Below are 57671 nucleotides of genomic sequence, written 5' to 3'. Positions count from 1 at the left end.
AAGGCTCACAGCTTAACGGTTACCGTTTACGGATTGCTGAAAAACGTGATCTTGAAGGCGCAATTGTTGCCACTGGTTTCCCATTCAAACATAAACAACATGCAACTCCATACATGAATGTCATGAGCAAAATGTTTGAACAGTGCGCAGATTTCCGTCGTTCAGGTTCTGCAGCTTTAGATTTATGCTATGTCGCAGCAGGCCGCGTTGATGCTTACTTTGAAATTGGCTTAAAACCATGGGATTTCTTAGGTGGCGAACTGATCATGCGTGAAGCTGGCGGTATCATGACTGACTTTATCGGCGGTCATAACTACTTAGCATCAGGTAATCTAGTTGCAGGCAGCCCTCGAGTTGTTAGAGACATTCTGACTGTCATGAAAGATGAATTATCTGAAGCGTTAAAACGCTAATTGATAATAACCAACAAGGGCGCAGAGTGAGAACTTTGCGCCCTTGTTGTTTTTCACGAACTAACCTTTAGCTTCTACTTTAGGTCTAATAAATAACGCAGGCACGGCCAATATAGCCATCAAGAAAAATACCACGCCATGCTGCTGTGGGACCCGCTCATAAATATAGCCAACCATAATGGTAATGATTGCCAACCCGCCTCCCATAGCCAATGCAGAATAAGCACCTTGTAATGGAATAATTTCATTCTCTTTACGGGCACTAATAAAGCGCATTGCAGCCAAATGGCAGACCGTAAACGTACCACTATGAAGAATTTGCACCATCACTAACACGGGCAATGAAGTAAATGCTCCCATCATACTCCAGCGAATAATTCCACAGGCTGCGGATAGTAATAGTAAGTTACGCGCACTCCAGCGGCGGAATAAACGGTGACTTAACATAAAAACGATGACTTCGGCGACGACACCAAGAGACCATAAATTACCTATGACTAAATCTGAATATCCCGCTTCTTTCCAGTACAGCGAAGCAAAACCATAGTAAGCCGCATGAGCTCCTTGCAGTAAGCTGACACAAACTAAAAATTTAACGACGTTTTTATCGGCAATCAGCTGTTTAAAAGAAACTTTGCTGACACCATCAGTTTTTGCTGCCCCAGCAGGCATAATGGCAGGTTTTAGTAGCGTTCCTAATAACATTGCAGCGCAACTGATAATCAGTGCGACCATGATAGATTTATGCCCCCAGACTCCTGACAAATATCCCATCAACGAAGATCCAATAATAAAAGCGATGGAACCCCAAACACGAATTTTGCCATAGTCAAAGGTAAATTGCTTTTGCCATGCTCCCGCAAGAGAGTCCCCTAAAGGAACCATTGGAGCAAAGAAAAGATTAAATCCAATCATTACAAATAGTAACCAAGCCCAATGAGAGCCAAAGGCAAAGCCAATAGAAAAAATAAGAGACAGTGTGGCCAGCAGCCGTAACGCAAGAATTAATTTTGATGGCTCTTTGACTAAAGGGGTAATGAACATCGCACCAAGAAAACGAGCTGCTAACCCGATACCCAACAATACCCCAATCATTTCAGCATCAATACCCTCACCTTGTAGCCATACCGACCAAAAAGGTAAGAAAATACTGTAAGCAAAAAAGTAGGTAAAATAATCAATCGCTAACCAGCGCGTTGATGGGATAACCATCACTCCTCCCTTATTTTCAAATCGCCACCATCTTCGGTGGTGGTTTAGGACCGACAACAAAAAACCCGCTTTACGAAAGTAGAAGCGGGTTTAGATAACTAATTTAGATTAAGTTATAAGTAAATTGCCATTATGCGTAAACTGGGTATTTTTTACAGATAGCTAATACTTTCTGTTTAACCGCTTCAATGGTCGCTTCATCATTGATGTTGTCCAGAATATCACACATCCAGCCTGCTAGCTCGCGCGCATCAGCTTCAGTGAAACCACGACGAGTAATCGCAGGGGAACCGATACGAACACCAGAAGTCACGAATGGGCTCTTAGGATCGTTAGGCACGCTGTTTTTGTTCACTGTGATATTAGCACGACCTAATGCAGCATCCGCATCTTTACCTGTAATATCTTTGTCAACTAAGTCAACTAAGAACAAGTGATTTTCAGTACCGCCAGAAACAACTTTGAAGCCGCGATTTTGGAACACTTCCACCATTGCTTTCGCATTTTTAGCAACTTGTTGTTGGTAAATTTTGAACTCTGGTTCCATTGCTTCTTTCAAAGCCACCGCTTTACCTGCAATAACGTGCATCAGAGGACCGCCCTGAGAACCAGGGAATACTGCTGAATTCAGTTTTTTATACAGATCTTCATCACCGCCTTTAGCTAAAATCAGACCACCGCGTGGACCTGCTAAAGTTTTGTGTGTTGTTGTCGTAACAACGTGAGCATGTGGCACTGGGTTAGGATAAACACCCGCAGCAACCAAACCTGCAACGTGCGCCATATCGACGAATAAATAAGCGCCAATACTGTCTGCAATTTCACGCATTTTTGCCCAATCAACGACACCAGAATAAGCGGAGAAACCGCCGATGATCATTTTTGGTTGGTGTTTTTTAGCTTGAGCAGCGATATCGTCATAGTCGATTTTACCGCTTTCATCGATGCCATAAGGAACGATGTTGTAGAGTTTGCCGGAGAAGTTGACTGGGGAACCGTGAGTTAAGTGACCACCGTGAGCAAGATTCATCCCTAATACAGTGTCACCCGGTTGCAGCAGCGCCATATAAACAGCAGCGTTAGCTTGTGAACCTGAGTGTGGTTGTACGTTTGCGTAGTCAGCACCGAACAACTCTTTTGCACGGTCAATCGCTAATTGCTCAACCACGTCTACGAATTCACAACCACCGTAATAACGTTTAGTTGGGTAACCTTCCGCATACTTATTGGTTAGCTGAGAGCCTTGAGCCTGCATGACTCGTGGACTTGTGTAGTTTTCAGAAGCAATTAATTCAATATGTTCTTCTTGACGTTCTACTTCTTTTTCCATTGCTTCCCACAGTTGTGGGTCGTAATCTGCAATATTCATTTCACGCTTTAACATTCGCTTCTCCTGCCTCAGCAATTCAATAAGGTAACAATCAAATCAACTTAATGACCCACAGTGTAAACTCTTTTTCGTCGTTGAGATAGCCCCTAAGGAAAAATACACGCAAACGATTGCATAAATTTTTTTGCGTTCAGATCCCTTTAATCAACACACTATATAATAGTGCTTATTTCAATAATTCCGAGATGAATATCTAGTTTTGTTAACCACCTCTAATTATGTGGCTATTTCTGTAACTTTTTATGCATTTGATTATTTACATTTATCCTCAAATATTATAAGTTGCATATAAAATACATGTTTATAGATTCATTAAATCATGAAAATAATTCAGGAGTACCTGCATGCTTGATCAACAAACCATCGCCACGATTAAATCTACCATCCCCGCTATTGCTGCTACTGGGCCAAAACTTACTGCACATTTCTATGAAAGAATGTTTAAGCAGCATCCTGAGTTAAAAGATATTTTTAATATGACTCATCAAATCAATGGGGAACAGCGAGAAGCCCTGTTTAATGCGATTTGCGCTTATGCTATTCATATTGAAACCCCTGAAGCATTAATTGGTGCGGTGGAAAAAATTGCGCAAAAACACGTCAGCTTAAATATTAAGCCTGAGCACTATCCTATCGTGGGGGAAAATTTACTCGCAGCAATTGATGAACTACTCAGCCCTGGACAAGAAGTCCTCGATGCTTGGGGCAGAGCTTATGGCGTACTCGCGGATATTTTTATTAATCGTGAAGCTGCTATCTATCATGAAAATGCTGAAAAATCTGGAGGCTGGGATGGTTTACGAGAATTTAAAGTTACCCGTAAACAAGCTGAAAGCTCGGTGATCACCAGTTTTGAATTTACGCCTGTCGACGGAAAAGCTGTTGCAGATTATCGTCCGGGGCAATATATCACTATTTATCTCAATGAAAATAGCTTTGAAAATCAAGAAATACGTCAATATTCACTCACCACAGCTCCAAACGGTAAAACCTACCGAATTGCCGTAAAACGTGAAGAACAAGGTATCGTTTCTGGTTTCTTACACCAAGAATTAAATGTCGGCGATATTGTTCGATTAGCCCCACCATGCGGGGATTTTTTCATTGATGTCGATAGCCAAACACCGGTCACTTTAATCTCCGCCGGCGTAGGTTTAACCCCTATGTTGAGCATGCTTAATCACTTAACTGAGCAGCAACATCAAGCCCCGGTGAATTGGTTACATGCAGCAGAAAATGGCACGGTTCAAGCCTTTAGCGATGAAATAAAACAGCTCATGGAACAACACCCTCAAGGACATTATGCCGTGTGGTTTAATCAACCTCTCCCCCAAGATCTCGAAGGGAAAGATTATCATTTCCGTGGGTTGCTAAACTTAGCGCATATAAAAGACAACGTATTACAGCCTAATATGCAGTTCTATTTCTGCGGGCCTGTGGGCTTTATGCAGTATGTAGGAAAACAATTAGTTGAGATGGGTGTTGCTGAAGAGAATATCCATTATGAATGCTTTGGGCCACATAAGGCTCTACCACTAAATTAATGATAGTTTCATTGTTAATCTGTTGTTTTAATGCGTTATTTATAATTTAAATTTAAATTTTTGCGGTAACGGACTCGCATGTAAATATATGATCATCCCATGTAAGATATATTTATTCCGTTACCGCATTTTTAGCGATGGTTAAATCGCTTCTTCGTCTTGCTCGCCAGTTCGAATTCTAATAACACGAGCCACATCATAAACGAAGATCTTACCGTCACCGATTTTACCTGTTTGCGCCGTTTGCATGATAGTTTCCACACAACTTTCGACGATATCATCAGGAACAACGATTTCAATTTTTACCTTGGGTAAAAAATCCACCATATATTCAGCACCACGGTATAACTCTGTATGTCCTTTTTGACGACCAAAGCCTTTGACTTCCGTTACGGTCATCCCTGTAATACCCACTTCCGCTAAAGCCTCACGAACATCATCAAGTTTAAATGGCTTTATAATTGCATCAATTTTTTTCATATTCAGTTCCTGTTATGACCAATTTTTACGGCCAAAACCTGAAGTAATCGGATAACGACGATCCTTGCCAAAATTACGCATTGTGATCCGCGGCCCTACTGGAGCCTGACGGCGTTTATATTCGTTAATATCGACAAGACGCACCACTTTGCGAACTGTTTCTTTATCAAACCCAAGTTTGATTAGGTCAGTCACAGATAAATCTTTTTCTACATAACCTTCTAAGATGGCATCCAGAACATCATAAGGTGGCAAGCTATCTTGATCCAATTGGCCTGGAGCAAGTTCCGCTGAAGGTGGTCTATCAATCACGCGTTGTGGAATAGCTGGAGATATTGTATTACGATATTTAGCCAGTTCAAAGACCAGCGTTTTTGGTACGTCTTTTAATACATCGAATCCACCCGCCATATCCCCATACAACGTTGAGTAGCCAACTGCGGACTCACTCTTATTGCTGGTCGTTAACACCAAACGTCGACGTTTATTCGACATAGCCATCAAGATCACTGCTCGACAACGTGCTTGTAGATTTTCTTCTGTTGTATCCGCTTGAGCTCCTGCAAACATCGGCTGCAATTCGGTCATAAAAGCATCAAACATTGGCTCGATCGAGACAATATCAAATTCAACACCTAATAATTCGGCTTGTTCTTTTGCATCATGGATGCTCATTTCTGAAGTATAGCGGAACGGCATCATAACGGCCTGAACCTGTTCTTTACCAATCGCATCAACCGCAATGGCGACTGTTAGACCAGAGTCAATACCACCAGACAAACCTAAAATGGCGCCATTAAATCCATTCTTATTAATGTAATCACGAGTTGCTAGAACTAAAGCTTGATAAACTTGTGCGGTGGTTGATACTTCGGGTAGTTTTGGCTGTTCGGTGACTAATTTTAACTCTTCAAAAGTCACGGTAGCTACTTGCTCATCAAACTCAGCCATTTGATAAACTTGCTTACCTTTGTTTGCAAGAACCTTAGATGCACCATCAAAGACTAATTCATCCTGACCGCCGACTTGATTAAGATAAATAATCGGTAAGCCCGTACGCTGGCAATGCTCTTCCAGCAGGTCACTTCGAATATGCTCTTTATGCAGGTCATATGGTGATGCATTTATGGTTAATACTAACTCAGCACCCGCACCTTTAACGTTATCGATGGGCTCGTCGTACCAAATATCTTCACAGATTAATAAGCCTAAACGGTAACCTTTGAAGTCCACCACACAGGTGTCTTCGGCTGCGGTAAAGTAGCGAGGCTCATCAAATACGCCATAGTTAGGCAATTCCTGCTTGAAGTAACGCGCGAGTAATTTTCCTTGATAGAAAAAGGATAATGCGTTGTAAATTTCGCTATCTTCATACCAAGGATGACCAACGATAATGGCACATTCGCCGCTTGCTTGTTGTAAGCGTTTTAATTGAGCTACACAGCGCTCTTCAAAATCGTGGCGGAACAGTAAATCCTCAGGGGAATATCCTGTCAGAGCCAGCTCAGAAAACATGACGATATCAGTATTTTGTGACTGTTGCTCGACAACTTGCAACATACGGTCACAGTTACCTTCAATATCACCAACTAACCAGTTGAGTTGCGCTAATGAGATATTAAGCTTACGGCTCATAAAATGTTTTTTCTCCCTTAAACCTTTAGGCTATAAAGGTTTTATTCTTTAAAATCGTTCGCTTCTAAATCATGGCGCCCGAGTAACTTATAGAATTCAGTTCGGTTTCGCCCAGCCATGCGAGCGGCTTGAGTCACATTACCTTTCGTCATCTGTAATAATTTACGCAAGTAATTCAATTCAAATTGATTACGCGCTTCTACAAATGTCGGTAATGCTGTGTTTTCCCCTTCTAAAGCTTGGCTGACCAATGCTTCACTGATCACGGGAGATGTGGTGAGTGCCACACATTGCTCAATCACGTTGACCAACTGACGCACATTACCGGGCCAGCTTGCCGTCATTAAACACTTCATTGCATCACTGGAAAAACTGCGTACAAATGGCTTATGACGATTTGCGGCTTCACGTAGTAAATGATTAGCTAATAATGGAATATCTTCCGAGCGTTCATTCAATGCAGGAATACGTAAATTCACGACATTTAAGCGATAGTAAAGGTCTTCACGAAACTCATTTTTTTCCATCGCTTTAGGTAAATTACGGTGTGTTGCAGAGATAATCCGTACATCGATATCTAAATCACGGTTACTACCTAGAGGGCGAACTTTTCGCTCCTGTAAAACACGCAGTAATTTAACCTGAAGAGCCATTGGCATATCGCCAATTTCATCTAAAAATAGGGTTCCGCCGTTGGCAGCAAAAAATAAGCCTTCTCGGCTGCTAACTGCCCCTGTGAAGGCCCCTTTTGCATGACCAAATAATTCGGACTCAAGAAGTTGTTCTGGCAACGCACCGCAGTTAATAGCAATAAACGGTTTATGAGCTCGAGGACTCACGCGATGGATTGCCTGAGCCAAAACCTCTTTCCCCGTACCACTTTGCCCGTTAATTAGCACGCTGACATCTGACTGTGCCACCATGTGAGCTTGCTCAAGTAAGCGGATCATGAGTGGGCTACGAGTCACAATTCCAGAGCTCCACTCTTCATCGCTCATCGGCGTGGATGACAGTGCTAACGCTTCATCAATAGCTTTATACAATGCATCTTTATCAACTGGCTTAGTTAAGAAGCTAAAAACGCCACGTTGAGTGGCCGCAACTGCATCTGGAATAGACCCATGCGCCGTTAGAATAATGACGGGAAGATTTGGATGGGCTTTTTGCACCTCATCAAACAGCGCCATGCCATCCATTTCATCCATACGTAAATCACTAATCACTAAATCGATTTTTTCTTTTTGTAGGCGTTTTAGTGCTTCTGGACCACTCTCTGCTGTCGATACTTTAAAACCTTCACTACTTAAGCGCATGCCTAACAGTTTTAGCAGGCTAGGGTCATCATCAACCAGTAGTAAGTTCGCTGACTTACGGCTTGTCATTGTACTTTATTCTCCGCTGGATTTTGTTCTGTTTCGGCTGGCTTAGCTGCATCAGGAGAAGCAGCGACGGCATCAGTTACCGCCTTTTCATCTTCTTTTTCAGCTTCATTCGCATTTTTTTTGCGTGAAGAGAGCTGACGCTCAATATCGGTTAAGTTTTCTAATTTGCGTGATGTTGAATCTAACTCAAAACGCAGCTTTGCATTATCTTCTTTTAAACGATCAAATTTGGTATCCATTTCCTGCTGTAAGCGTTTATAACGAGAATTAGCTTCAGCAAGGTTGATAACTTGCACTTGCTGTTCGCGCCAAATCTGTAATAGCGGGCGAACAGGTGTAGGAAAACTTAAGCTATACGTGTTGATGCTATCTAGCATTTGACGTCGTTCAGTAATCGACGGCTCAGCAGAATTCAATAGGATATTTTTCGTGAATGAACTAGACCAATCAGTCACGTCGATCTGCTTGGCTTTGTTACGTGCTTGTTCTGCATCCATTCGATCAACACACCCCATCATACGCAACCAATACAGCGCATTCTCTTGTGAGGCAAGCTGCTGATTTTCCCAAATGGACTCACAGGATGCATAGCGATAATCTGTCGTTTTGACTTCTGGGATCACCACTTGAGCTAAGGTTTCTAACGGAGATTGTCCATTTTTCACCACACAACCAGAAAGAAAGAGAGAAAAGAAAAATATTCCTAACGGCGTAGCGATGCGGAATGATTTATTCGTCACTCTACGGCTATTGAATGTTGTTTTTGGCAATATCGTCTTACACAATACAGCCCAAAAATCTGTAGACCTATTTACCATTGTTATTCGTTCTCTGCAGTTAAAGGCAGTTCAATTCGAAAGCAGACATCCGCTGATTTGTGGGGAACCAATGATAGCTCACCGCCCATCTGTTTAATGCAATCTTGCGCGATGCTAAGCCCCAGTCCACTTCCTTTTACGGCGCCTTTTCTTTGGAGGCTTCCTTGATAGAAAGGTTCAAAAATCATATTTTGCTCAGACTCAGGGATTGGAGTGCCGGTATTGGCAATCTCAATCACTAATTTATTACCTGTTCGTCGGCTAGAGATCCAAATATTACCTGATTCGCCGCCATAGTGCACCGCATTGGAGTAGATATTATCAATAACTCTTCCGAGCAGAGTCGGCTCCGCGAGGCAACTTTCCACTTTTAAGCGAATTTCCGTTTTTATCTCTTTCGCTCTTGCTGGCAAATTATGTGCATTCACAATGTCATCGATCAACTTATTCAGATCAACTAATTGTGCAACAGGCGGCTCATCCACTAATTTTCGATTATAGTCGAGCAACTGTTCAATAAGTTGCTGAAGGTGCTTACTACTATGATCCAGTATCTCAACAACCTCTTTTTGTGAGCTGGTCAACGGTCCGGCAACTTCATCTGCCAATAACTCCGTCCCCTCACGCATACTGGCTAACGGTGTTTTTAGTTCATGGGAAATATGGCGTAAAAATTCATGGCGCTGAGATTCGAGCCAAGCAAGCCTTTCACTCAACCAAATAATTCGTTGGGCAATGGTTCTTAACTCTCGAGGACCTTTAAATCCGTCAATATCATTTTCTAGCGTCAGACCTGTTCCTAAGCGATTAATCATCCGTTCGATCACTTTTACCGGACCAATAATCATTCGAGTAAATAGCGTAACCAATAATGCACTGAGTAAAAACAGAATTAATGTTTGCCAACCAAATAGCTGCCCTTTATTTGCGATGGCTTTTTGCAACTGATCCCCACGACTAAAAATAACATCGCGGGTTTGTTGCACAAGTTGTGTATTTTGCGCAGAAAACTGTTCTAACGCTTTAGTCGTAAGCTGGGTTGGTTCATTGCTCTCGCAACTGATCGCTTTTAGCTGCTTTAATGCATTTACCAATGCAGAGCTATCCGCATTATCTGGCAGGATGGTTTTCTGGCGTTCTAACATCTGCTCGTAATCGGCAAACTGTTTGTGATATTGCGTTTGTAATGCAGGATCTTGTAGAACGCAATACTGCCGATAGCTACGCTCCATTTCCAACGCGAGACTACTCATTGCTTCGCTACGACGGGTATCTAGCAGTGTTGTTTTATTAATATTTGCCGCTTGATTACTCAATTGCTCAAGGCTTTGGTATGCCTGATAGGCTAGTACCAATAAAGGTAGTAAAACTAGCCAAAAGGCCATGACTACCAGTTGCCTCAATGAGCGCGGGAAAAGACGCCATTTGCTCAAACCGTTCATCTCTTACCTATTTATATGTCTTTCAATGGTAGCAGAAGTCCCCCCTAAGCGGAAAATTCTGTTTGCATTGGGATATTGGCGAGTGTGCCATATCGATTAAATAGCAATGAACGTGCCAGTTTATGGGGTAAAATGTGATAATTTTCAAGAAAATAGACTAAAAGGAATTTTATTGCTTATGGCTAATCTAGCTGGAGGGGATGCAGATGTAGGAAGGCGGATAAATGAGAATTCCCATTTATCCGCCAGCGATACTTTACAGCTTATATATGACTATGTCTTTTACTAAAGATAATCATATAGGTGGTGCCTCACTCAACGTGTCGCCCTGTGTTTGATAAGGCTCGAAAGCGAATATCTATGGTGTTGGACGGTAGGCACCTTACTTTGGCATCATTCGGGTTTTATGTGGTATGTTCCCAACAAATTTGGACCTACATAAGCAATTGAATGAGCAACTGAATATTATTATGCACACATCGTGCCAACTTTTCAAACTATTTTATATCACATTGAATTTGCTTGATTTTTAATTTTATACTTTTTTACATCTAATCTGACATATTGTGAACAAGTTCTAATTCCAAATTATATTCCCTTATCTGTCTCCAATTTAAGACACAGACCAACCTGTTTTTTAATGTTCTTATTTATCATCAAGATAAATGTCACCTTTTGGCGACACCGCACCCCATGGTTTGTCGCTAATTTTAGACACTATCAAATTTTAAGGCTTCCTTTAATGGGTTAGGTACGCAAATAATTAAGTTCAATCTAACAACTTACTTCACCTTAATAATATGGGGCTATATGAACAACTCTCTACCCAATAATCATAAATTTAATCAGTTAGAGCTTGGTATTCAGCTCCTGAATAAAGCAACAGGATTCATGTTCCATGCAGCACTACGTGCAGCCGTAAAATTGAAGCTAGCAGAAACACTTGAAGCTCACCCAAAGACCGCTGAACAAATAGCACAAGAAATAGGTGCAATTCCCACGGTTATTCAACAAATATTACGAATACTGGCGACTCAGAATATATTCACATCCACATACGATGAATGCTTTACACTGACACCAGAAGCCGAATTCTTATTAGAATCTCATCCCTATTCTTTACGTAATGCGGTGTTAATGTTCACTGACCAAACATTTTGGATGCCATCCTACTATTTATCCGATATGGCTAAAGGGGTACCCATCTTTGAAAAATTGTTTGGTGGAACCTTCTATGAGTATTGGGAAAAAAATGTCGATTTACCTGAAAACTTTCATGCTGGCATGGCTTCATATTCAAGGTTAGAAAATCCATTTATCGTTGATAAATACCCCTTCCCTGAAAATAGCCTTATTGCAGATATTGCAGGAGGACGCGGAGGTTTATTACTTGAAGTATTAAAATCCAATCCCCTAACACATGGAATATTATTTGATAGGCTCATCATTACTGACAAACATCTATTACACCAACTAGGGGATGATTCTCGCTGGGAAACACAGACGGGCTCATTTTTTGATTCAACCCCTGCGGCCGATTTTTACTTACTTAAAGCCATTACTCACGACTGGGATAATGAAAAATTAATTAATATATTCAATGTAATACGTCGTTCCATGAAAAAAACATCAAAATTACTCTTAATTGATACTCATGTCATCAACGATAACAAACCCAATTTTGGTAAAAATATAGGGCTTATCTGTTCAAATCTAATGATCGGTGCCGATGGAAGGACCAAAGAAGAGTTAGAAAATTTGCTCGCTCAAGCTGATCTAAAAATCAATCGCATCATTAAAACGGACTGTCATTTATCGATTACAGAAGTACAACCTAACACTTAATAATATCAAACACTCGCTTTATGAATCTTCAGAGGCGAGTTCAATTCCATCTAGAAATACCACAATAACAAAAGAAAATATTGCCATCCGATTTATTAGCGCTATGATGCCGCGCGTTTCATTTCTGATGGACGTCAGAATTTCAAACTATGTTCCTAGCTAATCTTTCCCTATATTGATATAAGACTGGCAAATGGTCACTTACTTACTATCGAAACTACAATGATAAAAATAGCCTTGATTGACGACCATATTGTCGTGCGCTCCGGTTTCGCCCAACTGCTAACATTAGAGCCTGATATTAGCATCGTGGGTCAATATGCAAGCGCTCAAGAAGCCTGGCCTCACTTAATTAGCCTTGATATCGATGTTGCTATCATGGATATCTCAATGCCAGATGAAAGCGGTTTACAGTTACTCACCCGCTTACGTAAGAAAAAACCCGATTTTCGTACCATTATTTTAAGTATTTATGATACACCCGCATTTGTGCAGAGCGCACTGGATGCAGGGGCTAGCGCCTATTTAACAAAATGTTGTGGGCCAGAAGAGTTAGTTCAGGCGGTCCGTTCTGTTCATCAAGGCGGTTGCTACTTATGTGCCGATGCAATGCGAGCATTACGTCAAACACCACAGCAGCAACATGGCATTCAAGAACTCACTAACCGTGAGCGCGAAGTTTTTGACTTATTAGTGTCTGGATTAAGCGTCAAAGTCATTGCTGAGCAACTCAATCTGAGTCATAAAACAGTGCATGTTCATCGAGCAAATGTTTTAGGTAAATTACAGTGTGATAGCACCATTGAGCTGGTTCACTACGCGTTAGAGCATAATATTATCTCAAGGTAGATATTGATGAATAAAGCGCTGCGCTTAGGATTGCAGTCCCTATTTTTGTTATTTACTTATTCATTAATTTGGATTGGGTTGTGGATTATTGGTTTTTATCTCAGCCAAAATAGTTTTCAAGCTACGCTATTTCTACCCCAAGCCTTACGCCTCACCTTGATGATATTGCTCTGGCGGCGATATTGGCCGACCATTTTATTATCTGAAGGGCTACTCAATTACTGGCTTGCTGAAGAGCAACTATTATCACAGCCTATTTTATTACTTTCCCCGCTCCTCAGTTTAGCGGTCGCCGTCGTAATCCAAAATATTTGGTGGCGCTATACGCTGTATTGGCAACGGCTAATTTTGCTCCTTGCTGGCGTTACTGCCAACAGTATCCTCAACGCCCTACTGTTTGGTTTACTGTCTCAATACTCAATTAGCCAACTATTTTTAACCACGTTTACTGGCGGAATACTACTATCCCCCTTTGTTTATCTCATTTATGAATATCTGCATGAGCAGCATTATCATATGCTACTCGACTATGGTACACCTGATAAACAATTACGCACATCACTGATTATTTGGGGATTTTTATTTTGCTTGGTCGGTTTAAGTGCGCAAATTTTCTTTGCTCCAGAGATTGAACAGCTGATTGTTTTGTTAGTTTTTATTCCCAATATTTTTATGGCTTACCGATATGGATGGCAAGGCGGGGTTCTATCCGCATTATTGGGGAGCTTAATTATCACTTTTGCAAGGCAGTTCCAAGGCGCATTTGATGACTTACAAGAATTACAATTATTCTTAAGCTCTCAAGCCTTAATTGGTATTGGACTGGGAATTGCGGTAAGTCGCCAAAAACAACTTGCCGGTAACTTACAGCGCTATCGCCAACGATTGGAGCAAGAACTGCAAACTCGCCGAGACCTGATGCGTAAATTGGTACACACTGAGGAAGATATCAAGAAAGATATTGCGCGAGAATTACATGATGAAATTGGGCAAAACATTACCGCTATTCAAATCCAGTCGATGCTAGTGAAAAAAACAGCACCCAATGAATTAAGTCGCCAAGCTGCCAGTCAAATCAATGAGCTAGCACAACAAATCCATCAAGCAACCCGCCAATTACTACGTCAATTACGTCCTCCCGTTCTCGATGAAATGTCACTAGAAAACGCCCTCACACATCTCATCGCCGAATTTGCTTTTGAAGAAAATAATATCCAGTGCACGTTTTATTATGGGCTAAAAGAAACCCCGGCCAATGAAACCGTTTTATTCACCCTCTACCGACTTGTTCAAGAGCTTCTCAATAACATCAGCAAACATGCTAAAGCGACACACATTCATATTTCACTCGACCAAATAGGTGACTCGATCCAGCTTATTGCCGAGGATAATGGCGTCGGTATTCCCTTTAGCAAACGAACTTCTGGCTTTGGTTTACGGGGAATTGAAGAGCGAGTGACCGCTTTAGGTGGCGATTGGACACTGACAACGCAAAATGGCACCAAAATAATTGTTAACTTGCCCACATTTTGAAATGAAAGATTGTAAAAATAGGAATAATTCCTAGTCTCCTAATACCTTATCTCATCCTTTTATTTAAAAACTTGATTACATTTTGCCAAACGGGAGAAACACAACCATGACAGGTGAAAGTAAATTTAATTTGGATGGCAATTACCGTTTCTGGCGCCGCCAATTAATGTTCTCCATGATTATTGGATATGCTGCTTTTTACCTGACACGAAAAAGCTTTAATTTCGTTATGCCCGTCATGCAAACGGAGCTGTTGTTAGACAAAAGTGATATTGGCTGGATCGCCTCTGCCTTTTACCTAACCTACGGACTGTCCAAGTTTATATCGGGAATTTTCCACGATATCACTGGCTACCGCTGGTTTATGGGTGTAGGTCTTATCATGACCGGCGTTCTAAATATCATTTTTGCTTATTGTTTATCGTTTCCTGCTTTACTGATTGTGTGGACGTTAAACGGTTTCTTTCAAGGATGGGGTTGGCCCCCTTGCGCAAGAATTCTGACTCACTGGTATTCACGTAATGAGCGTGGGTTTTGGTGGGGTTTATGGAATATCTCCATCAACCTTGGTGGAATGGCGTTACCGCTATTAGCTGCCTTATTAGCCACTTATTACAACTGGCAAATGGCATTAATTGTACCGGGAATTATTGGTGTTGTTTTGGGGTTATGGCTCTGCCGGCAACTAAGAGGAACCCCGAAAGAAGAACACTTACCCACAGTGGGACAATGGCGACATGATGCCTTAGAACTGCGCCAAGAGCATTTATCTCCACCACAATCTATGTGGGTGATATTGAAGCAAACCATTGTGTTTAACCCGATGATTTGGCTATTAGGTTGTACCTATATCTTGGTTTATCTCATCCGCATAGGGATAAACGATTGGGGAAATTTATGGCTTACAGAAACGCATGGAACGAATTTATTAAGTGCTAATGCGACATTAGCACTGTTTGAATTAGGCGGTTTATTAGGCGCGTTGTGTGCGGGTTGGGGGTCTGACCTTCTGTTTCGTGGACAGCGAGCACCGATGATTTTGTTATTTTCTTTAGGGCTTTTTGTGTCTGTTAATGCCTTATGGTTAATACCGATTCATCACTACGGGCTACTTGCCGTGTGTTTTTTAGCTAATGGCTTTTTTGTATTTGGTCCACAGATGTTAGTTGGTCTAGCTGCTACAGAATATTGTCATAAAAAGGCAGCTGGAACGGTAACGGGTTATCTTGGATTGTATGCCTATTTAGGGGCTGCAATTGCAGGATGGCCGCTCTCTCAAGTTATCGCAAATTATGGTTGGTCGGGAATGTTTACCTTACTCGCTAGTGCTGCGGCCTTGATGGGGCTACTACTGATGCCTCTTTTGATTGCGAATGTCAGCAAGCGAGAGCATTTAGCCGGTGCAGTTTCACCGCAAAATAATAATAGTTAATCCGAAAACGTGAATAAAGGACTGACAATGAAACTTAAGACTCTTTCTACACTCGTTGCAGCAGGTTTATCTCTTGCCGCTATTACGACTACAGCAAATGCCGCTGGCCGTTTAGTGGTTTACTGTAGTGCCACCAATGCAATGTGCGAAGCTGAAACTCAAGCTTTCGCCAAAAAATATGATGTAAAAACGACTTTCGTTCGTAATGGCTCAGGCAGTACTCTGGCCAAAATCGAAGCAGAAAAACGTAACCCACAAGCTGACGTTTGGTACGGCGGTACATTAGACCCACATTCACAAGCTGGTGAAATGGATCTCTTAGAGCCATACAAATCACCAAACCTGTCACAAATCATGACTCAATTCCAAGATCCAGCAAAACGCAAAGGTAACTACTCTTCTGCGGTTTATATCGGGATCTTAGGGTTTGGCGTGAATAAAGATCGCCTGAAAGAGAAAGGTTTGCCGATCCCAACTTGTTGGAAAGATCTCACCAAACCTGAGTATAAAGGTGAAATTCAAATCGCTGACCCACAAAGCTCAGGAACCGCATATACCGCTCTCGCTACTTTCGACCAACTGTGGGGCAACGAGCAAGCGTTTGATTATCTAAAAAAATTAAACTCAAATATTTCTCAATACACTAAATCTGGTATTGCCCCTGCACGTAACGCAGCCCGTGGTGAATCTGCCATCGGTATCGGTTTCCTGCACGACTACTCTTTAGAAGTTGAAAATGGCGCGCCATTAGAACTCATCGCCCCTTGTGAAGGTACCGGTTATGAGATCGGCGGTATTAGTATTCTGAAAAATGCCCGTAATATGGACAATGCGAAGCTGTTCGTTGATTTCGTTCTGTCTAAAGAAGCCCAAGAGCTGAGCTGGAAACAAGGTCAGTCTTACCAGATCTTAACCAACACCACAGCTGAATCTTCCCCTATTTCTCTGAAACTTAAAGACTTAAATTTAATCAATTACGATATGGATAAATACGGCGATGCTGAAGTCCGTAAAAATCTGATCAACAAATGGGTTACCGAAGTCAAAATGAGCAAATAATGCTCCCAGTGCGGTGTTCGTCACCGCACTAAGCTACTTACTTACTTACAATAAAAATGAAGTCTAAAACTTAAGTGTCTGTTTTTTGCAGACGGCTTCAGATTAGCTCATTCATTAGAATTATAATATTAATTAAGTTCTTTACTATTCGAATAAAAATGATGCTGTTTTCATTCGAAAGTAATGAACTTAGGGGAAAAACAATGCCTCAAACGTTAACTCTCACCGCCTCGAAGAAAAAGGACAGTATTTTCCTTTGGATTCTGATCGCTTGGCTGGGCTTTGCTCTACTCCCATCGTGGAGCTTAGACTATGGCTTATTCGACTCCACACAAGATGAGATTTTAGCTTCGTATGGCTGGAGCAGCGTCAATATTAGTTGGCTCTGGTATTTATTACCGTCTATCTTGTTATTCAGACCACTAACACCTGCCGATCGTAACCACAAAAATCGCCACTATTTTGATGTCGCCGTTGCTGCAATTACCGCCATTGTTGTCATTATCAGTGCCTACTTAGATGGTAGAGGATTGGGTTACTCCGCAATCACGCTATTTATTGCACTCGGAATGATTATGACCCACGCCTTAACTCGCTTAGAGTGGCTGGGTGGCGACCAATTTGTGATTGGCTCCCTGATTACTGTTGTCGCGCTGATTGCGTTATTTATCGTCTTTCCCAGTGTGGCAATTTTTATTCCAATGTTTACTGATGGGAACGGAGATTTTGCACCATTTGCATTTGTGGCAATCCTAACCCAATCACACATTGTCCAAGTTATTATTAACTCAATATTTTTATCACTGGCAGTTGGTGTAGGCTGTACTTTCTTCGGATTAATTCTCGCTATTTACACAACCCGAATTGCCAAACGCTCCGCAATTATTGGACGTGTTTTCTCTATTCTTCCTATCGTAACACCGCCTTTTGTTGTGGGCTTAGGCGTTACTTTGATGATGGGCCGTTCAGGCTATATCACCGAATTTCTAGCCACTTATATGGGCTTAGAAAATACTAACTGGCTTTATGGTTTTACTGGGATTTGGTTAGCACAAGTTCTGGCATTTACGCCGATGTCATTTATGATCCTCGACGGTGCAATTAAAACCATTCATCCCTCTTTAGAAGAAGCATCGTATACATTAAGAGCCAATCGCTACCAAACATTCTTCAATGTGTTTATGCCGCTACTAAAACCTGCGCTCGCAAACGCATTCTTAATTGTGATCGTTCAGTCCTTAGCTGACTTTAGTAACCCGTTAGTATTAGGCGGAAACTTTGACGTTCTCGCTACCCAAATTTACTTCTATATCACCGGGTCACAACTCGATTATCAAGCAGCAAGTACATTAGGTGCCTCCTTGCTAGTCTTCTCGTTACTGGTATTCTGCGTGCAATACATGTGGATTGGTAAACGTTCTTACGTCACCGTTTCCGGTAAATCCTACCGAGGTGATGTACAACCGCTACCTGTATCATTAGTGACTACCGTGACCGTGTTACTGGGGATCTGGGTTGCCTTTAACGTGTTACTCTACGGCAGCATTTTCTATGGCAGCTTCACGGTTAACTGGGGTGTGGATTACACATTAACCCTCGATAACTTTACCAAATTATTTGGTCAAGGCTTTAATGATGGTGCATGGCCATCACTGCTAGATACGCTGTTATATGCGGGTATCGCGGCACCAATTACCGCTATTCTCGGTCTTCTCATTGCGTATATTGTGGTTCGCCAAGATTTTCGCGGTAAGAAAACCATCGAATTTACCACTATGTTGTGCTTCGCCGTACCGGGCACCGTGGCTGGGGTATCTTATATCTTAGCCTTCAACGATACCCCGTTCTATTTAACGGGAACAGCAGCCATCGTGATCATTTCTATGACAATGCGTAACGTACCAGTGGGGATCCGTGCAGGTATCGCGGGTCTTGGTCAGATTGATAAATCATTGGATGAAGCCTCACTCAGCCTACGTGCTGGCTCGATGCGCACTATTTTCCATATCCTTCTGCCATTATTGCGTCCTGCAATTCTCTCCGCGCTGATTTATAGCTTTGTTCGCGCCATTACCACCGTCAGCGCCATTGTGTTCTTGGTGACACCGGATACTCGCGTAGCCACAGCTTATATACTGAACCGAGTTGAGGATGGTGAATATGGAGTGGCAATTGCTTACGGTTCGATTCTGATAGTGGTCATGCTCGCCATTATTTTCTTATTTGACTATTTAATTGGCGAAGCCCGTGTTTCACGCTCCAAAGCCAAAAATGCACAATAATCATGGAGTCACTGACATGACACAGAAAAGTTTTGTTGAATTAAAAAATATCACCAAGCGCTTTGGCGACAATACGGTTATTGACGATTTAAGTCTTTCCATCCCACAGGGTAGCATGGTGACGCTGTTAGGCCCTTCTGGTTGTGGTAAAACCACTGTGCTACGTTTAGTTGCGGGCTTAGAAAAACCAACTGAAGGCCGCATGTTTATCGATGGTGAGGACGTGACTGACCGTTCAATTCAACAGCGTGATATTTGTATGGTATTCCAGTCTTATGCCCTTTTCCCTCATATGTCGTTAGGGGAAAACGTAGGCTATGGTTTGAAAATGTTAGGATTACCCAAAGCTGAAGTTAAAAAACGTGTAGAAGAAGCGTTGGAGTTAGTCGATTTAGCGGGCTTTGCTGATCGGTTTGTCGACCAGATTTCTGGTGGTCAACAACAACGTGTGGCGCTGGCTCGCGCATTAATTTTAAAACCTAAAGTGCTGTTATTTGATGAACCTCTAAGTAACTTAGATGCTAATTTACGTCGTAGTATGCGTGAAAAAATCCGTGAACTTCAGCAGCAATTCAATATTACCTCTTTATATGTGACCCATGACCAAAGCGAAGCATTTGCCGTTTCTGACATGGTTCTGGTCATGAACAAAGGTAAAATTATGCAGCTTGGTTCACCACAAGAGCTATACCGCCAGCCAGCCTCTAAATTTATGGCTAGCTTTATGGGAGATGCAAACATTTTTCCCGCCACACTCACTAGTGATGCGGTGGATATTTTCAGCTATCGCTTGCCACGCCCAGCGCAATTAACCACTAGCCAAACTCAAGTCACGGTCGGTGTGCGCCCTGAAGCTATCACGTTAAGCTTGCAAGGGGATGATAGTCAGCGCTGCACAATCACCCATGTGGCTTATATGGGGCCTCAATATGAAGTAACGGTCGATTGGCATGGTCAATCCATGCTGCTGCAAATCAATGCCACACAGTTACAACCAAGCGTCGGCGAGGAACTGTATTTACAAATCCACCCTTATGGCATGTTTATTCTCGAATAAACTGCCTGTTGATTGCAGAGATCATCCTCTAAACCGCTCAATATATGGGCGGTTTTTATATTTATGATTTATTCTCACTAAAATATTATTTCACGCTAAAAATCTGGCGATAACTTTTGGGATTTAAACGCAAAAATAATAATAATGTGATGACCACTAAAACTAAATGCATTGCCCATACCGGCGTATAACTGTGGTTAATTTGCTGTAGTGCAGCGGCAATCAATGGTCCGAATGCCGCAATAATAAAGCCCCCCGCTTGCATCAACGAAGTCAACGCGCCAGCACTTACCGGATGAGAGATATGATCCAATGATGTAATAATAGTTAGTGCAAAGCATCCCCCTAATCCACACCCTAGCAACCCTACCCATAGCAACGGTATAAAGTGAGGGAATAACATTAACCCTGCAAAACCCAAAGCTTGGCTTGCTAAGGTTACTGTTAGCCAAAAACGGCGGTCAATATTATGAGATGCAAGAACGGGGATCATCAATGCCGCAGCTGCTTGGAAAACCGTTAAGATTGCCACTAATGAACCACTTTCAGCCGCGCTCATTCCTTGCTGTTGAAAGAAAGGCGCTAACCAAGTCACCACGGTCGCGTACCCCGCATTCACCAAGCCAAATCCCGCCATCAATAACCATGTTCGAGGTTTCTTTAAGTAAATAAAAATCGAACTTTGTCCCGCTATTCCTTTGGTTGTTGACGTTCGAATATTCGCGATAACAGCGATGAGCGCTAAAAACGCAGGAGCAGCCAGCCATGCAAGTCCACTTTGCCAATGTCCCGTGATGTGAGTAATCAACGGCGTTAGCTGCGCGCCAAGCGCTCCACCTACCATTAATGTTGCTGAATAAAGCCCTGTCATCGCCGCCATTTTTTGTGGAAATTTAGCTTTAATCAGGCCTGGGAAAACCGCTTGAATATACGCCGCTCCGACGCCACATAAAAATGCAGTCAGTAATAATGCGATGCCATCAGACACAAATAAACGGCAAAAAGAACCGAGTAATAACAATAACATCGCAAAACTAATACCAAGCCTATCGCCCAATCGCTGATTGAGAGACGGTACCACCAGCGCACCAAATCCCATCAATAACATGGGTAATAATGTGAGCAAAGAAACACCTTGGTAGCTCATTCCGGTAGTTTGGATAATGTCATCGATGACAGGACCCGGTCCCGTCATAAATGGACGCAGATTGATCCCCACTAAAACAATGGTCAAGATCAACCCGAAAGAAGGAGAAAGTGGCTTATGCATTTTCATCAATGGTGTAATGCCCACCACTGACTGTACAATGCTGACTGAGGTTCATTTTCAGGTTTTAGTTGTACAAATTGCAGCCCAGTTTGCTGTTCAGGCTCGACGCTTAAGGCTTGTGCAATACTCGCCGTTGATAGCCCAAAAGGTTCAGCATCTTGATTCGAATACGCATAAACAATACGGGAAATACCCGCCATGCGCATCGCGGCCAAACACATAGGGCAAGGTTGCCCACTTGCATATACCACACAATCATCTAGCCTAACTTTACCCAGCACTTCACCCGCTTGGCGCAGTGCCAGCAACTCAGCATGCGCCGTCGGATCATTGCGTTCTAGCATCTGGTTTACCCCAGTAGCAACCACACTACCGTCGTACACCACTACCGCACCAAAGGGTCTTCCTCCAGCATTGACATTTTCCGTCGCCAATAAAATGGCTTGCTGCAAAAATTGGTTATCTGTCATTATTTCGCTCCTGCCTTTTCAAGAATATCGATAATATTTTGATATCCTTTACTCTTTGCTAGTGTTAATGGTGACTGCCCTGAAGCATCCGCTAAATTAACATCAGCGCCGCCCTCGACTAATAAAGTGACTATCTGAGCATATTTATCACTGCCATCCCCAAGAATGATCGCTTCAATAAGCGCAGTCCACCCCAGATTGTTCACATGATTGACACTCACACCCGCATCAATCAATGTTTTCACCATTTTGACATGACCACGTTCAGCAGCAGGGATCAAAGCCGTCCCACCGTAACGGTTAATACTGCTTACGTCAGCACCATGGCTTAACGTCATTTCTAATATTTCTTGCAAACCACGAGCCCCTGCATATAAGAAAGGCGTATCTTGAATACCATCTTTTGCATTCACATCCGCGCCTTTTTCAATCAAGTAGCGTGCAACAGTAATTTGGTTTGCATTTGTTGCAGCCATAAGAGGTGTGCGTAGACGACGATCCCGTTGCTCGATATTTACGCCCTGCTCAACAAGCCGTTGTACAGAGGCTAAATCACCTTTTTCAGCTGCATTAACTAATTGAGGAATATCTGTTTTCGCCATAGGCTTCACCATAAAGATCAGCATAATCACAAAAGCACTGATTAAATAAAGTCCCCATTTTTGCTTCAAGGATCCCGCTTTCATCATCAATCTCCTTATGCTCTGTTTAGCCTATCGAAATAAAAATCATTTAGAAAAAAATAATTGAGCCATAAACATTAACAGAGGAAAACTATTGTTCAATCTTATCTTGTAGAATAGATTTTTCGTTGTGAACAAATCTTCGTCTATCAACTGAAATACAGACAAAAAAACGCCCTATAAATCAGACTCAGCGAGCCAGTTTATAGGGCGTTTGATTTTTTATACTTTAACTTAAAACTACCGTTTTAGTCTTAGCCTAATTGTTTACGTGCATTACGGAAGATACGCATCCATGGGCTATCTTCACCCCAATTTTCTGGATGCCATGAGTTACTCACAGTACGGAATACACGCTCTGGGTGCGGCATCATTATGGTTGCTCGACCATCGATTGTGGTGACTGCGGTAATCCCATTAACCGAACCGTTAGGGTTCGCTGGATACTGCTCAGTGACTTGACCGTAGTTATTCACAAAACGCATTGCCACTAAGCCATTATTTTCCAATTGTGTTAAGTGGGATGGAACACGCGTTTCGACCTGACCTTCACCATGAGACACTGCAATTGCCATACGAGAGCCAGCCATATCTTGCAGTAGCAGCGATGGGCTGTTAGCAATTTCGACTAAACTAAAGCGCGCTTCAAAACGCTCTGAACGGTTACGGACGAAACGCGGCCAATAGTCAGCGCCTGGGATCAAGTCATGCAAGTTAGACATCATCTGGCAACCGTTACATACACCTAAAGAAAGTGTATCTGGTCGATTAAAGAATGCAGCAAACTCATCACGAACTTTATTGTTGAACAAGATAGATTTCGCCCAACCTTCCCCTGCACCTAAGACATCACCGTACGAGAAACCACCGCAAGCCACTAATGCTTGGAATTGTTCAAGGGATAAATTACCTGCAAGTAAATCACTCATATGAACATCGATAGCATCAAAACCTGCACGATCCCATGCAGCTGCCATTTCAACATGAGAGTTGACGCCTTGCTCACGCAGTACTGCGACTTTAGGTCGAATACCGGTTGCTATATAAGGTGCAGCGATATCATCCGCGATATCAAATGTCAGTTTCGCTTGTAAGCCGGGGTCTTGGCTATCTTTCTTCGCCTGATGTTCTTGATCCGCACACTCTTCATTATCCCGTAAACGCTGCATCTGCCATGTGGTTTCTGCCCACCATTCACGAAGCAAGCTACGAGACTCGTTATAAACAACAGTGTCTCGGCTATTGATGATCACCGCATCGTCGTTAGTTGCTGTCCCTAAATAATGTAAGCAACTCGATAAACCAGCATCAGCAAAACACTGCTCTACATATTGACGGTCAGCCCCTTGAACTTGGATCACGGCGCCTAATTCTTCGTTGAATAGCGCCGCTAATGTATCTTCATCGAATGAACTAATATCAACGTTAATGCCACAATGGCCCGCAAATGCCATCTCAACCAGTGTAACGAACAAACCACCATCTGAACGGTCATGGTAAGCCAACAATTTTTGCTCAGACAGCAATTTCTGGATGGTATTAAAGAAGCCTAACAACAGTGCTGGGTCACGCACATCTGGCGCTTTATTGCCTAACTGGCGATAAACTTGCGCTAAAGCAGAGCCACCAAGTGCATGATGACCTTGCCCGAGATCAATCAGTAATAGTGCGTTATCCGCCGTTGTTTTCAGTTCTGGCGTTACCGTTAAACGAACATCTTCTACGCGTCCAAATGCCGTGATGATCAGTGAAAGAGGCGAGGTCATTTCACGCTCTTCACCATTTTGCTGCCAGCGGGTTTTCATCGACATAGAGTCTTTACCCACTGGGATAGTTAACCCTAATGTAGGACATAACTCTTCACCCACGGCTTTTACTGCCGCATACAGACCTGCATCCTCTCCCGGATGACCTGCCGCAGACATCCAGTTTGCCGACAGTTTCACACGCTTCAAATCGTGAACATAAGAACACGCAAGGTTAGTCAACGCTTCACCGACAGCCATACGCGCTGAAGCTGCAAAATCTAACAGCGCAATAGGTGTTCTTTCGCCGATAGACATCGACTCACCGTAATAGCTATCCAAGCTCGCCGTCGTGACCGCACAATCAGCCACTGGAATTTGCCATGGACCTACCATTTGGTCGCGGGCAACCATACCCGTTACAGTCCGGTCACCAATGGTGATCAAGAATGTTTTCTCTGCAACTGCTGGTAAATGAAGAACGCGTTTAACGGCTTCAGTTAAATCAATGGTGGTTCTATCAAGAGATTCCGGTTCAGCTTTCAGAGATTTGACATCTCTCAGCATTTTTGGGGTTTTACCCAATAAAACATCTAATGGCATATCGATAGGTTGATTACCGAAATGTTCATCATTCAGCGTTAAGTGACGCTCTTCTGTCGCTTCACCAATTACCGCAAATGGTGCGCGCTCACGCTCACAAATTGCCGTAAATAATTCTAGCTGGTCTGGAGCGACCGCCATAACATAGCGTTCTTGAGATTCGTTACACCAAACCTCTAGTGGGCTCATACCCGGTTCATCGTTAAGAATCTTACGTAACTCAAAACGCCCGCCACGTCCGCCATCACTAACTAACTCAGGCATCGCGTTAGATAATCCACCCGCCCCGACGTCATGGATAAACAGAATTGGGTTGTCATCACCTAACTGCCAGCATTTATCGATCACTTCTTGGCAACGGCGTTCCATTTCAGCGTTATCTCGTTGAACTGATGCAAAATCAAGATCAGCCGCAGATTGACCCGATGTCATTGAAGAAGCCGCACCACCACCTAAGCCGATATTCATCGACGGCCCACCCAGTACAATCAGTTTTGCACCGACGGTGATTTCACCTTTTTGAACATGGTCAGCACGGATATTACCCATACCGCCTGCTAGCATAATTGGCTTGTGGTAACCACGTAACTCTTCACCATTATGGCTGTTAACTTTCTCTTCATAAGTACGGAAATAGCCTAATAGGGCTGGACGACCAAACTCATTGTTGAATGCAGCGCCGCCTAATGGACCTTCGGTCATAATATCCAGCGCGGTTACAATACGCTCTGGTTTACCAAAATCTTCTTCCCATGGCTGTTCAAAGCCAGGAATACGCAAGTTAGAAACGGAAAAACCAACTAATCCCGCTTTTGGTTTCGCACCACGTCCCGTTGCACCTTCATCACGAATTTCACCACCAGAGCCTGTCGCTGCGCCTGGCCACGGCGAAATCGCGGTTGGGTGGTTATGGGTTTCAACCTTCATCAAGATATGCGCATCTTCTTGATGATAACGGTATGTGCGACCATCAGGTTCAGGGAAAAAACGCCCTACAGAAGAACCTTCCATTACTGCTGCATTATCTTTATAAGCGGATAAAACATAGTCAGGCGTCTTTTCGAAGGTATTTTTGATCATTTTGAAGAGAGATTTGGGCTGAGTTTCCCCATCAATGATCCAATCGGCGTTGAAAATTTTATGGCGGCAATGTTCAGAGTTAGCCTGTGCAAACATGTACAGTTCAATATCAGTTGGATTACGTTTTAATCCCTTAAAAGCATCAAATAAATAATCGATTTCATCTTCCGCCAGCGCTAAGCCCATTTCTTTATTTGCAATTTCTAAGGCTTGACGTCCACCAACAATAATATCAATAACTTTTAATGGCGCTGGTTGCTGCTGAACAAACAGCGCTTGAGCTTGCTCAAAAGAGGAAAATACGGTTTCCATCATACGGTCATGTAGCATGCCAATGACTTCATCCCATTGGGCAGAGCTCATTGCATCTGCCTGGATGTAATACGCAATACCACGTTCAATACGTTTAACCTGCGATAAACCACAGTTATGTGCGATGTCTGTCGCTTTTGATGACCAAGGAGAGATAGTGCCTGGGCGAGGAGTGACTAAAACCAATTTGCCAAAAGGTTCATGCTCCGCCAGAGAAGGACCATATTTTAACAAACTACTCAGCTTACCTTGCTCAGTACTGTTTAATGGGGCTGATAGCTCAGCAAAGTGCATATATTCAGCATAGATATCCGTAACAGGGAGCTGTTTTTCAGTAAACAGTGCCAAAAGACGGGTAATACGAAATGCTGATAGAGCAGGTGAGCCACGCAAAATTTCCATAGTCTTAAATTCTCTCTTGTAAACGCCAGCCCTGAACTGAAAGCAGGGAAACCGAGAACCATTATAGAGCAATGTTCATCAATACGAAACCGTTTGCGTGACTAAAAAGAGAGCGAATAGTTAAATATTATGATGGGCTAAATACGATAATATTAGTTGCACCGATCATCATTGTTGAGCAGAATACAAACTACTGGATTTATAACCATTACTCAACAGTCGATTTTCTAAATACAACACCAGCTCTTATACGAGAAATAACTATTTGAATAACTTAAAAGTTAACTATTTTATTGTCGTGGTCATCGCATTGCTGGCAACTATGATTATTGGCTTTAATATCCGATGGTCAAATACGCACAGCACCCAAATCGACAAAATTCTCTCTAAGGGAGAGCTGCGCATCAGTGCTGTCAGTTCACCACTTATTTATATTGATGAGCAAAATCAGCTACGTGGTTTCGACTATGAACTTGCTCAAGGCTTTGCCACTTACCTTGGCGTAAAGCTTAAAATTATTATTAGACCTACCTTTGAACAAATTTTTGCAGATCTTGAAAATGATGATGCCGATATTGCTGTTGCGGGCTTACTCTACAATAAAGATCGTTTAGAAACCCTGAAAGCGGGCCCGAGTTATCTTAATGTCACTCAGCAATTGGTTTACCGCAAAGGTTCACCTCGCCCTAAATCTTTTAATGACTTAAAGGGTAAATTAGTGGTGATTGCTGGGAGTACTCACGCCAGCACATTACAAAAATTGTCTAAAGAGTATCCAAACCTAAAGTGGGAAGAAAGTAGCGAGTATTCCCCAAATCAGCTACTTGAAATGGTCGCTGAAGGCGAAATAGATTATACATTAGAAGACTCTATCGCTATTGCATTACAACAACGTAGCCATCCCAAAATAGCCGTTGCGATTGATTTACTCGATGACCATGCTATTACGTGGTATATGCGCCGCAGTAACGACGATAGCCTTGATGCTGCCCTTCTCGACTTTTTCAATCTCAGCAATCAAAATGAAACTCTTGCACGCTTGACTGAACGTTATTTTAGTCATGTGGAATCTTTTGATTACTTTGATACCATCACTTTTATTAGTGCAATCAATAATAAACTTCCTGACTATCAACCTTTATTTGAAAAATATGCCGACAGCATTGATTGGCAGCTTCTTGCTGCCATCGCATGGCAAGAATCTCATTGGGATCCTTTAGCAACTTCTCCGACGGGAGTTCGCGGGTTGATGATGTTAACTAAACCCACTGCAGCTACGATGGGCATTTCTGATCGATTAGATCCCGAAGAGAGTATTAAGGGAGGCGCTGCTTATTTAGCTTATTTGATGGAGCGCCTGCCAAAAACTATCGCTGAAGATGATAGGATGTGGTTTGCGTTAGCGGCATACAATATGGGCTATGGCCATATGATGGATGCACGTAAACTCACTGAAAAATTAGGTGGCGACCCTGACCGCTGGTTAGATGTTAAAGCTAGGCTTCCATTGCTAGCTCAACCTAAATATCACTCTCAACTGACTTATGGCTATGCCCGTGGTCATGAAGCTTATCGCTATGTCGAAAATATCCGTCGTTATCATCAAAGCTTGGTGGGTTACTTACAAAGCCAGGAAAAGAAACAGCGGACATTAGATATTGCTAAAAAATCACAAGTTTATGTCGTGGTTCCAAAAAATGATCCGCAGCTTTCATCTTACATACTACCAAATAAGTTAAATAGCTCACCAAAATCCCCGATTGATCTTGGCGTATTTAATAAAAAAGAGAATTCGACCTCGACATCTTCCTCTAAGCCCGGCTCGGAAAGCTCATTAGGTGAATATTTATTATCTAAGCCGCCGTTACCTCAATATCCTGTCATCAAAAACCCAGAGAGTAATAATGTTCAATCCGTGAATAACACACAATCAGTAAAAGAATGATTTATCCTTGAGCCCATACACACAACAATCACAATGGATCTTGCTTTTGCTGATGTCGTTGGGCTTTGATTTGTTCACGGCGCATTTTAAAAAATGCACTCAACATCGATGAACAAACGTCTTCCAAGATACCTCCGGTGACATCAACATAATGGTTCAATCCTGCTTGCCCCATAATGTTAATAAACGAACCACAAGCACCTGTCTTAAAATCTTTGGCGCCATACACGACACGACCAATACGGCTATGTATCATCGCTCCCGCGCACATAATGCAAGGCTCTAAAGTGACATATAACGTGGTATCCAATAAGCGGTAATTTTTCAGTATTTTTCCCGCTTGTTGTAGGGTAATGATCTCCGCATGTGCAGTCGGGTCATGCTGTTCAATCGAGTGATTCCAGCCCGTTGCAATCAGTTGGTTATCTTTGACAAGTAACGCGCCCACAGGGATCTCCCCTATATCTTGCGCTTGTTTTGCTAGCTCAATAGCTTGAGCCATCCAATACTCATCAATTTCTAATTGCGTCACACTAACCTCTCCCCTATTCAGACCCAAGCCATGATTATTACGAAATGTTAAAGTGACTGCAAATTGAATCTAATATAAATCAATAGCTAATTACTAAAAATGGCAAGTTTTGCAGCGAATCCCATAAAAAAAGCGCCTACCGTGCAATTTCCTAATTTCGCAAGAATTTGTTTCTCTCGTAAAAAACGTGCAATTAGGTAGCCACTAAAAATTAATAGACTGAGATATAAAAAACTGATTGCTTCTAAAATAGCGGCCAATACCAGATAAGGAACCCATGCGTGAGCATAATTAAAGTCAATAAATTGAATAAAGAAAGAAATATAAAATAAAATTGCTTTGGGGTTTGTCAAACTCAGAATTAACGCACGGGTAAAATGTTTTTCTGCTTTGATTTCAATGGTTTCTTTACCAACCGGTAATGATTTTTTTTGCCAAAAAGTGGAATATAAAATTTTACAACCTAAGTAGAGTAAATATGCCGCACCAAGATAGCGCACAACCATGAACAGGGTTGGTGATGCCTTAATCACCGATGCAACACCAATGAAAGAAAGAAAAATTAAAATTGCATCTCCAGTAAATACCCCCAATGCAGCCCGATAGCCTGATTTAGTGCCATGTGAGGTACTTGATTTCAGTACATACAGGGAATTAGGTCCCGGTACAATGATAATCAAGATTAACCCTGCCAAGTACGTCCAAAAATTTAATACCCCGAGATTTTCAAACATCGCTACATCCTAATCGTTTTTTCTTATTACTATCACAACTTGATTTATTTGTGAACAACTTGCATTTATTAATTTTTAAATCATTCGAATATATAAAACAAGCTAACAATTAACATTATTTTTAAATTCAAATCATTCAAATATGATTAATGGGAACTTGAGTTTTCTTAAATTAAATACGAGGAATAATAATGGCATTTATTAGAAGAACCGTTCAATCGAACATGTTCGATGAGTTCTATCCAACTACACTGGCATTTATTGCCGGTAAAAAATCATTCTTCTTAGGTCATTCAAGAGATAAATCTTATATGATCTATAACATGTCCGATGCAGGTAAAATCGATGCATCTGCTGTTGTTCAAAAAGGAAAATTGAAAACCTACCTACAAAATATCCAAGCTTTCTACGATTCAACTCAAAATAAACAATATCTTTATGGTTACAACTTGGATGAAAAAGTTATCGATGTTTATCAAATTGCTGATAATGCGAGTATCCAATTAATGTATTCTGAAGAGTTTTCCATTGAAGACTCAATCAAATCTGCAACCTTCTTTATTGTAAATGGTGTTCTGCATTTCTATACTCAATCAGACAAAACCAAATATTGGTATATCTATAATTTAATTACTTACTAATATTATTCAATAAATAATTTCATAGAAATAAGGATTGTAATTTAAATCCTTATTTTGTTTTTTATTTTTTATTAAAAATTTAATGAATATTTCGTTGATTACATTTTGTTTTAAACAAAAAACTACAGTTTGTTAACAATGTAATTCATTTAGTTTTAATCACCATAATTCAGTGTTTAATTGATTCGGTTCAGTGTAGAATAGTCAACAATTATAAAAGTTAAATTATCAAATAGATATAATCGATTAAAATGGCACTATTAATTACTAAAAAATGCATCAATTGCGATATGTGTGAACCTGAATGCCCTAATGATGCTATTTTCATGGGACAGGAAATTTATGAAATAGATTCTGACCTATGCACTGAATGTGTTGGCCACTATGACAAGCCAACCTGTCAGTCTGTCTGCCCTATCACAAATACCATTATTACCGACCCTGAACGAACTGAATCCCAAGAACAGCTATGGGATAAGTTTGTCATGATCCACCACGCAGATAAAATCTAACATCAAAAGTTTGTCATCCTTAAAAATTGCCGACGTAACGACGTAGCCTTGTCGGCAATTCATTTAATCTATCAGACTCTCTATAATCACTGTTGCTGCCGCATAATGGCGCTCATCGGTAATAGAAACATGAAAATGGGTTGCATTCAGACAAGCTGCCAGCTTCAAAGCTTCTCCACTGAGCGTTAATAACGGTTTACCTAACTTATCATTAGTGACCTCAAACTGATTAAAAGCCAATCCGTTACGGATCCCAGTCCCTAATGCTTTAGCAGCAGCCTCTTTAACGGCAAATCGTTTAGCTAAAAAACGGGCAGGCTTAGTTTGTTGCTGATATTGTGCATACTCGTATTCCGTCAAAATTCTTTTAGCTAAGCTATCCGCTGAGCGTTCAATGACTGACTCTATACGACTAATTTCAACGATATCAGTACCTAAACCTACAATAGCCATTATTTGCGTGCTTCCGTGAGTAATTGCTTCATATCGGATACTGCTTGCGCTAAACCACTAAATAACGCTCTTCCAATAATCGCGTGGCCAATATTCAATTCATAAATTTCAGGAAGTGCGGCAATACGCTGAACATTATGGTACGTCAAGCCGTGACCTGCATTCACTTTAATGCCTTTACCTGCGGCATATTTGACACCATCACGAATTCGACGAAACTCAATCTCTTGAGCTTGCTCTGTTTTTGCATCCGCATATGCTCCAGTATGGATCTCAATAAATGGAGCACCGCACTCTTGAGCAGCATCAATTTGCTCATGATCTGCATCGATAAACAAGGAGACTAAAATGCCCGACTCTGTTAGACGTTTTACCGCAGCAGCAACTTTTTGTTTTTGCCCTGCAACATCTAATCCCCCTTCCGTTGTCACTTCTTCACGTTTTTCTGGTACTAAACAACAATAAGTTGGCTTAATGCGACAAGCGATGTCGATCATCTCATCGGTGACCGCCATTTCAAGATTCATGCGAGTTTGAATAGTTTGGTTAAGTAACTCAACATCTCTGTCCGTAATATGGCGACGGTCTTCACGTAGGTGAATGGTGATACCATCTGCTCCAGCTTGTTCAGCAACAAATGCTGCTTGGACAGGATCTGGATATTGTGTTCCTCTTGCATTTCTAACGGTTGCAATGTGGTCAATGTTAACGCCCAATAACAGCTCAGCCATGTTTAACTCCCTATGAATAAACGGTCACTTATTTTTTATAAGTCGTATCGTACTGCACTTTAGCGCTTTGTGGGAATAAATCTCTCACTCTTTCCCACATATTACAAACAGATATCTGTATTGCACCTATTACATTCAACTTTTGGGAAGCGCTTCGAAGAAAATGGATAAGGATAAAAAATTAGCTGGATAGCAGATGAATTTGCACGTAGAAATATCTGCAAATAGCTTCAAAAAAATAAAATTTAGCTTTTATTATTAGTTAATATTGAAGGCATTGTCGTGAATTGCCTAAAAAGCTCTCGACTTTTTAACGGCTTACCTCCCAGATAGGGCTTTAAAGCCATCCGAGTAAAACGTTTAGCTGCCTTTAGGGTATCAGCATCAGGGAAATCACGGCTTGCCAGCGCTTTAAGTTGTTTTCCTGTGAAGCTAAATTGGTCTATTACTAAGCTACCAATAAATCCTTTTTCTTCGCGGTAACGATAAGTCATAGTATCCGATACAGGCTCTCCGCTACCTGCACAGTGCAGAAAGTCAACGCCGTAACCTAAGTAAGATAGCAGTGCAAGCTCAAATTGGCGTAGAGCAGATTCAGGTGTTCGCTCACTGCCTGCCAACACTTGTAAGCAAGATAGGTAATCAAAAAATAAGGCTGAATATGGGGTTCCAAACTCAAGGACACGGGCGGTTAATTCATTGAGATATAAGCCGCTATATAAAACAGTGCCGCTTAGAGGAAGAGCAAGAGAAACAGGATCTGCGTTAATGAGGGTCTTGATTTCACCTTTACCACCCCAACGGATTAATAAAGGTGTAAAAGGCTGCAAGCAGCCTCTTAAAGGTGAGCGGTTGCGCCTAGCGCCTTTCGCCAACAAACGTATTTTACCTTCCCCTTCAGTGAAAAAATCGAGTAATAAACTCGTTTCACTGTAAGGACGGGAATGGAGCACAAACGCACGTTGCCAACCACTCACGTTGTCACCGATTATTTTAAATCGTCAACATAACCCAGGCTACGCAGCGCTCTTTCATCGTCTGCCCAACCTGATTTAACTTTAACCCAAAGTTCAAGGTGAACTTTAGTTTCAAACAGACGTTCCATATCAATACGGGCTTCGGTACCGATAGTTTTCAGCTTGCTGCCTTTATTACCGATAACCATTTTTTTCTGACCCTCGCGTTCAACAAGAATCAAGCCGTTGATGTGGTAGCCACCTCTATCCATTTCTTTAAACTGCTCAATTTCTACAGTTACGGAATATGGTAATTCATCACCAAGAAAACGCATTAATTTTTCACGGATAATTTCAGACGCCATAAAGCGCTGAGAACGATCAGTAATGTAGTCTTCAGGGAAATGGTGAATAGCTTCAGGAATATGTTGTTTAACAATTTTCGCAATTGTGTCAACGCCCTGACCTTTTTCAGCACTAATTGGTACTACATCCAAGAAATTCATTTTCTGGCTGATCATACCAATGTGAGGCAATAGGCTCGTCTTATCGACCACATTATCAATTTTGTTGATTGCCAGAATAACAGGGCAACGTAAGCTGGATAATTTATTGACCACCATTTCATCATCTGGTGTCCAATGGGTTCCTTCAACCACAAAAATAACCAATTCAACATCACCAATAGAACTGGATGCTGCGCGGTTCATCAATCGGTTGATCGCTCTTTTTTCTTCAATGTGTAGACCTGGGGTATCAACATAGATAATTTGGTAATTATCTTCTGTATTGATCCCCATAATGCGGTGACGAGTTGTTTGTGGCTTTCTCGACGTAATCGAGACTTTTTGCCCTAACAACTGGTTTAATAACGTTGATTTACCAACGTTCGGACGTCCAACTATGGCAACAAAACCACAGTGGGATTGTAATTCACTCATTCAATCTCCAAGATTTTCAATGCTTGTTCTGCTGCGGCTTGCTCCGCTTTACGACGACTTGAACCAACACCATTAATAGATTGCTCAATACCACTGACTTCGCAGTGGATCGTAAATTCTTGATCATGAGCCTCACCTTTTACCTGAACAACTAAGTAATTAGGTAATGGAAGGTGACGCCCTTGCAGATATTCTTGTAGCCGCGTTTTAGGGTCTTTTTGTTTATCACCCGGACTAATTTCATCTAGTCTACCTTTGTACCAAGCAAGGATGATTCGCTCAATAGTTTGGATATCACTATCAAGAAAAATGCCACCAATCAAGGCTTCAACGGTATCCGCAAGAATTGATTCACGACGAAAACCGCCGCTTTTTAATTCTCCAGGACCTAAACGTAAACATTCACCGAGCTCAAATTCACGGGCTATTTCAGCCAATGTATTTCCACGCACTAACGTTGCGCGCATGCGGCTCATATCTCCTTCATCCACTTTAGGAAAACGGTGATATAAGTCATTTGCAATCACAAAACTAAGAATTGAATCACCTAAAAATTCTAATCGTTCATTATGCTTGCTGCTAGCACTTCTGTGTGTCAATGCTTGGATTAATAAATCGTGTTGCGTAAAGGTATAACCCAGCTTACGCTGTAATTTCTCTAATAAAAGAGGGTTCATGTGCGCCCAACCATTTCTTATTTGATAACAAAGCACACGCAACAGACCTGTAAAATTGGGTATTTTACAAAACTGTTGCGTTTGCACTGACATCCAACAAACACCACTCATAATTCATTGAAACTAATGAAAATAACTTTAATTAGCCATGATGATTTAACAGGAATGGTTGATTATTAGGAAGCCAATAATATTTAATACAAGATTATTGTACACTGGGTAAAACAATAATGCTTATGATAATGCGAGTTTTCATCTGAAAACCCGCATTGTCTGAATTGAATTATAGAGGACCAATACGACTAAAGCGAATACCCGTCGGCCATTCATTTTCTTGTTTATCTAAACTTAGCCAGATAAACACGGCTCGACCCACTAAGTTTTGTTCAGGAACAAAGCCCCACATACGGCTATCAGAGCTATTATCCCTATTGTCACCCATCATAAAATAATGTTTATCAGGAACAATCCACTCATTACGAGGCATATTGGGTTGAACATATTTAGCTTCAGTCATCGCTTCACGAATAATTAAAATCTGATGTTCAACAGTGCCCAACGTTTCACTTCTCTCGTACTGACGCAATGCATTTCTTGGCAATGCTTGGTCAAGAGGGATTTGATAGTTGCCCTTTTGGTTATCAACCACCGAGCCAATATCTAAAAACATCGTCCATTCGCTTGGCTTTAATGGACCATAAGTAATTGGTAAACGTTCGGTACAATTATTTGCTGTGCAGTTCGGATAAATAGTGAGTTCTTTGGAATCCGGATTATAAATAATTTTATCTCCCGGTAAACCAACGACACGCTTTACGAAATCAACATTAGGTTCTAGCGGGTATTTGAATACCGCGATATCTCCACGATTCGGTTTTCCTGTTTCGATTAATGTGGTTTGAGTAATAGGATCTTTCAACCCATAAGAGAATTTCTCAACCAACATAAAATCACCGACTAATAACGTCGGCATCATCGAGCCAGATGGAATCTGAAACGGTTCGTAAATAAATGAGCGTACAATCAGAACAATAGCTAACACAGGAAAAATTGAGGTTCCCGTTTCAAGCCATGAAGGACGACGAACTGCTTTCGCTAATTCATCTTCATTCATTGAGCCGTTAGTTACTTCCCGCAATTTTTTAAGCTTGGCTTTACGAGCAGGCGCAAGCTTAAATTTATCTAAGCACCAAATAATCCCAGTCACTAGCGTGGCTAATGTTAGGATCAGGGCAAATGTGTTAGCCATTGAGACTCCTTGTAAACTTAGCTGTCTTTACCAACATGCAATATAGCAAGGAACGCTTCTTGTGGGAGTTCAACGTTACCCACTTGTTTCATACGTTTCTTACCGTCCTTTTGCTTCTGCAACAGTTTTTTCTTACGGCTAACGTCACCGCCATAACACTTCGCAAGAACGTTTTTACGTAATTGCTTAACTGTAGAACGAGCAATAATGTGGTTACCAATCGCCGCCTGAATTGCGATATCAAACTGTTGACGAGGGATTAGCTCTTTCATCTTCTCAACCAGCTCACGTCCACGGTATTGTGAATTTCCACGGTGAGTGATCAGTGCTAATGCATCAACACGTTCGTTGTTAATTAATACATCCACACGGACCATATCAGATGTTTGGAAACGTTTGAATGCATAATCCAAAGACGCATAGCCACGAGATGTCGATTTCAAACGGTCAAAGAAATCTAGTACGACTTCTGCCATCGGAATTTCATAGGTCAGAGATACCTGATTTCCGTGATAAACCATATTGGTTTGCACGCCACGTTTCTCAATACACAGAGTAATCACGTTACCTAAATACTCTTTAGGCATCAGCATATGACACTCAGCGATTGGTTCTCTTAACTCTTCAATATTATTAAGTGCTGGTAATTTGGATGGGCTATCCACATGTACCACTTCACCGTTGGTTTGAACCACCTCATAGACAACCGTTGGTGCCGTTGTGATCAAATCAAGATCGTATTCACGCTCTAAACGTTCTTGAATGATTTCCATGTGCAGTAAACCAAGGAAACCACAACGGAAACCAAAACCTAATGCTGTCGACGTTTCTGGTTCATAAAATAGAGATGCATCGTTCAGACTTAATTTGCCTAGTGCATCACGGAATGCTTCATAATCATCGGAACTTACTGGGAACAGACCCGCATAAACCTGAGGCTTCACTTTTTTAAAGCCTGGTAATGCTTTATCCGCTGGATTACGAGCCCCTGTTAAAGTATCTCCAACAGGTGCACCCGTGATGTCTTTAATCGCACACACCAACCAGCCTACTTCACCACAACTTAAGGTGTCTCGGTCAACTTGTTTTGGTGTGAAAATTCCCAGACGCTCAGCGTTATAGACCTGTCCTGTACTCATCACCTTGATTTTATCGCCTTTTTTCAAGGAACCATTTTTGATACGGATCAGAGAAACAACGCCTAAATAGTTATCAAACCAAGAGTCAATAATCAGTGCTTGTAAAGGTCCTTCCGGATCGCCTTCCGGTGGTGGAATTTCTTTAACTAAACGTTCAATGACATCTTGAACACCAATTCCTGTTTTCGCTGAGCAGCGAACTGCATCATGAGCATCAAGCCCCACAATGTCTTCAATCTCATCCGCAACACGATCGGGATCCGCTGCAGGTAAATCAATTTTGTTCAGGATTGGAACAACTTCCAAATCCATCTCAATTGCGGTGTAACAGTTAGCCAGCGTCTGAGCCTCAACGCCCTGCCCTGCATCCACAACTAACAGAGCACCTTCACACGCAGCCAAAGAGCGTGAAACCTCGTAAGAGAAGTCAACGTGTCCTGGGGTGTCGATAAAGTTCAGTTGGTATGTTTCACCATCTGATGCCTTATAATCAAGGGTAACGCTTTGTGCCTTGATAGTAATTCCACGTTCACGCTCTAAATCCATAGAGTCTAGAACCTGCGCCGCCATTTCGCGGTCAGTTAAGCCACCACAAATTTGAATAATGCGGTCTGATAATGTGGACTTACCATGGTCGATATGTGCAATGATCGAAAAGTTTCTGATGTTTTTGATTTTCAAGGTAATATCTTCTTTTAAATTGCCTTACAAAATCAGTTTTGTGCAAAATTTGCTACAAAACTAAAATGCTATGATTATCACAAGATTGCTAATTAGCAGCATTTTACATACAAGAACCCTCTAACACAAAGATTCAATGTAAAACAACTGTAAAACTGCCGAAGTTTAATAAGTTACTGATGACATTTTTGAGTAACTAAAAGCAAAATCGCCAATAACTATTAATAATGGCTACGGGCGAATAATGGCTACAGGTGATTTCGGCTCAAGAATGGGTTTGAACACAAACCTCTCCGGGGGGAAGACCTATTTGCAAAACAATTGGTTGAAAATCTATTTTATGGCGCCAATGTGATGCCATTGTACGCGCAATAAAAAATCCAGCAAACCCGCCAAATACACCCGAAACAGCCACCCATAGCTGTTCAAAATCAGCAGACTGCGCTAATGCAGCAAATAAGAATAGGCCAATCAGTGGCGTTAAATAGACCAACATCGCCGAACGTAATAGGCTACCTTCAGGGATGCCAACCTCTATTTTTTGCCCTACAACGAGAGGTTGCTCAATTTCAATTTCTAATTCATGCTCTGTATTCGGTCCGATTTTATTCAATGCATAAGAGCCGCAAGCAGCTCGTGCACTGCAACTGCCACACCCTGCTGAAGAGCCATAACGCAATAATGCGCGCCCTTTTTGCCATCGAACAACTGTTGCCCATTCTTTTACCATGATTTACTCCCGAAATTGGATGCTACTCGCAATTAACTGTGAGGTTGCAAGCGGTAGCTCGCCTATTATCGTAATCACATTTTGCTTCTGAGTCATGGTATAAATTGTGCGGCGACCATTTTGCAACGGTTGATCGAGCAGAGGACCTTTGGATGCTTTAGTCACATTCACCGAAAAAGTGAACAGACCATCACTAAACATAGCGGTTTCTATTACATCATCATCCGCTAATTTCCTTACTGAGCGTGAGGTTTCCTCAAAACCAGGAGGGAGCATCCCAACTTGCCATTTAAATGAAGGATTTTCATTTCTTGGGGACACAAGTAAAGGCGGTAAATTAACATTGCGTAATGTAGCTAATGAATCTTGTACCGTTTTGCTATCAAGCACCGTAGAAATCACGCGAAATTGTTCTAGTGTCTGACTGTTGTTATCTAATAAATCCACGCGTAATGGCAATTTAGTTTCTTCATCGATGAGAACAACATAATTAAAGCGAGAATTGTCTTTTGAAATAATGCGGATAACTAATGCAGGTCTGTCACCAATATGGGTACGACCAGCATCGATAAAATTATAATAAGGTTGAATTTTTTGATAATCTGCAAATAACACCATTGGTAAATTATCAATGATATGGTCGCCGTTTAGGCTAAAGGCATCAAATCCCGGCTCAAAATAACTGATTCGATCCCCTTTTTGCACAATCTCTCGGCGAGATGAGTCCATTTGAATCATCTGAGAGATATTCTCACCGTCAATGATGGCGTGGCGGTAACGAACGGGAACAATATTTTGTGGGTTGAATGTCATGAATGACATTTCATAAGATAGATTCTGGGCAGCAGATCCCATTTCTTTAAAAAGAACATCGGCATCTTGTGTAGATGCCGAAGCTTGATTAGAAACAATCAGGCTGCCCGTCAGGCAGATGACGGATAACCATTTTTTCATTATTGCAGTTTAACTCCGGCAGACGCTGCATTTTTATCATTTTCATTATGCTGTTGATTTAGCATAGAACGTCTTTCAATCTCATACTGTTGCAGCATTGCATTAATTCGTTGGTTCTGTTGTTCAATTTGCTGAGTTTGCTGGTCTGTACCAAATAATTGGCTATCTGACAGATTCAAACTTACAGGCGCTCCACGACCGACTGGCACTGTATTAAACACTGGTTCATCGACCATTGAATCTACAGAATTGCTTTGGTTATATTGTTGAACACCAACAATGACCGCCAACGATACACAAGCTGCCACACCAATTTGAGTGATTTGGCTGGCCCATGGACGAATCTTGTTCCAGAACGGAAGTCGATTCCACGTGGATGGTTCAGGTTGCGACTCGACAACTACCTGAGGATTAATTCGCACAGCTTCATTCTCTAATGCTGCCGCAACTTTACTTGCAATATCAAGATGGATGACATCGCCAATATCATTACGCAGAGTATCACGAACAAGATGATAGCTCTCCCAGCGCTGTTTCAACGCTGAATCACATGAAATGGTATTAATGAGTTCTAAATCTAGAGCTTCACCATCCATCATTGCGGAAAGTTTCTCTCTTTGCATGCCCAATTACCTTCAGTTAATTGCTCACAGTTAAATTTTGACCCACAACTCCAACAAGATTAATAATGTTGGATCAAGGGTTGAACTTTCTCATCTATTGCTTCCCTTGCTCTAAAGATCCGTGAACGCACAGTACCTACAGGGCAATCCATCACTTCGGCAATTTCTTCGTAGCTTAAACCTTCTAATTCTCGTAACGTAATTGCCGTTCGAAGATCTTCGGGTAATGACTCAATGGTACGGAAAACAACTTTCTTCAGTTCTTCAGACAACATTAAGTTCTCTGGGTTCGAAATTTCTTTTAAAGCACCAGCTGTTTCAAAGTTCTCAGCATCGCTCGCTTCCAGGTCAGACGCGGGTGGGCGCCGATCTTGGGCAACTAAATAATTTTTAGCTGTGTTGACCGCGATTCGATAAAGCCAAGTATAAAAAGCACTATCACCACGAAATGATCCAATTGCACGATAAGCCTTAATAAAGGACTCTTGCGCGACATCTGGAACATCGGATTGCGGCACATAACGAGAAACTAAACTTGCAACTTTATGCTGGTATTTAATTACCAGTAAGTTGAAGGCTTGTTGGTCGCCTTTTTGTACTTTTTCAACCAGTACTTGGTCTGTCAATTGCTCGCTCATTCCAGGAACAAACTCCCGAACGTAGACTGATAAATGCTTAACTTGATCATTTTCTCCCTTCCTTAAGCAAGCCTTACTTCGAGTAGTAAAAACAGACGAAGTTCAATTTAATACCCAAAAAATCGAAAAAAAATTAAAAAAATGAGATTCTGGTCTTCTTTCGATCCTAGAGATCCTTGTGAGTTATAACTAATAGTATACACAACCGCGTTATCAATGGGATATTCTGCGCGTAAAATCCTCGATGTGATAATACATGCCATCAATACAATTAACAGCGGATGTTAATGTGACCATCGATTAATACGTAGTCACAGGGGATTCGATAGGCTAACATAAAATCCTCAATAGATACTACATAACACGCAAACACTTATGAACGCATCCACACAGCATTACACTGATATTCTCATCATTGGGAGTGGTGTTGCCGGGTTATCCGCCGCTTTACGGCTCGCCCCTTTTCATCAAGTTACCATTCTCAGTAAAAGCAACCTCACAGAAGGTGCATCCTATTATGCTCAAGGCGGAATAGCCGCAGTTTTCGATGATACCGACAGCATCGAGTCTCATGTTGATGACACGCTAATTGCTGGTGCCGGTATTTGTGAAAAACAGTCCGTCGAATTTATTGCCTCGAACGCCAAACATTGTGTCCAATGGCTGATTGATCAAGGCGTCCTGTTCGACACCGAAGTGACTGAGACAGGGGAAACTCAGTATCACCTAACTCGAGAAGGAGGGCATAGCCACCGTCGTATTTTGCATCATGCTGATGCAACGGGTAAAGAAGTTGAAACCACTCTCGTTGACCTTGCATTTTCCCATCCTAACATCCACATCAAAGAACGTTATAATGCCGTTGACTTGATCCTTGAAGATAAAAATCAATCCTCAGGTCATTCCCGAATTGTTGGCGCATATGTCTGGAATCGACAAAAAGAGCAAGTTGAAACGATCCGAGCCAAAACAATTGTCTTAGCCACTGGTGGTGCAGCAAAAGTTTACCAATATACTACTAACCCAGATATTTCATCTGGTGATGGCATTGCGATGGCATGGCGAGCAGGTTGCCGAGTTGCAAATTTAGAATTTAACCAATTCCATCCCACCTGTTTATTTCATCCTCAAGCTCGCAATTTTTTACTGACTGAGGCTTTACGTGGTGAAGGCGCCTATCTTAAGCGCCCTGATGGTAGCCGATTTATGCCGGACTATGATGAACGTGGTGAATTAGCACCACGGGATATAGTCGCTAGGGCGATTGACCACGAAATGAAGCGCCTTGGCGCTGACTGTATGTATTTAGATATTAGCCATAAATCGCCAGAATTTATTAAACATCATTTTCCAACCATATATGCCAAATTAATCACCCTTGGTTTAGACCTCACCAAAGATCCCATTCCAATCGTCCCTGCTGCCCACTATACCTGCGGTGGCGTTATGGTTGATCAAACTGGTATGACCGATATTCCTAACTTATACGCTATTGGCGAAGTCAGTTATACCGGATTACATGGGGCAAACCGCATGGCGTCGAACTCTCTACTCGAATGCTTAGTTTATGGTTGGGCCGCTGCGGAAAATATCATTCAAACGATCGATAAGATCCCCGATGTTCCACAACTTGATGATTGGGATGAAAGCCGAGTCCATAACTCCGATGAACAAGTTGTCATTCAGCATAACTGGCATGAATTAAGATTATTTATGTGGGATTACATGGGGATAGTTAGAAGCACTAAACGATTGGAACGTGCTTTGCGCCGAATTCATTTATTACAGCAGGAAATACATGATTATTATGCTAATTTTCGTATCTCCAACAATTTATTAGAACTAAGGAATCTGGTACAAGTTGCCGAGTTAATGGTACGTTGCGCCCTAGAGCGTAAAGAGAGTCGTGGCTTACATTACACTTTAGATTACCCTGAACAACTGGAAAAATCAGGGCCCACAATTCTAACTCGATGAAACGAAAATAATAATTAATTTACCTATCTGTAAATATTTATATTGCAGGTAGGTAATTAATATTTCAGATAAAATGGTTTAATCAACGCTTTAAATTCATCGGTATATTGCTCATCTTGCTGTTTCAACGTCAAGGATGAAACCTCTGCCGTGCACGGCTCCAACCGTAATCCTAATAGCATGCGATGGTATGGGGTATTTTGTTTATCACGCACATTCATGCGCAACGCACTAAACCATCCATTCTCAACCGCCATTCCTTCTACTTTTTCACCGACTTCATAGGGTAAAACTAAACAAAAAATACCTTGTGGCAGTAAACAACGGCGAGCACATTCCAACAAAATTGGGTGGTTTAATGTACTGGTATAACGAGCTTGATCACGCTTTTCATCACGACAGGATATTGCTGGCTCGAAATAAGGTGGATTACTGACGATAACATCGTATTGCTTCGTGGTTTGCTCACTAAAACTAATAATATCTTGATTAACAATTTGTAAGCGTTCAGCCCATGGGGATTCATCAAAATTTTGTTGTGCTTGTGCCGCTGCATCACTATCAAGTTCCACTGCATCGATGTTGAGATGAGCATTTCGCTGCGCCAACATTAACGCAATCAAACCGCTGCCACTGCCAATATCTAACGCTCTTTGTACCCCATTAATTGGAGCCCATGCACCTAGTAAGACACCATCAGTACCCACTTTCATTGCACAACGGTCATGACCCACAAAGAATTGTTTAAAGGTAAAACCCCCTTTACGGTACTTCGGCTTTTGATTGCTCATGCTGTCACTCTGATTTGATTGTTATTTGTACTCAAATTCTCAATTTAGGCTCACAAATCGATAAATTTAATCTATTTGCAACAATTAGATTCTCATATTATGAGAATATCATTTGTTAGCTAAAAATTTTACTGCTAAGTTCGAAAAAAAGGAGATGCCATGAACAGCATAAATAGAACCCTAGATATCTTATCTTTCATCACTACCAGTGCATCTCCAGTCACACCCCAAGCAATCTCTAATGGGCTCAATATTCCTTTATCAACCGTTTATCGCTTATTAACAATTCTCATCAATTGGGAATTTGTCTCTTACTCTAAACAATATGGGACTTACACGGTTGGTGCGCAGAGTATCAAAACTCAAGAAAAATACTATCACCATAGTTTGCTGATGACGTCATCAAAATCAGAGTTACAAGCTCTCGCGAAAAAGACCCAAGAAACCGCCGCCATCATTACCGCTAATCTTCGTGAAACTATCTGTGTGGATAAGATTGATAGTGAACAAGCGGTTCGTTGCTCGTTCATTGTTGGACACGGTAACACAGTGATCCGTGGTGCAAGCGCTAAAACGTTATTAGCTTTTCGTGATGAGCAATATCAAGAATTAGTGTTTGAAACTCATGGGAAACAGTTACAGCAAGATAATTATTTGCAGACATTAAAGAAGGATTTAGTCCAGATCCGCCAGCAAGGTTATGGCATCTCAGTAAGCGAAATAGATGCTGGTGTTTTCGGTGCCTCCGCTCCTATTTTCAAAGGTAACGATATTTTAGCTGTGGTTTCCGTCATGGCTCCTGAATTTCGTTCAATTCATCGCGTCGATGAGCTTATCAAAGCAACGTGTCAAACCGCTCAAAACATAACAAAACTAATTAATTTGGAGTAATTATGTCGCAACCTTTTGTATGGCAAGGTCGTACTGATGGCGAAACCGCAGAGCATCTTAGAATCCATCAGGTTATCAATCAATTCTCACCTGCAAAGTTCGCACTGCTCGGTTTTGCTTCAGATGAAGGAGTAAGACGTAACAAGGGGCGTGAAGGTGCGAAAGCAGGCCCTGATGAAATTCGCCGCCAGTTGGCTGGGTTACCGATTCATCAACCTCTAGCTATCCGTGATGCAGGCACTGTGAGCTGCGATGATGGGGATTTAGAAAGTGCTCAGCGCAAATTATCTGATGAAATTATTAAGATCTTAGAACAGAAACAACAGCCAATTATTCTTGGTGGAGGGCATGAAGTCGGTTATGCCAGTTTTCAAGGAGTTTTTGATTTCGTTCAGAAATATTCTCCAGAAAAAACGATCGGAATTATCAACTTTGATGCTCACTTCGATTTACGAGAAGCATCCGAAGCGACCTCGGGCACACCATTTTTACAAGCTTCACAACTGTGTAAACAGTATCAACGCCCGTTTAATTATCTCTGTTTGGGTATTGCTGATCACGGTAACACTAAAGTGTTATTCAACACGGCAGATCGTCTTGGTTGCCAATATATTCGCGATAAAGCGCTAACATCAAGTCAGTTGCCCAAAGCCATTGAGCAGCTCCGGCTGTTTATTGATTCTGTCGATTATCTCTATATCACCGTGGATTTGGATGTATTTTCTGCCGGTATTGCACCGGGAGTCAGTGCCCCAGCAGCACGAGGAATTTCCACTGAAACGTTTGATGAATTATTTAACGTTATCAAGGCGAGTGGCAAGATTGCGCTGTTTGACATCGCTGAATGTAATCCTGCATTTGATATTGATAACCACACATCAAAACTTGCAGCCTATTTGATTTACCAATATTTATTCTAAAAACAACAAACACAATAAAACGACTGATAAACAACTTTACCTTGTCTTTCAATATATAAATAAAAGCTTAGTCAACTAAGCAACTATATAAAAATAAAAGTATTTAAATTTTAAATGCTTGGATTTTTGGGTTACAGATTGATGGAATTTCGAGTGACAGCTAAGCGGTAAACGAAGGTATCCCTATAGGGTACCTGAGAGAAACCAACAACGCTGTAACTTGAAATAGCCAACAACGCTGTAATTTGAAGAACAACTGTATATATCTCTAAAAAGATATTTATACCCTTGGATTTCGAGTTACAGCTAGGCGGTAAACGAAGGTATCCCTAGGAGCATACATAAGTATGTGACTAGGGTACCTGAGAGAAACCAACAACGCTGTAACTTGAAAGACAAGGTATAAAACAAGGGGATACCAATGACGTTCCAAATCGACACACTCACCACACTCTTCCTGACAGTGCTCTGCCTGCTCATGGGTGTACACCTCAAAAAACGGATTGAATGGCTGCAACGTTTTTGTATTCCTTCACCTGTCATTGGCGGTTTTTTAGTTAGTTTACTTATCTGGGGATTAAAATCTTTCGATCTGGCTGAAATCACTTTTGATACCAGCCTGCAAACATTTCTGATGGTCGCATTCTTTACCACTGTCGGTATCGATGGCAGTTTCCGCATTTTAAAAAGCGGTGGTCGTTTGTTAATCACTTACTTACTGATTTGTTGGACTCTCGTTATTTTCCAAGATACTTTCGGCGCAGGTCTGGCTCATCTGCTGGGCATTGATCCGGTTATTGGGATCATGGCTGGCGGTGTTTCTCTCACTGGTGGACACGGTGGCGCGGCAGCATTTGGCAGTATGGCTGAAGGCCTTGGCGTACAATCTGCAACTGTTGCGGCTATCGCTGCTGCAACATTTGGTTTAATTTCAGGTAGTTTATTAGGTGGTCCCATCGCGAGCTACCTAATTAAAAAGCACAAAGTAACGATTCAAAGCGAAGAAAATATTGAAAGTGTAAAAGTTGAAGAGAAGCTAGCAGGCAAAATCGACTCAATCGACGCACATGCTTTCTTAAAAATGTTAGCACTAATTTTAGGTGTGATGGTCATTGGTCAATTTGCTTCAGCACAATTCACGAAAGCAACAGGATTCTCTTTGCCAAGCTATGTGGGTGCGATGATTATCGCGATCATTGTACGAAACATTAATGACCAAGTTGAAATTGTTCGAATTAACCAGAAATCCATCAATTTAATTTCCGACGTTTCATTAGGCCTATTTTTAACTATGGCGATGATGTCCTTAAAAATTTGGGAATTGAAAGTTATCGCACTACCATTATTTATCATCTTACTGGCACAAACTGTTGCTATCATCCTGTTTATTGTCTTCGTGGTCTTCCGACTATTAGGTAAAAACTACGATGCGGCGGTAATGTGTTCAGGCATGATGGGACATGGGCTAGGCGCGACACCAAACGCCATGGCAAACATGTCATCGGTTTGCGAGCGTTACAAACACGTCTCCATGAAAGCCTTCATGATTGTTCCATTAAGTGGTGCAGTACTTATCGACCTCGTGGGGATCCCTTACCACACTTGGTTAATTAACATGCTCAGCTAATCAAGCAATAAACTTGCCTATTACGGGGCCAAACTCGTCGTAGGCAAGTCCTTCCCCATATACCCTCCGCCATTAAAAACAGGTAAACTCTACGAAAACTGATTTTTGTGGTGAACAATTTTGCTAACCTGTTTATAATCAGCGCCCCAAACAGAGGTATATCATGACTGCATCCACATTTTCTGAACTTGAACTTGATGAAAGCCTAATCACAGCGCTAACCAATAAAGGTTACGAGCGCCCAACGGCTATCCAAGAAGCCGCGATCCCGCCAGCAATGGATGGGCGCGACGTGTTAGGTTCAGCCCCTACCGGAACAGGTAAAACAGCGGCATTCTTATTGCCAGCAATTCAGCATTTACTTGATTTTCCGAGAAAAAAATCAGGGCCACCTCGTGTTCTGATCGTGACGCCAACTCGCGAATTAGCCATGCAAGTTGCTGATCAAGCAAAAGAGTTTTGCGCACATAATCATTTAGACGTCGCCACAATTACAGGCGGAGTCGCGTATATGAACCACGCAGAAGTGTTCAGCGAAAACCAAGATATTGTCGTCGCAACTACCGGTCGCCTACTGCAATATATTAAAGAAGAAAACTTTGACTGCCGCGCTGTAGAAATTTTGATCCTTGATGAAGCTGACCGCATGTTAGACATGGGTTTTGCTCACGATATCGAAACTATTGCGGCAGAAACCCGCTGGCGCAAACAAACCATGTTGTTCTCGGCAACCCTTGAAGGGGATGCTATCCGTGATTTCGCCGAGCGCTTATTGGAAGATCCTGTTGAGATTAGTGCAGACCCATCACGTCGTGAACGCAAAAAAATCCAACAGTTTTATTACCGTGCGGACAACCTAGAACACAAAACAGCCTTACTGTGCCATTTACTCAAACAAAAAGATGTTACTAAATCTATCGTATTTGTTCGTAAACGTGAGCGTGTACGTGAGGTCGTTCAGTGGCTACGAACAGCTGGGATTGAGCCTTGCTACATCGAAGGGGAAATGGTACAGGCTAAACGTAATGAAGCGGTACGTCGTATGGTTACCGGGCAAGTTAACGTGCTAGTTGCTACCGATGTAGCTTCCCGCGGCTTAGACATTGAAAACGTAAGCCACGTATTTAACTTTGACCTACCACGTACGGCAGATGTTTATTTACACCGTATTGGTCGTACAGGACGTGCGGGACGTAAAGGTACTGCACTTTCACTTGTGGAAGCTCACGATTTCCCACTGTTTGGCAAAATCACCCGATACATTGAAGATCCTATCAAGATTCGAGTGGTGGATTCTTTACGACCAACAACAAAAGCACCTTCAGATGCGATGCTGACGAAACCAAAACCGTCGAAGAAAGTGCTGGCTAAACGTAAAGAAAAGAAAAAAGAAGAACAAAGTAAAAAGAAAATTAAAGTACGTGAGCGCGATAAGAAAAATATCGGTAAGCGCCGTACATCTGCTACCCCGCCGACTCCAGAGAATAGCGGAAAAACAGAGTAATTTAAGAAAAACGGGCTTCGGTCCGTTTTTTTAACTCATCATTTGATAGATTTTCCCCCTCGAGGCTCTCCCCTCATCCGTTAATGATGTCTCTTTAATCATGTGATGACTTAAAATATCTCGGCAATTGTCACCTTGATTATTTTTCATCCTCCAATCAGCCCCTTTTGATAATAATAATTCAGCGACTTCAAGTGCATGACTATTTAACGCATCATGTAGCGGTGTATTACCTAAGCTATCTTTTACATTTACCATTATCCCGCTATGTAGCAAAATTTCTGACTGTGCAACTTGTCCACTCTGCGCAGCAATATGTAAAATACTTTTTTGCTGTGCTAATTTCATATTTTGAATTCCCTTCCCATATGAAGATTTAAGTAATACCTTAATAAACTGGCTATTCACCGAGCGAACTGATTGCATTGCCAAACTATCAATATTACATTGCTTATTACTCATCGACAGCAGTGTAGAAAATTCATTTATATTTCCCTGTTTAATTGCGTTTTTACAACTCTCCTGCCAGTTTATAATTTTCTGCTCTTCAATAGTTGGAAACTCTGTAAGCATAATATCTACCTGCTTATCGAATTCCCCAGTAATGGCATTCCAGTTATTCCATGGTTTATACTTGCACATCATCCTAGTTATTTTCACCATCGTATGTGCAATAAAACTTCGGGTTAAGAGACGATGAGGGAGCCAGTCTTTCCAAGAGCTTTGTTCGCTATAGGCCATTTTAATACGATTTCCCAACGCAGGAGGGATTGGTAGCGTGTTTTGAAGAGCATCAAGCCAATCATATTGGACAGTATAAAAGCGCATTAATCCATTATCTGCCATCTTCTTAGCTAAGTGATAATCCATACCAATTTTTTGTACCGTACTTTGCGCTAGCCCTGCAGGACTAAATGAGATACAAGGGGACTGGCTAGCTAGCCCTGCAATGGATGCGAGCCCACCACCAAGAGAATGTCCAGTACAAATAATATTACCCTGAACAGCTTTATATAGAATATTTGTTAATCCAACAGCTTGAAAATATTGAGGTTCATAGTATCCCAATCCTTGTCTGATATTGGCATAAAAATCGACTATATCGTTAGTCCCAGCAAAACATAGAATATATAAATTATTAAAACGGCAAATATTTGCTTGAAATCCAGTAAAATTATCACTTAGTAGTTCAGCCGTTATTCCCAACTGATTAATTTGTTCTGTATTTAGTTTTTCTATTCCATGAATTTCTTGCCAACGGCTGTAATATGCGCCTCGTGACAGTAGCGCTAAAAGATAATCCTTATTTTGTGCATCGCTTCCTAAAAAATCCTCCTTAGTGATATTTGGTGACCATTTATCACCAACACTACAAAATGTTTCGGTAAATGGGTTTTGTATGTACAGATTTAAACCTTCTTGAATTAAAGAAAGTTCATCTTTTTTAATTATCGTCTGTAAGGTTGTACTCAAAGGCATAGACTCTCCCTAACAAATACGTTATTCAGGAAGAGTATTGAAATATAAATCGCGAACAGGGGAAATAATCGACTTTATTAGAAGGGAATAAAAAAGCCATTGATAACAATGGCTTTTAGAATTTGTTAAGCTCAGAGATCTATTGACCCCTTAATGTTTATTACAAACTTTCTGTGAAAGTACGAGTAATAACATCGCGTTGTTGTTCTGGCGTTAATGAGTTAAAACGCACTGCGTAACCAGAAACACGGATAGTTAACTGTGGATATTTCTCTGGATTTTTTACTGCATCTTCCAATGTTTCACGGCTTAATACGTTAACATTTAAGTGCTGACCACCTTCTACACGAACGGTTGGTTTCATTTCCAGAGGAACTTCACGGAACTCAAAAGCACCTAATTCATCTTTAGCAACTACTTGACCTTCGTTATAATCTGCTTTTGCACACACACAACGCGCTTCGTTTGTCTCATCATCCAGTAACCAGAATGAGTTCAGCAGTGCTGCATTATCAGTTTTAGTAATTTGAATACCAGTAATCATGTCGACCTCCACGTTCGAATCAGATTTTGATCAATCTTCGCTAACCATCTTTAATAGCTTTTGATTGGATAATTGGTCTAACCAACCTATTTATCTAATATATACCAGCTAGACACCCTGCTTTCTTTGATATTTATCAAATATTTTGTGTGGCGATCAATTTGGGGTTCGCATGTTTCTGATTTAAATCAAAAATCATATTTGCATTCTTTTAATTATTTTTTGTAAATTTTCAAAATAATTTGAAGACATTAGCAATGAACAATACTTTATCTCTGACCAAGGAAACAGTAAGCTACCTTTATACATAGATAGCAATGGAATATTTCATGTCAAATACGGTAACTTGGCACGATGTGATTGGCTCAGAAAAGTCACAAACCTATTTTCAAGATACGCTGGCTTTCGTTGCCTCAGAACGCCAAAATGGAAAAATTATTTATCCACCACAAGAAGACGTCTTTAACGCTTTTCGTTATACAGAGCTGGCCGATGTCAAAGTCGTGATCCTAGGACAAGATCCTTACCATGGCCCGGGACAAGCCCACGGTTTATCCTTTTCCGTGCTTCCTGGCATCAAGGCACCGCCATCTTTAGTCAATATGTATAAAGAGCTAGAACAAGATATCCCCGGCTTTGTGCGGCCTAATCATGGGTATTTACTGAGTTGGGCGCGGCAAGGGGTGTTACTTCTCAATACGGTATTAACCGTTGAGCAGGGAAATGCGCATTCACATGCCCACTTGGGTTGGGAAACGTTTACAGATAAAGTAATCGAAGCAATCAATGAGCATACTGAAGGCGTTGTTTTTCTTTTATGGGGAGCGCATGCCCAAAAGAAAGGACGAATTATTGATACTAAACGCCATCATGTATTGAAAGCGCCTCATCCATCACCACTTTCAGCTCATCGAGGTTTTCTTGGATGCGGACATTTTTCAAAAACCAATCAATTGTTAGAACAACAAGGTCTTACACCTATCAATTGGAATCCTGTCATTGACGAATAACATGAATTGATAGAAACAAAAATGGGATGCTAAGCATCCCATTTTATTTTAAATATCCTAAACTTACTTAGAAACAATAACCATCGCTGGTCGCAGTAAGCGGTTATTCAATGTATAACCTTTTTGCATCACATTGATCACTTGCCCAGCTTGGTGATCAGGGGATTCGATCATGGTCATTGCTTGGTGGACTTCAGGATTAAATGGTACGTTAGCAGCATCAACGACTTCGATACCGAATTTTCCGACAGCATCCAAGAACATTTTGAGCGTCAGATTCAAGCCTTCTAGCATCGCTTTTGATTCTTCGTTTTCGTGGTCAGCAGCATCAATAGCACGCTCTAAGTTATCTATAATAGGCAATAACTCATTTGAGAATTTCTCAAGAGCAAATTTGTGTGCTTTTTCGATGTCTTGCTCAGTACGACGACGAACATTTTCAATTTCTGCGTGAGCACGTAACATTGCTTCTCGCTCAGTTTTTTGGGAAGCTTCAAGTTGCTGTTCAAGCTCAGCAATGCGCGCGGCTAACGCTTGTTCTTCAGCTTGTTGAGTATCGACTTCTTGTTCTGCTTCAACTTTTTGAGTTTCAGTTTGCTCAGAAGTTTGCTCATCATGCACATTTTGTTCTTTACTACTCATGAATATCTCCGCGTATTTAGCAATAATTCGATATATGAGAGTATTATGGGGATCTAATACAGGGATTCAAGGGAAGCCATACAATGAGAGGCCAAAAAAGTATGCAAACGGATAAGACAACACCACAATCACCATTTAAAACTATCGGTATTGTTGGGCACCCTAGGCATCCTGAAGCACTGGCAACCCATGAACTTATCTATCATTGGCTAATTTCGAAAAATTACCATGCGATTATTGATAAACAAGTTGCCAAAGATTTGAAATTGGCAAATGCCAATGCCGGTACATTGACTGAAATTGGTCAACAAGCCGATCTGGTCATTGTTGTTGGTGGTGACGGCAATATGCTTGGAGCGGCACGCATTTTATCTCGTTATAACAATAAAGTCATCGGTGTTAACCGTGGTAATTTAGGATTCTTAACTGACCTCGATCCCGATAATGCTCTGCAACAACTCTCCCGAGTTTTGGATGGTGAGTATCATGAAGAACAGCGTTTTTTATTAGAAGCGCAAGTGATCAAACCAAATCAAAAATCACGTAAAAGTAGTGCTATCAACGAGATAGTACTTCACCCAGGCAAAGTTGCACACATGATTGAGTTTGAAGTCTATATTGATGATAAATTTGCTTTTTCTCAGCGTTCTGATGGATTAATTATTGCCACCCCAACGGGTTCTACAGCCTATTCATTATCTGCCGGCGGGCCTATTTTGACACCCAATCTCGACGCCATTGTATTGGTGCCAATGTTTCCTCATACATTGTCATCTCGTCCCCTCGTGATCAGCAGTGACAGCAGCATTCGCTTGAAATTTTTGCGTACCAACATTGACTATGAAGTGAGCTGTGATAGCCAAATTATGCTACCTATACAGGATGGCGAAGAAGTCATCATCAAACGTAGTTCAAAGAGCTTAAACTTAATACACCCAAAAGATTACAATTATTTCAATACGTTAAGCTCAAAGTTAGGTTGGTCCAAAAAAACTTTTTAATTTTTTCACTCTGCCTCTTTACTGTATAAAAAAACAGGTTAAACTGTATGAAAACACAGTTGTGTATTTTCACAGGAGAGCGCAGATGCTAACCCAATTAACCATCAATAATTTTGCTATCGTTCGTGAGTTAGAAATTGATTTTCGTAGCGGTATGACCACAATTACAGGTGAAACTGGTGCAGGTAAATCCATCGCTATCGACGCTCTAGGGCTATGTTTAGGAAACCGAGGTGAAGCCAATATGGTGCGGCCTGGTTCCCAACGAGCCGATCTGTGTGCTCGCTTTTCTCTTGCTGATGCACAAATGGCAGCAAATTGGCTGGTAGAGCATCAGTTAGATAATCACAATGAATGTCTATTACGCCGAACTATCGCGGTAGATGGCCGTTCCCGAGGCTTTATTAATGGTGTTTCTGTTCCCTTATCTCAATTAAGGGAACTTGGCGCCCTGCTTATTCAAATTCATGGCCAACATGCACACCAATTATTGCTAGATAATGGTCATCAACAATCGTTGCTTGATGCCTATGCTAATCAGCAAGAATTATTGTCACAAATGAAGCATACATGGCAAAAATGGCACGAGTCGTGCCAACAACTCGCTGTATTTCAAAAACAGATGCAAACGCGAGAATCTCGCAAACAATTACTTGATTATCATCTGAAAGAACTAACTGAATTTTTGCCCGTCCAAGGTGAATTTGAAGAGATTGATCAAGAATACAAGCAACTCGCTAATCATGGTCAATTTTTGACTATCGGACAAACTACCGCCCAAATTTTAACTGAAAGCGACGACGCTAATGTAATCAGCTTATTAAATATGGCAAAAAGTGAGCTAGCAGACTTAGTCTCTCTTAATCCTAAATTCTCTGGTTTGCTCGATATGTTGGAAGAAGCCACAATTCAAGTCAGTGAAGTCAGCGATGAAATCAAACATTATTGTGACCAATATGAACTCGACCCAAATCGTCTATTTGAGCTTGAGCAACGTATTTCTAAACAAATTAGTCTTGCGCGTAAACATCATGTAACTCCCGAAGCCTTACCTGAGCTTTTTCAACAGCTAGTGGAAGAGCAAGAACAAATTGCCAATCAAGATGAAGATTGTGAAGTCTTAAATGCTCAAGTCGTTGCAGCCCACCAAGAAGCTTTAGCTTGTGCTGAGCGCTTACATCATGTGCGCTTACACTACGCACAAGAATTAAGCCAATTAATCACGGATAGCATGCATCAATTATCGATGCCGCATGGCCTATTTACTATTGATGTAAAATTCGTGCCGGAACATTTGCAAATTGATGGGGCTTGCAAAGTGGAATTCAATGTCACAACGAACCCTGGACAACCTCATCAAGCCCTGGCTAAAGTTGCTTCTGGTGGTGAGTTATCCCGTATTGCTTTAGCAATTCAAGTAATTACAGCGAAAAAAATGGATACTCCTGCCCTAATTTTTGATGAAGTAGATGTTGGTATCAGTGGTCCAACAGCCGCGATTGTCGGCAAAATGTTACGCGAACTGGGGGAATCAACCCAAGTAATGTGTGTTACTCACTTACCGCAAGTTGCTGGCTGTGGTCATCATCATTTTTATGTCAGCAAAGAAACGAACGGTGTAGAAACGGAAACGCATATGCAACTGCTAGATAAAAAATCAAGATTACAAGAACTTGCGAGATTATTGGCAGGTTCATCTGTAACAAAAAATACACTAGCGAATGCAAAAGAGTTGCTTGCAGCATAAATTTTGACAACTTTTTTTCTCTCCTGTTGTCTTAGAGTCGATATGGAAGGTTTTAAATTGTATCAATGTCGATTATCATTGATGTTCTGACTCCAAAAGGAATGAGATATCCATGCGTTATAAATTGTTAACTGCTGCTGCACTATCATTTGCATTAATGTCTACAGGCTGTTCAATGATGGAACGTCTTGTTTACCATCCGGACATTAATCAAGGTAACTACTTGACTGCAAAAGATGTTGCTAAGATCAAAAAAGGAATGACACAGCAACAGGTCGCTTATACTTTGGGCACCCCAATGATGACTGACCCGTTTGGTTCTCAGACTTGGTTTTATGTTTTCCGCCAAGAGCTTGGTCATGACCCTGTAAAACAAGAAACTTTAACGCTAACTTTTGATCGCACAGGTATTCTGACTGATATCAAAAATGAAAAGAATCTTGAAGCGCAGCAAGCAATGGAAGCTAATGAAATAAAAGCATCCGAAGCTAAAACTTCAGAAACTAAAGCAGCGGAATAACGCACTAATAAAGCTCAATGCTTTTGCTAGCGCGCGGTAACTACCTGTGAAACCAAGATTAATTTATGTCTTTCAAACTACAGGTAGTTGCTAAATCTGCAAATTAGTATTTAGAAAATGCTTCAAACTCATTTTAAAATATATAAAAAAACCGAGTTTCCACTCGGCTTCATTATCAATAATGATTACACTAATCTATTATTTATTATTCTCTTTAGATTTCTCAGCACGCTTACGACGTAACTCTTTCGGATCAGCAATCAGTGGTCGATAAATTTCAATACGATCCCCTTCCTGAACCTTATCCCCTAATTTAGCTGGTCGGCTATAAATACCAACTTTATTCTTTTTTAAATCAATATCAGATCGTAATGCCAAAATACCTGACGCAATAATTGCATCTTCAATAGTTGTATCTTCAGGCACAGCCACTGATAGCAAGAACTGCTTTTCAGGCAATGCATAAGTGACTTCAATGTTGATATCAGACACGGTAAACAACCTTAGCTCTTGATGTAAATGCTTGAACCATATTGTTCGCAAGATCTTTAAAAATCTTACCAAATGCAAGCTCAATTAATTTATTGGAAAACTCAAAATCAAGATGAAATTCAATTTTACAGGCGTCATCACTAAGAGGAATAAACTGCCATCCCCCTGTTAGCTTACTAAAAGGCCCTTCAACCAATTGCATATGGATTCGTTTATTATCTTCCAATGCATTTTTAGTAATAAAGGTTTTGCTGATCCCTGCTTTGGAAACTTCAACCGACGCTGTCATCTCATCAGGGCTATGGCTAATAATTCGACTTCCAACACACCCTGGTAAAAAACTTGGGTATGAAATAACATCATTAACCAATTTATACATTTGTTCCGCGCTAAAAGGGACTAACGCAGAGCGACTAATCTGTGGCATATCAATTCCTATCCCCAAAAACTGCGCATATAATAGCACCATTGACGGGTTACACAAAAAACAAAACCTGTGCAGGGCAAGAAATGCACAATTAGAAAAATATCGGCGTTGAAAGATTTATTTCAACTCATCTTAACGTATAATGATTGAACTATGACAAAGAAAAAACCATATAAACCCGGTTCAGCAACAATTGCTATGAACAAACGTGCTCGCCACGAATATTCTATCGAAGAGGAGTTCGAGGCGGGTTTATCCCTACAAGGTTGGGAAGTTAAATCATTACGTGCAGGCAAAGCCAATATTGGTGATAGTTATGTTTTACTGCGTGATGGTGAGGCCTATCTGTTTGGTGCAAACTTTACACCACTAACTGTCGCATCATCCCATGTTGTCTGCGACCCAACCCGTAGCCGTAAACTACTTCTTAATCAACGTGAATTAGATACTCTTTATGGCAAAGTTAACCGTGAAGGGTACACAGTTATCGCGCTTTCTTTATATTGGAAAAATGCGTGGTGCAAAGTCAAAATTGGCGTTGCCAAAGGTAAAAAAGCCCACGATAAGCGCTCTGATATCAAAGATAGAGAGTGGCAGTTAGATAAAGCGCGTATAATGAAACATTCTAATCGCTAAGTTCTAGCTTTATAGAGTTATTTTCTGTTATACTGCGTTCAACAACTTGGGGCTGATTCTGGATTCGACGGGATTTGCGAAACCCAAGGTGCATGCCGAGGGGCGGTTGGCCTCGTAAAAAGCCGCAAAAAAATAGTCGCAAACGACGAAAACTACGCACTAGCAGCTTAATAACCTGCTTAGAGCCCTCTCTCCCTAGCCTCCGCTCTTAGGACGGGGATCAAGAGAGGTCAAACCCAAAAGAGATCGCGTGAATACCTTGCCTGGGGTTGAAGCGTTAAACTTAATCAGGATAGTTTGTTGATGGCGTGTCTGTCCGCAGTTGGCAAATGAATTTAAAGACTAGACTAAGCATGTAGTACCGAGGATGTAGAAATTTCGGACGCGGG

52 protein-coding genes and 1 other RNA gene (1 of these 53 running past the window's edge) are annotated in these 57671 nt (G+C 41.4%); 23 read left to right on the top strand and 30 right to left on the bottom strand.

Annotated elements, in window-relative coordinates; all coding sequences use genetic code 11:
* A protein-coding gene (suhB, locus tag PR761_RS00825; protein WP_126437122.1) for an inositol-1-monophosphatase crosses the window boundary here: on the top strand, nt 1–413 show its 3' portion. Its footprint begins 391 nt before the window's first position; 413 of the gene's 804 nt are visible here — the last part of the coding sequence; the start codon falls outside the window, past its left edge; its stop codon occupies nt 411–413.
* A gap of 60 nt (nt 414–473) precedes the next feature.
* Here suhB and PR761_RS00820 read toward each other — a convergent pair whose 3' ends face one another.
* Together PR761_RS00820 and glyA are read right to left on the bottom strand one after the other, a co-directional pair.
* The gene (locus PR761_RS00820) at nt 474–1625 is read right to left on the bottom strand and encodes a 3-phenylpropionate MFS transporter (protein ID WP_112837067.1); all 1152 of its coding nucleotides are present in this window, start codon (nt 1623–1625) and stop codon (nt 474–476) included.
* 130 nt (nt 1626–1755) lie between these two features.
* Nucleotides 1756–3009, bottom strand: a complete 1254-nt coding sequence (gene glyA / locus PR761_RS00815) for a serine hydroxymethyltransferase (RefSeq protein WP_006814707.1) — start codon at nt 3007–3009, stop codon at nt 1756–1758.
* A gap of 350 nt (nt 3010–3359) precedes the next feature.
* On the opposite strand from glyA, the gene hmpA reads away from it, so the two are divergent.
* A complete protein-coding gene (gene hmpA, locus PR761_RS00810; protein ID WP_154610578.1) occupies nt 3360–4559 on the top strand; it encodes an NO-inducible flavohemoprotein in 1200 nt (399 codons plus the stop codon).
* Between the two features lie 141 nt (nt 4560–4700).
* Here the strand turns inward: hmpA and glnB are convergent, their stop codons facing one another.
* Genes glnB through PR761_RS00785 form a run of 5 tightly spaced genes read right to left on the bottom strand, consistent with a single transcriptional unit; the run spans nt 4701 to nt 10316 of the window.
* Nucleotides 4701–5039, bottom strand: a complete 339-nt coding sequence (gene glnB / locus PR761_RS00805; RefSeq protein ID WP_004921424.1) for a nitrogen regulatory protein P-II — start codon at nt 5037–5039, stop codon at nt 4701–4703.
* A gap of 12 nt (nt 5040–5051) precedes the next feature.
* Nucleotides 5052–6674: an NAD+ synthase gene (locus PR761_RS00800; protein WP_006814709.1), complete on the bottom strand. Its 1623-nt coding sequence runs from the start codon at nt 6672–6674 to the stop codon at nt 5052–5054.
* Nucleotides 6675–6715: 41 nt separating this feature from the next.
* Complete coding sequence (gene glrR / locus PR761_RS00795) at nt 6716–8056, bottom strand: two-component system response regulator GlrR (protein WP_006814710.1); 1341 nt, start codon at nt 8054–8056, stop codon at nt 6716–6718.
* On the bottom strand, nt 8053–8874 hold the full coding sequence (qseG, locus tag PR761_RS00790; RefSeq protein ID WP_112837073.1) for a two-component system QseEF-associated lipoprotein QseG: 822 nt from the start codon (nt 8872–8874) through the stop codon (nt 8053–8055). Before qseG ends, glrR begins: the two co-directional genes overlap by 4 nt.
* A 2-nt stretch (nt 8875–8876) precedes the next feature.
* Nucleotides 8877–10316: a sensor histidine kinase gene (locus PR761_RS00785; RefSeq protein WP_039855053.1), complete on the bottom strand. Its 1440-nt coding sequence runs from the start codon at nt 10314–10316 to the stop codon at nt 8877–8879.
* An 810-nt stretch (nt 10317–11126) separates the two neighbouring features.
* Between PR761_RS00785 and PR761_RS00780 the strand changes: the two genes are divergently transcribed.
* The 7 genes from PR761_RS00780 to fbpC all read left to right on the top strand — a co-directional run bounded on the left by PR761_RS00780 (nt 11127) and on the right by fbpC (nt 20373).
* A complete protein-coding gene (locus tag PR761_RS00780; RefSeq protein ID WP_006814714.1) occupies nt 11127–12161 on the top strand; it encodes a methyltransferase in 1035 nt (344 codons plus the stop codon).
* A gap of 222 nt (nt 12162–12383) precedes the next feature.
* Nucleotides 12384–13010, top strand: coding sequence for a response regulator transcription factor (locus tag PR761_RS00775; protein ID WP_006814715.1), 627 nt, complete (start codon nt 12384–12386; stop codon nt 13008–13010).
* A gap of 6 nt (nt 13011–13016) precedes the next feature.
* Nucleotides 13017–14543: an MASE1 domain-containing sensor histidine kinase gene (locus PR761_RS00770; protein WP_006814716.1), complete on the top strand. Its 1527-nt coding sequence runs from the start codon at nt 13017–13019 to the stop codon at nt 14541–14543.
* Between the two features lie 106 nt (nt 14544–14649).
* Entirely contained in the window at nt 14650–15975 is a 1326-nt protein-coding gene (uhpC, locus tag PR761_RS00765) for an MFS transporter family glucose-6-phosphate receptor UhpC (protein ID WP_006814717.1), read from the top strand.
* A gap of 27 nt (nt 15976–16002) precedes the next feature.
* Entirely contained in the window at nt 16003–17034 is a 1032-nt protein-coding gene (locus PR761_RS00760; protein ID WP_006814718.1) for an ABC transporter substrate-binding protein, read from the top strand.
* A gap of 203 nt (nt 17035–17237) precedes the next feature.
* On the top strand, nt 17238–19316 hold the full coding sequence (locus tag PR761_RS00755) for an ABC transporter permease (protein ID WP_039855054.1): 2079 nt from the start codon (nt 17238–17240) through the stop codon (nt 19314–19316).
* Nucleotides 19317–19332: 16 nt separating this feature from the next.
* A complete protein-coding gene (fbpC, locus tag PR761_RS00750; RefSeq protein WP_154610579.1) occupies nt 19333–20373 on the top strand; it encodes a ferric ABC transporter ATP-binding protein in 1041 nt (346 codons plus the stop codon).
* An 85-nt stretch (nt 20374–20458) separates the two neighbouring features.
* Here fbpC and PR761_RS00745 read toward each other — a convergent pair whose 3' ends face one another.
* From PR761_RS00745 to purL, 4 genes are all read right to left on the bottom strand, one after another.
* Nucleotides 20459–21649, bottom strand: coding sequence for a cyanate transporter (locus PR761_RS00745; protein WP_115164500.1), 1191 nt, complete (start codon nt 21647–21649; stop codon nt 20459–20461).
* Nucleotides 21649–22113 carry a nucleoside deaminase gene (locus PR761_RS00740; RefSeq protein WP_112837081.1) on the bottom strand — a complete coding sequence of 155 codons (465 nt, stop codon included), beginning with the start codon at nt 22111–22113 and terminating at the stop codon, nt 21649–21651. Before PR761_RS00740 ends, PR761_RS00745 begins: the two co-directional genes overlap by 1 nt.
* Nucleotides 22113–22799 carry an ankyrin repeat domain-containing protein gene (locus tag PR761_RS00735; RefSeq protein WP_154610646.1) on the bottom strand — a complete coding sequence of 229 codons (687 nt, stop codon included), beginning with the start codon at nt 22797–22799 and terminating at the stop codon, nt 22113–22115. Before PR761_RS00735 ends, PR761_RS00740 begins: the two co-directional genes overlap by 1 nt.
* A gap of 251 nt (nt 22800–23050) precedes the next feature.
* Nucleotides 23051–26938, bottom strand: a complete 3888-nt coding sequence (gene purL / locus PR761_RS00730) for a phosphoribosylformylglycinamidine synthase (RefSeq protein ID WP_112837085.1) — start codon at nt 26936–26938, stop codon at nt 23051–23053.
* Nucleotides 26939–27260: 322 nt separating this feature from the next.
* Here purL and mltF point away from each other — a divergent pair, with 322 nt between their 5' ends.
* Nucleotides 27261–28883 (top strand): membrane-bound lytic murein transglycosylase MltF, encoded by a 1623-nt coding sequence (gene mltF / locus PR761_RS00725; RefSeq protein ID WP_230083545.1) that lies wholly within the window; start codon nt 27261–27263, stop codon nt 28881–28883.
* Between the two features lie 28 nt (nt 28884–28911).
* Here mltF and tadA read toward each other — a convergent pair whose 3' ends face one another.
* The gene (gene tadA, locus PR761_RS00720) at nt 28912–29415 is read right to left on the bottom strand and encodes a tRNA adenosine(34) deaminase TadA (protein WP_039855057.1); all 504 of its coding nucleotides are present in this window, start codon (nt 29413–29415) and stop codon (nt 28912–28914) included.
* 86 nt (nt 29416–29501) lie between these two features.
* Nucleotides 29502–30149, bottom strand: coding sequence for a leucine efflux protein LeuE (gene leuE, locus PR761_RS00715; RefSeq protein WP_006814727.1), 648 nt, complete (start codon nt 30147–30149; stop codon nt 29502–29504).
* 191 nt (nt 30150–30340) lie between these two features.
* Here leuE and PR761_RS00710 point away from each other — a divergent pair, with 191 nt between their 5' ends.
* Nucleotides 30341–30790: a hypothetical protein gene (locus tag PR761_RS00710; RefSeq protein ID WP_006814728.1), complete on the top strand. Its 450-nt coding sequence runs from the start codon at nt 30341–30343 to the stop codon at nt 30788–30790.
* A gap of 251 nt (nt 30791–31041) precedes the next feature.
* Nucleotides 31042–31302, top strand: coding sequence for a YfhL family 4Fe-4S dicluster ferredoxin (locus PR761_RS00705; RefSeq protein WP_112837089.1), 261 nt, complete (start codon nt 31042–31044; stop codon nt 31300–31302).
* A gap of 63 nt (nt 31303–31365) precedes the next feature.
* Here PR761_RS00705 and acpS read toward each other — a convergent pair whose 3' ends face one another.
* The 11 genes from acpS to rpoE all read right to left on the bottom strand — a co-directional run bounded on the left by acpS (nt 31366) and on the right by rpoE (nt 41074).
* Entirely contained in the window at nt 31366–31755 is a 390-nt protein-coding gene (gene acpS / locus PR761_RS00700) for a holo-ACP synthase (RefSeq protein WP_006814791.1), read from the bottom strand.
* Nucleotides 31755–32486 (bottom strand): pyridoxine 5'-phosphate synthase, encoded by a 732-nt coding sequence (gene pdxJ, locus PR761_RS00695; RefSeq protein ID WP_006814792.1) that lies wholly within the window; start codon nt 32484–32486, stop codon nt 31755–31757. Before pdxJ ends, acpS begins: the two co-directional genes overlap by 1 nt.
* 245 nt (nt 32487–32731) lie before the next feature.
* Nucleotides 32732–33463: a DNA repair protein RecO gene (gene recO, locus PR761_RS00690; protein ID WP_006814793.1), complete on the bottom strand. Its 732-nt coding sequence runs from the start codon at nt 33461–33463 to the stop codon at nt 32732–32734.
* An 11-nt stretch (nt 33464–33474) separates the two neighbouring features.
* Complete coding sequence (gene era / locus PR761_RS00685; protein WP_006814794.1) at nt 33475–34383, bottom strand: GTPase Era; 909 nt, start codon at nt 34381–34383, stop codon at nt 33475–33477.
* Nucleotides 34380–35060: a ribonuclease III gene (gene rnc, locus PR761_RS00680; RefSeq protein WP_039855073.1), complete on the bottom strand. Its 681-nt coding sequence runs from the start codon at nt 35058–35060 to the stop codon at nt 34380–34382. The genes era and rnc overlap by 4 nt, the downstream gene beginning before the upstream one ends.
* 283 nt (nt 35061–35343) lie before the next feature.
* Nucleotides 35344–36309: a signal peptidase I gene (gene lepB / locus PR761_RS00675; RefSeq protein ID WP_154610580.1), complete on the bottom strand. Its 966-nt coding sequence runs from the start codon at nt 36307–36309 to the stop codon at nt 35344–35346.
* Nucleotides 36310–36326: 17 nt separating this feature from the next.
* Nucleotides 36327–38123, bottom strand: coding sequence for a translation elongation factor 4 (lepA, locus tag PR761_RS00670; protein ID WP_126437468.1), 1797 nt, complete (start codon nt 38121–38123; stop codon nt 36327–36329).
* 271 nt (nt 38124–38394) lie between these two features.
* Nucleotides 38395–38859, bottom strand: a complete 465-nt coding sequence (gene rseC / locus PR761_RS00665; protein WP_006814798.1) for a SoxR-reducing system protein RseC — start codon at nt 38857–38859, stop codon at nt 38395–38397.
* Nucleotides 38860–38862: 3 nt separating this feature from the next.
* A complete protein-coding gene (gene rseB / locus PR761_RS00660) occupies nt 38863–39813 on the bottom strand; it encodes a sigma-E factor regulatory protein RseB (protein ID WP_006814799.1) in 951 nt (316 codons plus the stop codon).
* Nucleotides 39813–40436, bottom strand: a complete 624-nt coding sequence (rseA, locus tag PR761_RS00655) for an anti-sigma-E factor RseA (protein ID WP_006814800.1) — start codon at nt 40434–40436, stop codon at nt 39813–39815. Before rseA ends, rseB begins: the two co-directional genes overlap by 1 nt.
* Nucleotides 40437–40495: 59 nt before the next feature.
* Nucleotides 40496–41074 (bottom strand): RNA polymerase sigma factor RpoE, encoded by a 579-nt coding sequence (gene rpoE / locus PR761_RS00650; RefSeq protein WP_006814801.1) that lies wholly within the window; start codon nt 41072–41074, stop codon nt 40496–40498.
* Nucleotides 41075–41449: 375 nt separating this feature from the next.
* Between rpoE and nadB the strand changes: the two genes are divergently transcribed.
* Nucleotides 41450–43051, top strand: a complete 1602-nt coding sequence (nadB, locus tag PR761_RS00645; RefSeq protein WP_006814802.1) for an L-aspartate oxidase — start codon at nt 41450–41452, stop codon at nt 43049–43051.
* 56 nt (nt 43052–43107) lie between these two features.
* Here nadB and trmN read toward each other — a convergent pair whose 3' ends face one another.
* Complete coding sequence (gene trmN / locus PR761_RS00640) at nt 43108–43842, bottom strand: tRNA(1)(Val) (adenine(37)-N(6))-methyltransferase TrmN (protein WP_006814803.1); 735 nt, start codon at nt 43840–43842, stop codon at nt 43108–43110.
* Nucleotides 43843–44001: 159 nt separating this feature from the next.
* On the opposite strand from trmN, the gene PR761_RS00635 reads away from it, so the two are divergent.
* The 4 genes from PR761_RS00635 to srmB all read left to right on the top strand — a co-directional run bounded on the left by PR761_RS00635 (nt 44002) and on the right by srmB (nt 48784).
* Nucleotides 44002–44733: an IclR family transcriptional regulator gene (locus PR761_RS00635; protein ID WP_006814804.1), complete on the top strand. Its 732-nt coding sequence runs from the start codon at nt 44002–44004 to the stop codon at nt 44731–44733.
* Nucleotides 44734–44735: 2 nt separating this feature from the next.
* On the top strand, nt 44736–45653 hold the full coding sequence (gene hutG, locus PR761_RS00630) for a formimidoylglutamase (RefSeq protein ID WP_006814805.1): 918 nt from the start codon (nt 44736–44738) through the stop codon (nt 45651–45653).
* 421 nt (nt 45654–46074) lie between these two features.
* Complete coding sequence (gene gltS / locus PR761_RS00625; protein WP_006814806.1) at nt 46075–47280, top strand: sodium/glutamate symporter; 1206 nt, start codon at nt 46075–46077, stop codon at nt 47278–47280.
* A 163-nt stretch (nt 47281–47443) separates the two neighbouring features.
* Nucleotides 47444–48784, top strand: coding sequence for an ATP-dependent RNA helicase SrmB (srmB, locus tag PR761_RS00620; RefSeq protein ID WP_112837098.1), 1341 nt, complete (start codon nt 47444–47446; stop codon nt 48782–48784).
* Nucleotides 48785–48814: 30 nt separating this feature from the next.
* Here the strand turns inward: srmB and PR761_RS00615 are convergent, their stop codons facing one another.
* Both PR761_RS00615 and grcA read right to left on the bottom strand, forming a co-directional pair.
* Nucleotides 48815–50263 (bottom strand): ankyrin repeat domain-containing protein, encoded by a 1449-nt coding sequence (locus tag PR761_RS00615; RefSeq protein WP_154610582.1) that lies wholly within the window; start codon nt 50261–50263, stop codon nt 48815–48817.
* 160 nt (nt 50264–50423) lie between these two features.
* Nucleotides 50424–50807: an autonomous glycyl radical cofactor GrcA gene (grcA, locus tag PR761_RS00610; protein WP_006814809.1), complete on the bottom strand. Its 384-nt coding sequence runs from the start codon at nt 50805–50807 to the stop codon at nt 50424–50426.
* A 329-nt stretch (nt 50808–51136) separates the two neighbouring features.
* On the opposite strand from grcA, the gene ung reads away from it, so the two are divergent.
* A complete protein-coding gene (gene ung, locus PR761_RS00605) occupies nt 51137–51817 on the top strand; it encodes a uracil-DNA glycosylase (protein ID WP_039855076.1) in 681 nt (226 codons plus the stop codon).
* Nucleotides 51818–51880: 63 nt separating this feature from the next.
* Here ung and grpE read toward each other — a convergent pair whose 3' ends face one another.
* Nucleotides 51881–52459, bottom strand: a complete 579-nt coding sequence (gene grpE / locus PR761_RS00600; protein ID WP_006814811.1) for a nucleotide exchange factor GrpE — start codon at nt 52457–52459, stop codon at nt 51881–51883.
* Nucleotides 52460–52560: 101 nt separating this feature from the next.
* Between grpE and nadK the strand changes: the two genes are divergently transcribed.
* The 3 genes from nadK (at nt 52561) to bamE (ending at nt 55727) form a co-directional block, all read left to right on the top strand.
* A complete protein-coding gene (nadK, locus tag PR761_RS00595; RefSeq protein WP_174217594.1) occupies nt 52561–53460 on the top strand; it encodes an NAD(+) kinase in 900 nt (299 codons plus the stop codon).
* An 85-nt stretch (nt 53461–53545) separates the two neighbouring features.
* Complete coding sequence (gene recN / locus PR761_RS00590; protein WP_115164506.1) at nt 53546–55207, top strand: DNA repair protein RecN; 1662 nt, start codon at nt 53546–53548, stop codon at nt 55205–55207.
* A gap of 112 nt (nt 55208–55319) precedes the next feature.
* Complete coding sequence (gene bamE, locus PR761_RS00585; protein ID WP_006814814.1) at nt 55320–55727, top strand: outer membrane protein assembly factor BamE; 408 nt, start codon at nt 55320–55322, stop codon at nt 55725–55727.
* Nucleotides 55728–55925: 198 nt separating this feature from the next.
* On the opposite strand, the gene PR761_RS00580 is transcribed toward bamE, so the two are convergent.
* Both PR761_RS00580 and PR761_RS00575 read right to left on the bottom strand, forming a co-directional pair.
* Nucleotides 55926–56219 carry an RnfH family protein gene (locus tag PR761_RS00580; protein ID WP_006814815.1) on the bottom strand — a complete coding sequence of 98 codons (294 nt, stop codon included), beginning with the start codon at nt 56217–56219 and terminating at the stop codon, nt 55926–55928.
* On the bottom strand, nt 56212–56646 hold the full coding sequence (locus PR761_RS00575) for a type II toxin-antitoxin system RatA family toxin (RefSeq protein WP_039855078.1): 435 nt from the start codon (nt 56644–56646) through the stop codon (nt 56212–56214). Before PR761_RS00575 ends, PR761_RS00580 begins: the two co-directional genes overlap by 8 nt.
* A gap of 153 nt (nt 56647–56799) precedes the next feature.
* Here PR761_RS00575 and smpB point away from each other — a divergent pair, with 153 nt between their 5' ends.
* Both smpB and ssrA read left to right on the top strand, forming a co-directional pair.
* Nucleotides 56800–57282 carry an SsrA-binding protein SmpB gene (smpB, locus tag PR761_RS00570; protein WP_006814817.1) on the top strand — a complete coding sequence of 161 codons (483 nt, stop codon included), beginning with the start codon at nt 56800–56802 and terminating at the stop codon, nt 57280–57282.
* A gap of 48 nt (nt 57283–57330) precedes the next feature.
* Nucleotides 57331–57671: a transfer-messenger RNA gene (gene ssrA, locus PR761_RS00565) on the top strand; the annotation flags it as partial.

The sequence above is a fragment of the Providencia sp. PROV210 genome, from assembly GCF_028479445.1.
Classification (GTDB): Bacteria; Pseudomonadota; Gammaproteobacteria; order Enterobacterales; family Enterobacteriaceae; genus Providencia; species Providencia rustigianii.
The sequence above is the reverse complement of the archived record's forward strand: the minus strand, read 5'-3'. Positions and strand labels throughout refer to the sequence as shown.

Excerpts from the sequence above, each read along its gene's own strand:
- PR761_RS00820 (WP_112837067.1), bottom strand. The coding sequence starts at position 1,625 with ATGGTTATCCCATCAACGCGCTGGTTAGCGATTGATTATTTTACCTAC.
- glyA (WP_006814707.1), bottom strand. The coding sequence starts at position 3,009 with ATGTTAAAGCGTGAAATGAATATTGCAGATTACGACCCACAACTGTGG.
- hmpA (WP_154610578.1), top strand. The coding sequence starts at position 3,360 with ATGCTTGATCAACAAACCATCGCCACGATTAAATCTACCATCCCCGCT.
- glnB (WP_004921424.1), bottom strand. The coding sequence starts at position 5,039 with ATGAAAAAAATTGATGCAATTATAAAGCCATTTAAACTTGATGATGTT.
- PR761_RS00800 (WP_006814709.1), bottom strand. The coding sequence starts at position 6,674 with ATGAGCCGTAAGCTTAATATCTCATTAGCGCAACTCAACTGGTTAGTT.
- glrR (WP_006814710.1), bottom strand. The coding sequence starts at position 8,056 with ATGACAAGCCGTAAGTCAGCGAACTTACTACTGGTTGATGATGACCCT.
- qseG (WP_112837073.1), bottom strand. The coding sequence starts at position 8,874 with ATGGTAAATAGGTCTACAGATTTTTGGGCTGTATTGTGTAAGACGATA.
- PR761_RS00785 (WP_039855053.1), bottom strand. The coding sequence starts at position 10,316 with ATGAACGGTTTGAGCAAATGGCGTCTTTTCCCGCGCTCATTGAGGCAA.
- PR761_RS00780 (WP_006814714.1), top strand. The coding sequence starts at position 11,127 with ATGAACAACTCTCTACCCAATAATCATAAATTTAATCAGTTAGAGCTT.
- PR761_RS00775 (WP_006814715.1), top strand. The coding sequence starts at position 12,384 with ATGATAAAAATAGCCTTGATTGACGACCATATTGTCGTGCGCTCCGGT.
- PR761_RS00770 (WP_006814716.1), top strand. The coding sequence starts at position 13,017 with ATGAATAAAGCGCTGCGCTTAGGATTGCAGTCCCTATTTTTGTTATTT.
- uhpC (WP_006814717.1), top strand. The coding sequence starts at position 14,650 with ATGACAGGTGAAAGTAAATTTAATTTGGATGGCAATTACCGTTTCTGG.
- PR761_RS00760 (WP_006814718.1), top strand. The coding sequence starts at position 16,003 with ATGAAACTTAAGACTCTTTCTACACTCGTTGCAGCAGGTTTATCTCTT.
- PR761_RS00755 (WP_039855054.1), top strand. The coding sequence starts at position 17,238 with ATGCCTCAAACGTTAACTCTCACCGCCTCGAAGAAAAAGGACAGTATT.
- fbpC (WP_154610579.1), top strand. The coding sequence starts at position 19,333 with ATGACACAGAAAAGTTTTGTTGAATTAAAAAATATCACCAAGCGCTTT.
- PR761_RS00745 (WP_115164500.1), bottom strand. The coding sequence starts at position 21,649 with ATGAAAATGCATAAGCCACTTTCTCCTTCTTTCGGGTTGATCTTGACC.
- PR761_RS00740 (WP_112837081.1), bottom strand. The coding sequence starts at position 22,113 with ATGACAGATAACCAATTTTTGCAGCAAGCCATTTTATTGGCGACGGAA.
- PR761_RS00735 (WP_154610646.1), bottom strand. The coding sequence starts at position 22,799 with ATGAAAGCGGGATCCTTGAAGCAAAAATGGGGACTTTATTTAATCAGT.
- purL (WP_112837085.1), bottom strand. The coding sequence starts at position 26,938 with ATGGAAATTTTGCGTGGCTCACCTGCTCTATCAGCATTTCGTATTACC.
- mltF (WP_230083545.1), top strand. The coding sequence starts at position 27,261 with ATGATTATTGGCTTTAATATCCGATGGTCAAATACGCACAGCACCCAA.
- leuE (WP_006814727.1), bottom strand. The coding sequence starts at position 30,149 with ATGTTTGAAAATCTCGGGGTATTAAATTTTTGGACGTACTTGGCAGGG.
- PR761_RS00710 (WP_006814728.1), top strand. The coding sequence starts at position 30,341 with ATGGCATTTATTAGAAGAACCGTTCAATCGAACATGTTCGATGAGTTC.
- PR761_RS00705 (WP_112837089.1), top strand. The coding sequence starts at position 31,042 with ATGGCACTATTAATTACTAAAAAATGCATCAATTGCGATATGTGTGAA.
- acpS (WP_006814791.1), bottom strand. The coding sequence starts at position 31,755 with ATGGCTATTGTAGGTTTAGGTACTGATATCGTTGAAATTAGTCGTATA.
- pdxJ (WP_006814792.1), bottom strand. The coding sequence starts at position 32,486 with ATGGCTGAGCTGTTATTGGGCGTTAACATTGACCACATTGCAACCGTT.
- era (WP_006814794.1), bottom strand. The coding sequence starts at position 34,383 with ATGAGTGAATTACAATCCCACTGTGGTTTTGTTGCCATAGTTGGACGT.
- rnc (WP_039855073.1), bottom strand. The coding sequence starts at position 35,060 with ATGAACCCTCTTTTATTAGAGAAATTACAGCGTAAGCTGGGTTATACC.
- lepB (WP_154610580.1), bottom strand. The coding sequence starts at position 36,309 with ATGGCTAACACATTTGCCCTGATCCTAACATTAGCCACGCTAGTGACT.
- rseC (WP_006814798.1), bottom strand. The coding sequence starts at position 38,859 with ATGGTAAAAGAATGGGCAACAGTTGTTCGATGGCAAAAAGGGCGCGCA.
- rseB (WP_006814799.1), bottom strand. The coding sequence starts at position 39,813 with ATGAAAAAATGGTTATCCGTCATCTGCCTGACGGGCAGCCTGATTGTT.
- rseA (WP_006814800.1), bottom strand. The coding sequence starts at position 40,436 with ATGCAAAGAGAGAAACTTTCCGCAATGATGGATGGTGAAGCTCTAGAT.
- rpoE (WP_006814801.1), bottom strand. The coding sequence starts at position 41,074 with ATGAGCGAGCAATTGACAGACCAAGTACTGGTTGAAAAAGTACAAAAA.
- nadB (WP_006814802.1), top strand. The coding sequence starts at position 41,450 with ATGAACGCATCCACACAGCATTACACTGATATTCTCATCATTGGGAGT.
- trmN (WP_006814803.1), bottom strand. The coding sequence starts at position 43,842 with ATGAGCAATCAAAAGCCGAAGTACCGTAAAGGGGGTTTTACCTTTAAA.
- PR761_RS00635 (WP_006814804.1), top strand. The coding sequence starts at position 44,002 with ATGAACAGCATAAATAGAACCCTAGATATCTTATCTTTCATCACTACC.
- hutG (WP_006814805.1), top strand. The coding sequence starts at position 44,736 with ATGTCGCAACCTTTTGTATGGCAAGGTCGTACTGATGGCGAAACCGCA.
- gltS (WP_006814806.1), top strand. The coding sequence starts at position 46,075 with ATGACGTTCCAAATCGACACACTCACCACACTCTTCCTGACAGTGCTC.
- srmB (WP_112837098.1), top strand. The coding sequence starts at position 47,444 with ATGACTGCATCCACATTTTCTGAACTTGAACTTGATGAAAGCCTAATC.
- PR761_RS00615 (WP_154610582.1), bottom strand. The coding sequence starts at position 50,263 with ATGCCTTTGAGTACAACCTTACAGACGATAATTAAAAAAGATGAACTT.
- grcA (WP_006814809.1), bottom strand. The coding sequence starts at position 50,807 with ATGATTACTGGTATTCAAATTACTAAAACTGATAATGCAGCACTGCTG.
- ung (WP_039855076.1), top strand. The coding sequence starts at position 51,137 with ATGTCAAATACGGTAACTTGGCACGATGTGATTGGCTCAGAAAAGTCA.
- grpE (WP_006814811.1), bottom strand. The coding sequence starts at position 52,459 with ATGAGTAGTAAAGAACAAAATGTGCATGATGAGCAAACTTCTGAGCAA.
- nadK (WP_174217594.1), top strand. The coding sequence starts at position 52,561 with ATGCAAACGGATAAGACAACACCACAATCACCATTTAAAACTATCGGT.
- recN (WP_115164506.1), top strand. The coding sequence starts at position 53,546 with ATGCTAACCCAATTAACCATCAATAATTTTGCTATCGTTCGTGAGTTA.
- bamE (WP_006814814.1), top strand. The coding sequence starts at position 55,320 with ATGCGTTATAAATTGTTAACTGCTGCTGCACTATCATTTGCATTAATG.
- PR761_RS00575 (WP_039855078.1), bottom strand. The coding sequence starts at position 56,646 with ATGCCACAGATTAGTCGCTCTGCGTTAGTCCCTTTTAGCGCGGAACAA.
- smpB (WP_006814817.1), top strand. The coding sequence starts at position 56,800 with ATGACAAAGAAAAAACCATATAAACCCGGTTCAGCAACAATTGCTATG.